This is a genomic window from Methylocapsa aurea, from assembly GCF_000746085.1.
Taxonomy (GTDB): domain Bacteria; phylum Pseudomonadota; class Alphaproteobacteria; order Rhizobiales; family Beijerinckiaceae; genus Methylocapsa; species Methylocapsa aurea.
In genome coordinates this window covers 55,160-101,087 of sequence record NZ_JQKO01000016.1, presented here as the reverse complement: position 1 = coordinate 101,087, position 45,928 = coordinate 55,160, and the positions used below count along the sequence as shown (strand labels likewise).

Below are 45,928 nucleotides of genomic sequence, written 5' to 3'. Positions count from 1 at the left end.
GGCGCTCGCGGTTCCAGGGGAGACCGGATTGGTTTGCTTGGCGCACTCCAGCCCATCCAGTCCTGCCGCGGACGGCGGTATATGGGCAAGATCGTTGCGCTCGAGATAGGAGACGGCAAGCTCGCGGAAAAGATAATCCAGGATCGATGTTGCGTTCTTGATCGCATCATTACCCTGGACCAGGCCGGCCGGCTCAAAGCGGGTGAAGGTGAAGGCGTCAACATATTCATCGAGAGGTACGCCATATTGTAGGCCGACCGAAATCGCGATGGCGAAATTGTTCATGAGCGAACGGAAGGCCGCGCCCTCCTTGTGCATGTCAATGAAGATTTCGCCCAGGCGGCCATCAGGGTATTCGCCGGTGCGCAAATAGACCTTGTGGCCGCCGACGCGCGCTTTCTGGGTGTAGCCTTTGCGGCGGTCGGGCAGCCGCTCGCGTTCCCGTATGCGTTCGATCCGTTCGACGATTTTCTCGGCGACGGCCGAAGCCCGCGCCGGGGCGTTGGTGACGACAAGGGTCTCGACTGCGTCCTCCGCGTCGTCGTCGTCCTGGATGAGTTGGCTATGCAAGGGTTGCGAGAGCTTCGAGCCGTCGCGATAGAGCGCATTGGCTTTGAGCCCGAGCCGCCAGGAGAGCAGATAGGCGGATTTGCAATCCTCGATCGAGGCCTCGTTCGGCATATTGATCGTCTTGGAAATCGCGCCGGAGATGAAGGGCTGGGCGGCCGCCATCATTCGGATATGGCCTTCGACCGAGAGATAGCGCTTGCCGGTGCGTCCGCAGGGGCTTGCGCAATCGAAGACGGCATAATGTTCGGTCTTCAGATGAGGTGCGTCTTCGATCGTCATCGCGCCGCAGACATGGATATTGGCGGCGTCGATCTGGGCGCGGGAGAAGTCAAGGAAGCTCAGGAGATCGAAATTCTGATCTTCGAGCCTTTCCGCCGGCACATCGAGCGCGTCTTTGAGAAAATCCACGCCTATCGTCCATTTGTTGAAGACGAACTTGATGTCGAAGGCGGTTTCGAGCGCGGCCTCCAATTCGGCGAGCTTTTCTTTGGTAAATCCCCTAGCGAGAAGGCTCGCGTGATTGATGAAGGGCGCCTGCCGGAGGGATGGGCGCCCGACGGCATAGGCGATTATCTCGTCGATCTCAGGCTTGGCGTAGCCGAGCGTGCGAAGAGCTTCCGGGACGGCGCGATTGATGATCTTGAAATGGCCGCCCCCAGCCAGTTTCTTGAATTTGACGAGGGCGAAGTCCGGTTCGATTCCGGTCGTGTCGCAATCCATGACGAGGCCGGTCGTGCCGGTGGGCGCGACGACGCTGACTTGCGCATTGCGGTAGCCTTGACGTTTGCCAAGCTTTAGGGCGAGGTCCCATGCCGCCTTCGCGTGTTCGCCGAGAGCTTTATCGGTCAGCGCCGCATGATCGAGCGGGACGGGCTCGATCGACAAAGCGTGATAGCCTGTCCCTTCGCCATATGCGGCTCGGCGATGGTTGTGCATGACGCGGAGCATAGACGCTGCGTTGTCTTCGTATCGAGAGAAGGCGCCGAGCTCGCCGGCCATTTCGGCGGAGGTTGCATATGCGACGCCGGTCATGATGGCGGTGAGTGCGGCGCAGAGGGCGCGGCCGCGGTCCGAGTCATAGGGGATGCTGGAGGACATCAAGAGCCCGCCGACATTGGCGTAGCCAAGGCCCAGAGTGCGGTATTCATAGGAGCGACGGGCGATCTCCCTGGCGGGGAATTGCGCCATCATCACCGAGATTTCGAGAACGATCGTCCACAGGCGGATTGCATGTTCATAGGAGTCGAGGTCGATCAGACCCGTCGTCGTCTTGCGGAATTTCAGGAGGTTCAACGAGGCCAGATTGCAGGCGGTGTCATCCAGAAAGACGTATTCACTGCATGGATTAGACGCCACGATCGGGCCTTCGGCCGGGCAGGTATGCCAATCATTGATCGTTGTATGAAATTGCAGTCCTGGATCCGCGCAGGCCCAGGCGGCATGGCTGATTTTGTCCCATAGGTCGCGCGCCTTCATCACCTTATGCGCCTTGCCGTCGAGCCGGCGGGTGAGGGTCCAGTCGCCGTCGTCCTCGACCGCATGGAGAAAGGCGTCGGTGACGCGGACCGTATTGTTCGAATTCTGGCCGGAGACGGTGAGATAGGCTTCCGAATCCCAATCGGTGGTGAAGGCCTCGAAGTCGATGTCGGCATGTCCCTGGCGGGCGAGCTGGATGACCTTCTTGATCGTGGCCTCGGGGACGAACGCGCGCCGCGCCAGCTTGATTTCTTTCTTCAGCGCTGGGTTCCTTTCCGGGTTGAAGCAATCGGCTCCGGGTCCGTCGCAATTGACGCAGGCGCGGAGAATGGCTTTCAGCGCCCTTTTCAAAATCTTGGAGCCGGCAACGAGGGCGGCGACCTTCTGCTCCTCTTTCACCTTCCAGTCGATGAAAGCTTCAATGTCAGGATGGTCGGCGTCGAGGGCGACCATCTTGGCGGCGCGCCGTGTTGTGCCTCCCGATTTGATCGCTCCGGCGGCGCGGTCGCCGATCTTCAGGAAGGACATGAGGCCGGAGGATTTGCCGCCGCCGGATAGCTTTTCGTTCTCGCCGCGCAGTTTGGAAAAGTTCGAGCCCGTGCCCGAGCCATATTTGAACAGCCGCGCTTCGCGCACCCAAAGGTCCATGATGCCGCCTTCGTTGACGAGATCGTCGGCGACGGATTGGATGAAGCAGGCGTGTGGTTGGGGATGCTCATAGGAGCTTGTGGACTCGACGAGCTCCTTGGTGAACGGATCGACGTAGAAATGGCCCTGGCTCGGGCCATCGATTCCATAGGCCCAATGCAGTCCGGTGTTGAACCATTGCGGCGAATTGGGCGCCGCCATCTGGCGCGCGAGCATGAAGCGCAATTCGTCGAAAAAGGCCTGAGCATCAGCCTCTGTGTCGAAATATTTGCCCTTCCAGCCCCAGTAGGTCCACGCCCCGGCGAGACGGTCGAAAACCTGTTTGGCCGAGGTTTCAGAGCCATAGTTGGTCGCCTTTGAGAAAAACGGACCGGCCATGGCCGCCTCGTCTGGTTCGGAGCGCCAGAGGAACAATGGCACGCCATCTTCGGGAATTGGCGACAGAGCGGCTGGGACGCCGGCCTTGCGGAAATATTTTTGTGCGAGAATATCCGCGGCCACCTGGCTCCAGGCGGTTGGGACCTCAACCTCGTCGAGGGAAAACACGATGGAGCCGTCGGGATTGCGTATCTCGCTCCTGACCTTATGAAACGCGATGTCCGCGTAAGGGGAGCGATTGGGTTTGGTGTAGTGCCGGTTGATGCGCATGGGTCTGGATCCTTGGATTTTAAGGTGATTGAATTTGGCGTGTCATCTCGGGGATGCGTTTTTGACTGTTTCGCGGTGGGCTTGGCAGGACCAACGGCCATGGATCCCTGCGAGGAGTTTCACGCCAAATCCGAAATGGGCCGGCGCGCCGCAAATCAAACAAGCAAATTGTCCATCTGGGCGGATCGTTTGGGCGCGGCTTTGGTCGCGGCGTTCCAGCGCCGGCGCCGGGGTTGGCCGGCCCGCGCCGCTGAAGAGATCCGTCTCCGTCTCGGCCTTCGCTTGCGGATTTTTGCCTGCCTCGGGTTTTCCTTTGATTGGTCCGTAATGATTCACAGGCGCCGCCTGGCATCCGCCGGGGCAAGGCCGGGCTTAGCCCGGGAGCCTTCTTGGCGACGAAGCCTTGCGGCGGCGGATGCCCATGCGGCCGCTTCTTTTTTCGTCCGCCCGATCATCCTTCTATTTTCCTTGAGCTCTTTTCATCCCGTTCCACTGAAAGAGAACAGCCCAGTTTGGCGAGATGGCCGATTTCTTTGTCGGCCAAATCGAGGAAATGCTGGCGTTCCTCCGGTCGGAATTGCCGCCACGCTGGCCACGAGCCGGCGCGGGATGCGGAGAAGAGCAAAAAGGCGACGATGTTTTGCGTGGTTGCGAATTCAGGTTGTGTCGGAGGCTCTTCGTCTGCTCCGTAGGCATTGATGAGATCATCGATTGTTTTCGTCATTTGGGAGTTCATTCCGTGCGCGGCGTTGGATTGATCGCTTGGCGGAGATTTGCTTGTCCTAAAAGCGCCGGAACCGGTGCACCTGATCGCTTTGATTGGTGATCGGCGCGCGTGCGGCTCCGGTGCGCGTGCGACTGGGATCGCGCAGCCAGCCCAGCACGCGATTGTCGTCGGGAATGTCGTCGATGAAGGACGATGGCGCAGCTGGACCGCGTCGAAAGCCGCAGTGAGAAATCGTCACCCGGCGCATGCCGCGCGTCAGCGCGACATAGGCGAGCCGTCGCTCCTCGTCGCGATCGCCATAGTCGCTTGGAAGCACGCCCTCCTCCCAGGCAGGGAGAAACACATGCGGAAACTCCAAACCTTTGGCCTTGTGCAGGGTCATCAGGCGGACCCGCGCCGTCTCGTCCTCGCCCGGACGGCTGGTGGCGAGGGTCGCATGGTCGAGCAGCTCGCGGGCGGTGTTGAAGCCGCCGGCGAGATCGATCAGCTCATGGAGATTTTCGAGCCGGTCCTCGGTCGTTTCCGCCTTGCTCTTGCGCAGCATCTCGCGATAGCCGGTGGCGTCGAGGAGGAGCGATATCTGGTCGGCGAGAGTATGCGAATGGTCGGCCCCGACGCGGCGGATCGCGTCCGCGAATTGCAGGCCGGCGGCGTGGCATTTGGGCGGGAGGATGACGGTATCGAGGGCGCGCAGCATGGAGACATTGCGGAACGACGCCTCTGTCTCGACGACGTCCATGGCCTTGGCGCCGTAGCCCCGTCGCGGTTCGTTGATGACCCGGCGGAAGGCTTCGTCCGATTGGCGATCGTCGGGGGTCTCGGCCAGGCGGAGGAAGGCGAGCGCATCCTTGATTTCGGCGCGTTGATAGAACCCGACGTCTCCAACGATGACATAGGGGATGCGGGCGCGCATCAAGGCTTCCTCCAGTCCCCGTGAAAGGAAGTTGACCCGATAGAGAATCGCCAGATTGTCCCAGTCCTTCCCTTCGGCGTGGAGCTGCTGCATTTCGGCGACGATCCCGGCGGCTTCGGCTTGTCCGTCGCGATAGGCGATGATCTCGATTTTCTCGCCTTGTTCTTTTTTCGTGAACAAGGTCTTGCCAAGGCGTTTCTTGTCCTGCGCGATGACCGCGTTGGCCGCGGCAAGGATATGCCCGGTCGAGCGAAAGTTCTCCTCGAGCCGAATCTGGCGGGCGTTCGGAAAATCCCTGACGAACTGCCGAATGTAGGCTATGTCCGCGCCGCGCCAGCTATAGATCGCCTGGTCATCGTCGCCGACGACAAAGACCTGCTTCAGTCGGGAGGCGAGCAGCTTGAGCCACGAATATTGGGCGAAGTTCACATCCTGATATTCGTCGGCCGCGACCCAATCGAATTTCGAAGCCCAACGGTTGCGATAGGCCTCGTCGCGCTGCATGGCCAGCGTTGGCCAAAGCAGTAAATCTCCGAAGTCGGCGGCGTTGGCGTCTCGCAGGGATTGCTGGTAGGCCGCGTAGACGCGAACGCTGGCGAGGAGGCCTCCTGCGTCGATCGGCTCGCGCGCGCGTTCGGCGTTGGCGATCCGGGTCTGGATATGATCCTTGGCGCCTTGCGGCGTCAGGAGACTATCTTTGAATTTCGAGATGCGGTTGCACATGATCTTGAGCGGATCGCGGGATGGCTTTGGCTCATCATCATCTTCGCCGACGAGATTGAGCGCCTTCATGGTGCGCTTGACGATGCGTCGGCTGTCGTCGGCGTCGAGGATATCGAAGTTGTGGCGGAGCCCGGCGACTTCCGGCTGGTCGCGGAGCTGCCGCGCGGCGAGGCCGTGGTAGGTGCCTAGCCAGAAGGGAGTAGCTTGACCGCCGAGAGCGGAGCGGATGCGCGACGTCATTTCCGCCGCGGCCTTATTGGTGAAGGTGACAGCGAGGATGTGCGAGGCGGGAATATGGTCGACGGCAATTCGATGGACGACAGCCGCTGTCAGCGTGGAGGTCTTCCCGGTTCCCGCGCCGGCAAGGACGAGGATCGGGCCTTGATGCGCCGCGGCTTCGGCCTGGGTCCTTGTCAGGGTCGAAGCAAATGCTTCGAATGAAAAGTTCGATTCCGGGATGTCATGGTTGGTCGCTTCAGGATCCGGCCAGGCGTCCGGGTCCATGAGAGGATCGTAAAAAGGATCGACGTAGGGGTCAGAGAATCTCGACATGGCAGTTTGCTCCGTTGCAGAGGATCAGTTCCCCGTCCGCGTTTGAGTGAGTGGTGAAGACCGTGAAAATATTTTCGATGTCGAAAGCGCCATCCTCGTCGCGCTGGCCGTCGACGATGACGCCTTCGAGCGATTGCGAACCGTCATCCGCTTCGACGTAGACGAGTGTGTCGGTGAGGCTGCTGCCGGAGGGCCAGTGGTTGTAGCGGGAGCGGGTCTGCGGGGGCAGGAGGGAGAAACGCTTCGCTAAGTCAGCGAGGGAGTCATCGACCTTGGCTCTGTCGAGAAGTTGGGTGAGCCTGTTGAAGAAGAGCGTCATGGCGGTGCGTGGCGGCCATGGCTCCCATGGCTTTATGTCGGCGGGGGCAACCAGGGGGTCTTCGCCGAGAGGGTCGAGGCTGATTTCGAGGCTCGATCGCATCTCGTCACGCGTCCATCCGACGACGTGGTAGGCCTCGCTCGCCGCCGCGAGGCGATCGGCATGTTTGTGCCGGGCATAGGAGTCTTCGGTCCAGGCCGGCAATCGGTAGCGTTGATCGACGGCGACTTGCAGGCGGCTATCCAAGCTCGCGAAGGCAGGGCCGAGATGCGGCTTTAGGGGCGCGATCGGGTCGAAGCCGCCAAACAGCGCCTCGGTGGCGTCGTGAAGGAGCTCTTGCAAAGCTTCGCGGGCGGTGAGCGGTCCCTCAGCCTCGCGCAAGGCGAGCACGGTGAGGCTGTGCTGGGCGACGCTAAGCGGCAGGTCCCATTTGGAATAGCCGCCCCAACGATAGGTGCGCGAGAGCCCGATCGCGAGGTCCTCGTCGGTCCAGGCGTCGGGTTGCGGGTGGAGGAGATCGAGCCGCCCGCCCGACTTGAGGAGGATGAAGGCGCGCGGCAGCGCAGCGCCTGAGGGCGACGCTTGCTCGCTGACCTGTGGAAAAGAACCATAGCTGTCTCTTGGAATGCCCATTTGGTCCTTCAGTTGGTTGAGCGGTTCGAAGTTGGTGAAGTTCGGGAGTTTCATGGCGCTGTGCTTTGTTGGGTTTGTTGTTTGAGGACGTCGTTCCAGTCGCCGGACTCGATCGGCGGCCTCAGTCGCGAGAAGGCGACACCGGCTTTGGCTGCGATTGCTTTGTGTTGGGCGGCGTAGCGGTCGCCGGCGGGATTGGCGTCGGTGGCGCTGAAAAAAGCCGAGTTGGCCATCCCAGCCATCCCGGCGAGAAGCCGCTCGATCGCTCCGATGGTCGCCGGTCCCATGCCGCCGCCAGTCGCGGCGTAGAGCGTGCCGGGGCTGAAATTTTCGAAAGCGGCGAGGCTCATGGCGTCGATCGGAGCCTCGGTCACGACGAGGCGGCTGAACGGCGGGGATGCGCCTGTAAACCGAAACAGTGTTTTTGCGCCGCCCGTAAGGGATCCTTTGTAGCCGGGGCCGCGGATCTCGACGTGGGTCACGCTTCCTGCGTCGTCGCGGTGGGCGAACCAGGCGCTCGCGTAGGGGCCCTCGCGCACCACGTCCGCCCCGATAGCAGCCTCGAGCATGCGGGCTGGGAGCCGACGGTCCAGGTTGAGATAGCGCCAGGCCGGCGAGCCGCGCCTGAGGCGGGGGCGTCGCCTCCATCTCGCGGCAATTGGAGAGGTTTGAGCGGTCTTGCGCCGTGGGTGGTTATCTTCGGCAAATGTCGGGCGCAGGCCGATGAATTCGCGGAGGAGTTTGCGCGCCTGACCGAAGTTCAGGCCGGGATCGAAATGCTGGACGAGGTCGAAGACGTCGCCCTTCGCTTCACTGCCTGGGTCCCACCATCCCCTGCCCTCGTGGTTGACGATAATGATCTCGCCGGCGCCGCGACGATATTTCAGGCAGTTCTTGGTGCTCTCCGCATTGTCGAGCCGCCAAGGCGGCGGGAGCCGCTCCAGAAGCGCGGCGCAGTTCACCTCCTCGCGGAGCTTCTCGATCTCTGGATCATGTCTGGTCAATTTCCTGCGCTCCTATTCACTGTTCGCGGGCAGGACGGCGGCGTCTCTCTCCTCCTCCGTATTCTTGCCCCAATGCCATCGGCCGACCGCGAGGCGGTCGTGGTGCAAGGGCGCGCGGTACGCGCGGGAGCCTGCGACGAATCCTTGTCAGCGCGGCCGCCGCTAGCGGTAGCCATGTGAATCTCTTCCTTTTGCCATTCCCTCCATTCGTGATGGCCCCCCGCGCGAACGCGAAATCATTTGGTGGGGCGTGTTGTCGGCGGTGGACGTGATTTCGAGTCTGCTACGTGCGGGCGACCCGGCGGCCGATCGCGACCGGTCGTGGCTCGCCGATGCCAGGCACGGATCTGTTCGGAAATTGGATTGCACACGTGGCGTTCGGCCGGATTGGGCGCCAGGCACGCACGACCTTGCGCGAATTGGCCTCGGAAGATTTGGTTAGGGCGTTCGGGAAAAGAGGCCTTCGCTCCCGTGGTATCCGGTGATTTTGAGTTCGCGCGCCGCTATGATCTTACCGGCGTTCGCCGCTGTCGGGAGGACGTTGCCCGTGGCGCCGGAGGGGAGGCTTACGGCTTAGGACGACGCCGCTGATCCTCAAATGGTTGAGGATTGTCCGCGCAAGGGCCGCCTTATCGTCGTGCGTGAGCGCTGTCCCGGGCCGCGATATAGCATGGTGTCCCGAAGCGCCATGGCGGTGTCCCGGGCACAATCGAAACGGTCTGGTCCCGGATCGGAAGATGGTGCGTCGTTAACGGCCATGTCCTATTTTGACAAAAAAAGAACAAGGTCCCTTTGCGCAGAGGCCGTTGAATTGCGCTATCGAGCACCAGCTCTATTTATCGATAGTTGTAGCGACCCAAAATCATGCGATGAAATCGGGCCGGAGCGCCGATGATTTCGGGGCGTTACACGTTTCCCTGAGTGCGCTGGAGACGGTGACGAGGGCAGGGGAGGGGCGGTGAAAGGGACGAGTGCTGTCATCGCGCAACCCGCCGAGTCAGATGCCCATCTCGGCCAGCATTTTCTCGATGACCGGGCGCAGGGCGGGCAGATGAACCGTCGCGATCTCCCACATATCGCGCGACTTGATCCGATAATATTCGTGCCGCAGCAGGTTTCCGATCCCGATCATTGGTTGCCAGTGCACGTCTGGCTATTTGTTGCGCAGCTCCAAGCGGAGTTCCTTGGCGGCCTCCGAAATGATTTGGACCGCCCGTTCGACCGCGCGCTCGTAAAGGAAGCTGTTGTTCACCTGCTCGAAGGCAAGCCCTTGCGTGGCGGCGACGATGCCGTCGATCTGCGCCAGGATATGCTGAAGCCGGGCTTGCGGCAGCTTGGCGGAAACCATCAGAAGACCCGGATCCCGCCGCCCTCGATATAGGGTCGGTAGCATGGGACGATGCCGTCGCGTGTGCTGTAGCCGAGTTCGACGCCAGGAAACGTCTGCTCCAAGACCGCCAGAGTCTCCATGAAGGGCGTGAGGCCGAAGGCGCTCTCGTCGGCCGGATCGACGAACACGTCGATGTCGGAACCGGCCCCCGCTTCGTCGCGGGCATGGGAGCCGAACAGATACAGCGCCGCCACCCCGCGCTGGCGCAGGGCGGGTTCGGCGGTCTTGAGGCGGGCGATGACTTCGGCGCGGGTCATGTTCCGATCCTACCGGAGGCCGCGGCAGGCGACTACGATTCAATTTTGGAAGTCTGTAATAAACATCCTGATTACGCGGTTGCGTCAGCTTGATTTCGGGCCAAGAACAAATAACGAACACAATGATTTGCAAGGGCATTGACGATAGCGCGCAACAAGGTTCAATTCCAGAAAGGCCTCAGCGAGGCCGAATTCGATGAATTGTATGGGACCGAGGAACGGTGTCACGCAGAGTTGGCGCGCTTGCGCTGGCCTGATGGCTTCGAATGTCCCGATTGCGGCAGCCCCGGCCATTGCATGGTCAAGCGCGGTGTGCGCCTGCTATTCCAATGCAACGCCTGCCGCAAGCAGACCTCTGTGAAGGCGGGGACTATTTTCGCATCCAGCAAGCTGCCGCTGCGGCTCTGGTTCAAAGCCATGCATCTGGTGACCCAATCGAAGAAGGGAATCTCCAGCATCGAGTTGGGGCGTCGGCTCGGCGTCACCCAGACGACGGCCTGGACGATGAAACACAAGCTCGCTCAGGTCATGATCGAGCGAAACGGCGCCAAGCGTTTCAATGGCAACGTACAAATGGACGACGCCTATATCGGGGGCGAGCGGTCCGGCAAACGCGGACGCGGCGCCCCGGGTAAAACCCCCTTCGTCGTCGCTGTTGCGACAACCGAAGACGGCAAACCCGATCAGATCATTCTTCGCCGCGTGATCGGCTTCCGAAAGGTGGCGATTGGCAAATTCGCGAGCACGGCGCTTACTGGCGACGCCAACGTCGTGACCGATGCGCTCGCCTGTTTCACCGCCGTCACAACGGCCGGATGCACGCATACTCAAATTCAAACGGGCGGCGGCGCGCAAGCCGCCAAAACGCCGGCCTTCAAATGGGTCAACACAGTCTTGGAAACATCAAGTCGGCTTTGGTCGGAACCTACAGGGCCGTGCACACAAAACACGTGCCGCGATATCTCGCCGAATTCGAATATCGGTTCAACCGTAGATACCGCCTCTAAACAATGATTCCACGTCTCGCATATGTCGCTCTGAGGACTGCGCCCATGCCATATTCGCTCCTAAAGCTGGCGGACGTTTATGCGTAATCAAGTAATCAATTATATGCGGCCCTGTTTGGCGAGGTCGCGCTTAGAAGCAATTTCACAGCTTGAAAGCCTCCTCGCCAATCGATCTCTTCGCGAGCCGGCGTTGCGGTGTGCAGCTCGCTGGCTCTAAGGGTCAACTGGCTCATGTCCTTGCTCTGAGTCTGCAGGACACGTGCGTTGCTGGAAAGCACACCGGCGTCGCGTCCGCTTAATCGGCCAGGATCCTATCTCGCGCCCTGCGACAACCGCGCTTTCAGCCGAGGCGCGGCGAAATCAAGAAAGGCGCGGAGCTTGAGCGGCAGGATCCGCTGGCTGGTATGGACGAAGCTGACAGGCCAGGGCGGCGGCTCGAACTCCTGCAACACGACGGCGAGGGCGCCAGCGTGCACGGCGCTGGCAATTTGGTAGGAGAGCACGCGCGTGACCCCGACTCCTGCAATGGCGGAATCGATGGCGGCTTCCGCGGTGTTGACGACAAGCCGCGAGCGGATCGCGATGGGCGCATCGGATTTCCCAATCCTGAAACTCCAGGCGTCTGGGAACGTCAGCCCATCGAAGGTGACGCAATCATGGGCGCTGAGCTCATCAGGGCTGCGTGGCGCGCCTCGCTTGGCGAAATAGGCGGGACTCCCACACACCACAAGGCGGATCGAACCAACCCTTGCTGCGATAAGGCTACTGTCGGGCAGTTCGCCGATCCGGACGGCGAGATCGACATGATCGTCCAGGAGGTCCACCACGCGGTCGGCTTGGACCATCCGGAGGTTGATCTCCGGATAGGCCTTGAGGAAGTCCAGCGCGACCGGGAGAACGTGCAGACGGCCGAAGACAATCGGCGCGGTGATGATCAGGTCGCCTTTCGGCGCGCTATATTCGCCGGACGCCGCGCGCTCGGCCTCGTCAACGTCTTCGAGAATGCGTTTGCAGGCAATGACGTAGGAGCGGCCCGCATCGGTCAGCGCGAGGCGTCGGGCGGAGCGGGTGAACAGCCGCGTTTTGAGATGCGCCTCGAGTTCTGAAACCTTGCGGCTGACGGTCGCGAGCGGCATGTCAAGGCGGCGGGCCGCCGCCGACAGGCTGCCGGCTTCGGCCGCCTCCAGCAGGATCGACATGGCGTCCAGACGATCCATTGATGCTTCCGAAACTTGGGAGGATATCTCTCAATAATATCATCTGCCACGTTTCTTTGGAAGAGCCTAAGAATTCATGCGTCAGGCCGCTTCGGCCAACATCGAAAGGCAGCCAACATGTCCCGCATCCCGACCCCGGCCACCATCGACGCCGCTCCCGCCGCTTCCCAGCCGCTGCTTGAAGCTGTCAAGAAGCAGCTTGGCGTCGTTCCCAACCTGTTCCGTCTGGTCTCGAACAGCCCCGCCGCGCTTGAAGGCTATCTCGGTCTCTCCGGCGCCTTGAGCAAGGGAGCTCTGCCCGCCGCGACACGGGAGCGCATCGCGCTGGCTGTCGCTGAAATCAACGGCTGCGACTATTGCCTGTCGGCCCATACGTATCTCGGCAAGAACCTCGCTAAACTCGACGATGCCGAAATCACCGCCAACCGCAACGGTGCGTCAAATGACCCCAAGGCGGACGCAGCCGTCCGCTTCGCCGCCAAGATCGTGCGCGAGCGCGGCCATGTGAGCGAAGACGACGTCCGCGCTGTAAAACTGGCGGGCTACGATGACGCGCAGGTGATCGAGATCGTGCTCCATGTCGCCCTGAACACCTGGACCAACTACATCAACGAAGTCGCCAAGACTGTTATCGACTTCCCGGTCGTCGCCGCCCGAAAGGCGGCGTGACGCGAGCGATCAAGCCTCAAGGCGCCGGCAGGGCATGTCGCTTTGGCGGCGCTCGTTCAGCCGCAACCGCCAATCAAGGAGCATGACCGTGAACCGTCCGCCGCTTCCGCCATTCACCGAGCAAACCGCCGCGCAAAAGGCGCGCATGGCGGAGGACGCATGGAATACGCGCGACCCGGCCAAGGTCGCTCTCGCCTACACGATGGACAGCCGCTGGCGAAACCGCGCCGAGTTCCTGCAAGGGCGCGAGGCCATCGAAGCATTTCTGACGCGGAAGTGGCGGCGCGAACTCGACTACCGTCTGATCAAGGAAGTCTGGGCCTTTCGCGAGAATCGCATTGCGGTGCGCTTTGCTTATGAGTGGCGCGACGACGCCGGTCACTGGTTCCGCAGCTATGGCAACGAGAACTGGGAATTCGATGAGCATGGTCTGATGCGCCGGCGCATCGCCAGCATCAACGATGCCCCGATCAAGGACAGCGACCGCAAATTCCACTGGCCGCTTGGCCGCCGCCCCGACGATCATCCTTCGTTGAGCGATCTCGACCTTTAAGGAGATCATCATGGACGCCCGACAGATTTATGCCAGCGATGTCGCCTTCACGCCCTCGGTCAAGGCGATTCAGACTCGCAAGGACTCCCGCCGCTCCTATGAGCGCATGGAGGCGGGCGGCTCCTGGGAGACACGCATCACCCCCGATCTCAAGGCCTTCATCGAGGCGCAAACGAGCATTTTTCTCGCCACCGCGAACACGGGAGGCCAGCCCTATATCCAGCACCGGGGTGGCCCCGCCGGTTTTCTCAAGGCGCTTGACGACAAGACCATCGGCTTTGCCGATTTCGCCGGCAACAGGCAATACATCACGCTCGGCAATCTGGCCGATAACCCCAAGACCTATCTTTTCCTGATCGACTATGCGCACCGGCGGCGCATCAAGATCTGGGGCGAGGCTCGGGTCGTCGAAGGCGATGCCGAACTCATGGCGAAGTTAATGCCGCAAGGCTACAAGGCGCGCCCCGAACAGGTGATCCTCTTCACCGTCTCCGCTTGGGACTCGAATTGCCCGCAACATATTCCCCAGCGTTTCGAGGCCGCCGATGTCGCCGCCGCGCTCGCCGAGCGCGACAATCGCATCCTGGCGCTCGAAGGCGAGATCAACGGTCTCCGAGAGGCCATAGGAGCGGCGCGGTTCAGATAACCGGCGCGGGCGGTTAATGGAAACGTCCGCTTTGAGTCTCCGGCCCACGTGGGGATGGGCCTGCACCCACCGGCTGCAATACAGCAGCCGCTGGGTGCGTCCCGCTTATTTCAAGCTAACGATCGGACAGTTCACGATAAATCCAGACGCTTTAAGGGCGGCGCCATCGGGCGCCGTGAGCTGACCCTTTGACGCCAAGCCCTGTGCCGTACCAACATCAGTTTGGCGCAGATTCTGGCCGGCCGCCACGATTTGATCGGTCCATTTGGCTAAGTTGACGTCCCACATTGGGCTGTAGCGCCCCTGCGACGGATTCCAGCGCAGCAAATTCAGCGGTGCGAGGCCGTCCAGAACAGCGGAATTCAGCCCTTGCCGCTGTGAATTGAGAACGCCGGTCTGCCCATTGACAAAGGCGATTAGCGTCGCCCGCGATGACGATGTACTGTCATCGTTCAAGGTGGGCAAGGCGTTAAGCGCGGGCGCGTATGTTACGTTTTCGAGCGTCGCGGCCACTGGGTTCGACGCCTCAAAGGAGACGTATTTCAGCGGGTCCCCTCCCTGAAAGCCATCGGTCTCCCGGTAGGTGACCTTACCATTGATCGCATCAATGGTAACCACCTTGTCTGCCTGACCTGTGCTGTTCGCAATGTGAGGAGCGTTGACGACAATCCCATTCGGCAATTGAATCAGTGGGCTGTATCCAGGTTCACCGACGGCGCCGGGCTCTGCCGCCGCGGGAGGAAACCCCTGTGAGCCGGGCGTTAGTTGCCGGACAGGCCTGAAATCCACCGATGCGGGAAAATCGACGACCCCATTGACTACAGTCACGCGCTGGACCGCGGCGCTGCGCGCAGCATTGGCCAGCTTCTGCGATTTGATCAAGCCTGACCGCTGCGCGAAGTTACCGTCCGATGCATCAAGCATGACATAATAAACGGTCTGGCCATGACTGGTCCCGCGGTAGAGGGGCAACGTGACTGTGTCGTTGCCGTTCTCGACAGCGCTTTGTATAAACAGGGTATGCCCGCCATCAGCAAGCACCTGTTGTGGCAAGCAAATAGCTGGTAGCACTGCCAGCATCGCGACAGAGACGAGATATCTGATGTTGTTATTAGGCTTCACTTGAAACGCCCCTTAATGTTGATTTACATTGAGTCTTCGTCGGTAAACACACATCATCTTGCCGTGCCGCCTCGCCACACACACCGCGATGACTTGATCGGCAGTAACCTATGCTCCTTGCACGCGTCTACCCCAAGAATTTCGCCACTTTTAGTCACCTCGTTGGTGGAGGCGTTGGTGACTGACGCTCTATGCATGGGCAAGACGCGCATAGCGGCGGCCAAGTCGGCACCCGATATAATTCTACACTTCAATCTGATCTCCCTTGGGTATAGCTCGATTTGCGCTCAATGGGCGGGCCGGCAAGAGCGCGCATATCCACTATTCGTTGCGGAGACTCGAACGTTACCTTGATCACGTGCTTGTTACCTTCGCGCCTGCCCAGGACGAGCAAACGCCTAGGCGTGGAACAAATTGCGGCGCTCGAGGCGATCCAAATCATGTGGAATGTTTCGAGTAAGTGTTTGTGAAGTGTAAAGCAGGAATACGCTGCGGCCCTTGTTGATTTTCTACGAACCGGCGTCGTAGCGCAGGTGGGTCGGAATTTGAGGCGGCATAGCGCCGGATTGATTCAACAGAGAGAATCGGCAATAGCGCAGGGATGGAGATTTTTCTGCGAAAAGAGCCTGCACGAAGGCGGCGGCCAACGTGGCCACGGAAAGGCATTTCGATACCTGGTTTGATCCTATTGAGACGGCGCTATCCGCCATCGGCTTCGATCGCTGACCGGCACATTCGCCTCGGAAGGAACGGCTGCGAGACAGCCGGTTAACGCGGCCATGTCCATACGCAGGCTCACTAAGATATCGTTGTTGCAAATCTCCTTTGGTTCTTGGGGAGTCGCCAGATCGCGGCGGTTCCCCGCGCCTTTGGGGCTAACGGCGCTGTCGCGATGGAAAGGCGCCGGCGCGGCCGTTCTCCTCAAACGGCTTTGATCTCGCCGCCATCCATGCGGAGAGTCGCGCCTGTCATCCAGCGGGCTCGAGACGAGACAATGAAAGCGATCAGTTCGGCGATATCCTCAGGCTCGCCATAGCGCGCGATGCCTGTTTCGCGCGCAAAGGCCCCGATTGCAGCGTCGAACGACAGCCCCTTGCTCACCGCATATTTCTCGAGCATCGAGCGTCGTCGGTCTGTCATAACCGGTCCGGGCAGCACGGCATTGACCTGGACGCCATCCGTTACGCCGCGTTCCGCGAAAGCCTTCGCCAGCGCCGAAATCGCGGCATTGATCGTTCCAACCGCCGCGAGCGCCGCCTTTGGCGCAAGCGCCGAACTGCCCGACATGAAGACGATCGAACCGCCTGCCTGCCTGAGCGCATCCCATGCGTTGAGTGCGAGTCGGCGGGCGCCATGGAATTTGAGTGCCAGACCATCCGCCCATTCTTCGTCGCTCATCGCGAACAGGTCGGTTTGGGGTACGGCGCCAGCGACATTGACGAGCGCATCGATCCGGCCGAAGCGCTCCAAGGTCCGGGCGACAATGATTTCCGCAGCTTGGGGTTGGCTCAAGTCAATAGCGAGCGGCAGCGCTTGGGCGCCGGCGGCGCGAATGGCGTCAGCGGCGGAGGCGAGCCCCTCCTCGTTGCGCGCAACCAGCACGAGGCCTCCAAAATCCTCGGCCAGACGAAGTGCGGTGGCGCGGCCAATGCCCCGGCTCGCGCCGGTTACGATGGCCAGTCTCTTATCGCCGGTCATTGCATGGCTCTTTGCACGAGATGCGTGTCGGCGTACTGGCGAAAACGCACGATCTGGGCGTTGGCGACATCCCAGACATGGGCGAAGCGGGCGTCCAAGGCCTTGCCGGTTTGACGATGCACGCCGACATAGCGGCCAAGCGCGATCACGGTATCTGCGTCGGCAAAATAGTGCTCGGCGTAGACGCTGAAATCTTTCCAATCGCGCGTCAGGCGGGTCAGGACATTTTCGGCGACCCGTTGCGGACCGCGTCCCCCCGGTTGATAGGGCCACCCCGCCATGCCGATCCATTCGATATCAGGATCCATCAAGCCAAGCGCGGACGGCGCATCACCAGCGCCAAGCGCTTTGTAGAGCATCTGAACCGTTTCAAGCGGCTGCATCATGATCGGATCCTTTCAGGTGGGTCTTGCGGGGGCTCTTGAATGACGCGCGCCGCGGAGTCTGGCCATTTCATCGATCAAGCATTGCGGACTCCCGCGCGCGGCTGCTTCGTGTCTGGATAAGTGGGGCCGATCCACGGGGGAAAATGGATCAGCCCCGTTGCCGGCGGATGGGGCCTATCGGCCGGCGAACATCGATTTGATTTCGTCCCCGACGAGCGGCGCATTTTCCTCGAGCGCGAAGTGGCCGCCATCGAGCCAGACGAGCCTGGCGTCGGGGAGGTCCTTCTTGAAAGCTTCGGCGCCAGCCGGGATGAAGAACGGATCGTTCTCGCCCCAGATGATCAGCGTCTTCGGCCTGTTGGCGCGGAAGGCCGCATGCCAAGCTTCATAGGCGGCGACATTGGTCTTGTAGTTTTCCAGGAGATCGATCTGGTAGGCGTCGGTCCCTGGCCGATCGAGCAGCGCCTGATCGAGGGTCCAGGCGTCGGGGCTGATCGCCTCGGGATTCTTGGCGCCGAACGTATATTGGAACTTCGTTGTTTCGGCCTTGAGGAACGTGCGCGCCGCCGCTTCGCTCGCTGCGTCGCGCTTTTCCCAAAGCGGCAGGAACACCTGCATGGGCGCCTCGCCGACGCCTTCGAGATAGGCATTCGCGTTCTGGATGACGAGGCCCTTGACCTGCGAAGGTCGGGCGGTCGCTATGCGGAATCCGACCGGACCGCCATAATCCTGCATATAGAGCACATAGGAGGCGAGGCCGAGCTGATCGATTAGCCCAGTCACATGTGCGGTCAGATTATCGAATGTATAGGAGAACTCGCTCGCCAGCGGCGCATCCGACTGGCCAAAGCCGACATAGTCAGGCGCGATCACGTGAAATTTGTCGGAAAGAATTGGAATAAGATCACGATACATATGCGACGACGAAGGAAAGCCGTGCAGCAGGATGATTGTCGGCGACCGGGGATCGCCGGCTTCGCGATAGAAAATCTCGCGACCGCTGATATTGGCGGTGCGGTAATGAACTTGGAGCATGCCCCAGTCCTTTTGGCCGGAGGCTTTGGCGAGGGCGTCTTTTGCGAGCGGCGGCGTGGCGATGGCGGCGAGGCCAAGGAGCGCGGCGGACACGAGGTTAGGGCGATGGTTGCGGTTCATGGCGGTTCCTTGTCACCAGTAATAGCTTCATTTAATGGTGTCACTTGCGCCGACACTGGTCAAGTGCATATTTACAGGTGACACGCGTTTGTGATGCGTGAACATCCGCGATCGAGACCAAAATGGTGAAAGAGAATCCACATGAATGGAGAGACGGGCTGCCGTTTTTCGGCGGGAGCCTGTGGCTGGACTTTCTCAACACGACGCCTGCCGTGAACGGAGCCGTCATAGATTTCATAGGGAGTGTTGAAGGACTGCGGCGCTGGATCAAGGCTGCCGTTATCGGCGATGCGGATGATCCCGCTTGCGCCGCCGAACTTCAATCCGCTTTGGCTATGAGGGAGACCCTGCGCAATGCCTTTGATCTGCTTGCACAGGGCGACACGCTCTCGCCTCGGCTGCTGAGCAGCATCAATTCAGCGCTGGCGGCGCTGTCGATCCATCGACGTTTGGTTCTGACCGAACATCGCCCAGCTTTGGTTGAAACTTTCGGCATTCAGGGCCCATGGGTCGCCGCAATGGTCGCCAATGACTTCGCCCAGTTCGTTTGTGAGTTTGAACCGACACGGTTGCGGCGGTGCGCGAATCCATCCTGCACAATGGTCTTCTACGATCGGGGTCGCAACAACACGCGGCGTTGGTGCGCGATGTCAATTTGCGGGAACCGAGATAAGGTTGCGCATTATCGGGCGAGGAAAGCCGAAAAAAGCTCGCCAGGATAACATTGGGTCGCTCGAACCCGTCATCGCGTTTACTGACGATTGAGCCGGACCCGTTCATCGATAGCGAAGACAAGGGATCGCCTGGCGACATCATACCGCTCGCTATTTGGATCGAGAGGCGCTCGATGCATTGTCCGGTAGACCAACGAAACCGGCCAGGCCGTTCATGTTTGCTACGATCGCATCGGCCGGAGCGCCAAGCGTTTCCGACGGTTGGCCCGAACGGTTAACCCACAATGTTGGATAACCGAACGCCTTTGCGCCATAGGCATCCCAGCCCGCGGACGCAACAAAAAGGATGCGCTCGCGCCGGGCGCCCAAGGCATCAATGCCGAGCTGGTAGGCCTTCGGATCAGGCTTGTAGCTCTTCACGGCGTCGGTGCTCAACACGTGATCGAATATCCAGCCGAGATTGGCGGCGGCAATGTTCTCCGCCAGCATGAGCGGCGAAAGGTTCGACAAAAACGCCAGCCTGATCCCTGCCGCCTTCAGTGCAGTCAAGGCCGGCGCGGCGTCGGGCCACAGCGGAAGCGAGAGATAGGCTGTCATCAGACGCTCGCGCTGTTCAATTGTCATATGCAGCTTGAGCGTCGATGCGGCGACATCCAACGACAAACCTGTAACCTCCCAAAAATCACGGTAGCGTCCGGCGAGGCTGGACAGCCAAGCATATTCGAATTGTCGCGTCCGCCATGCCTCGGAAAGGGCCTCGCCGCGACCAGGAAAAAGGACTTCGCAGAGCGCTGCGACCGAGCGCGGATCGAAGATCGGAAAGCCATCGAATGCTACGGCGTCAAATCGGGCCGCCGTCCCGACGGCGGCGGGCGTCGATATCAATCCCGCGGCCGCCGCGGCCGCTGCAGATCCAAGGAGGCGCCGACGGTCTAATGTCATTAGATGCAATCCTGTCTGTAGTTGATATCCAGCCGCCGCAAATCATGGTCGAAAGGAGCGCGGCGGTCCAGAGTTTGGTCTTTCAGAACCAGTTTTGTTCGCGCCGAGGTGAGTTCATGTCGGCCTCCGTCCAGGAGCGCCGAAGCCTGTGGCCGACGCAGGTCCAATCTTGCTCCAGGCCGAGGGGCGCGGCCCCCGGACTGGAGTTCAGCTTTCCTCCATCAGGTGAGTGCCGTGGGTAACGGCCGCGCCGGCGCGCAGCGCCGCCGCGATGAAGATCGTCTCCGCCAACTCTTCTTTTGTGGCGCCGGCTTTGATGGCGGCGCCTTTGTGAATCTCAAGACAATACGGACATTGCGTCGTCAATGCGACGGCGAGCGCCATCAGCTCCTTGTATTTTTTGGGAATGGCGCCCTCTTTGAGCGCGGCGGCGTCAAATGCTTCGAAGCTTCGCATGGCGTCTGGCGCGGCGGTCTTGATCTGGGCCAGCTTCTTGATGTTCTTCATGTCGTACATTGGGATTGCTCACTTTTAAGGGGTTAGGCGCCGCGATCGACGCGGTTTGTGGACAGCATTATCAAAAGGCGTTGTCCGGAGACCGCGTAAAGCGCATCAAGAGACAAGCCGGGTCGGACTACAGCCGTCTCACCAATTGCGACTTGCCAGACCGGCGGGTTCGCTCCGAACCGCAAATGCCTTAAGGGGAACGGCGCTGCTCGCCGTCACGAAGCCTCCCGGTACATTACGATAGCCAGCCTCTTCCAGAAGTTGCTGGATGAAGCGCTCTGAATTCGCGTAATCGTGTTCGCCGAAATGGTGATGGCGGATGCGGCCTTCGGCATCGACGAAATAGGCCGCCGGCCAATATTGGTTATCGAACGCCTTCCAGATCGCATAAGCGTTGTCAACAGCGACGGGATAGTCGATTTTCAGGCGAGCGACGGCCTTCCGCACATTGCCGATATCCCTCTCGAAGGCGAGTTCAGGCGTGTGTACGCCGACGACGACGAGGCCGTGATCTCGGTATTTCTCAGCCCAAGCCCGGACATAAGGCAACGCATTCAGGCAATTGAAACAATTGAAGGTCCAGAAGTTGACCAACACGACCTTGCCGCGCAGCGCCTGCGGCGTCAACGGCGCGGAATTCAGCCACTCAATAGCCCCAACGAAGCCCGGCAGCGCGCCCTCGACCGGCAGATCGGCCTTAGTCGCGGCCACCTTTCCGATTGGACTGGCGCCCTCCGGAGCCATCCGGGATTCCTTGAAGACGACGTCGATTAAGGGGAGCGCGTTAGCGCGCTGCGCCGCCGGCGAAACCCAGCTTTGTCGATCAAGGGCGCCGGCGGTTACCGATGTCGCGTCCTCGATGGGCGTATTTTTTGACGCGGCAGCCCGGCGGCCGCCGCTCCAGTCGATCAGCCGTTCTTCGATCGGCGTCGTGCTTGGGAAAGTCACTTGCGAGAGAAGTTGCGTGTCCCAGCCCGCGGCGATCATCGCGACGCCCGCCAGCACAGAGGCCCCAAAACCTCGGCGCAGCCACGCTTCCGCGCCGAGGGAGCGCTTGAGAGCCGACAGCAATTGTCCGCCGGCGAGGAGGGCGAGAGCGAGGGACGTCGCAGCGCCGAAGGCGTAGGCCAAGAGAAAGAGCGAGGTCTCGATACTGGCGCCGGACAGTGCCGCGCCGGTCAGGATGACGCCGAGGATCGGGCCGGCGCATGGCGCCCACAGCAATCCCGTGGCGATGCCGAGAACGACAGAAGGCAATGGTCCAGCGCCTCCGCCGGTCACGGTGCGCGTCAGCGACAGCCGTTGGCCCAATGCCGCCAGTGGCCGGGCGAGGCACTGGGCGAGCCGGTTGGACAGAAGCGTCGCGGCGAACAATGCAAGGAGACCCAATGCAACGAGGCGCCCGTATTGGCTCGTCTCGACTGCCCAGCCGCCACCGACGGCGGCGAGCGTCGCGACGCCGGTGAAGGCAGCCGCCATGCCAAGGAGCAGAGGCAGGCCGGAACGCATGAACGGCTGGTCCGCGCGGGAGAATACGAAGGGCAGAACCGGCAGAATGCATGGACTGAAGATAGTGATAATACCCGCCAGATATGCCAAAATCAAAAGAGTCATGTTGAGTTCCTCTTTATGTGACGAGACTTGTCACGGCCCATCAACCGTGCGTCAGAACCGCGTCGTCAAGTCCGTGAGCCATTGCGGCGAGATGTCGACGAGCGCTGTTTCCCACAATCGGTCGAGCCCACTCAAAATCGAGAGGCCAATTGCGACCAAGGTTGCTCCCAAGATAAGCTTTCCCGTCGTGCCGGCCGCCGCCATACGTCCCCGCCAGCGCAGAAGCGCATCGCGCGACAGCATGCCGAAAGCGATCAGCGGTAGAGCGGCGCCAACGCCGAAGGACCCCATGACGGCGGCGACCGTCAAGAAACCTTCCCCGCGGGCAGCCATCAGCGACGCTGCGCGGAGCGTCGGGCCGACACAAGGGCTCCACAGCGCCCCTAACAAAAGACCCAATGCGAATTGGCCGCGCAGACCCGAGACCGAGAAACCGCCGAAGCGTTGCTCCACCCAATTCCCCATCGGGCCAGCGGCCACCGCCAATCGTATTTGCGCAAAGGGCAAGACAAGCACGACGCCGATGGCCACCAGAAAGGCAGCCGCGATGGAGCGAAACACCGCCGCCTCGAGCCCGAGCGAGAAGCCAATAGCCGCGACGAAGAGGCCGATGGCCGTAAAGGACAGCGCCAACCCGATCGCAAGGGCCGCGGGACCCCGTTTGCCCTCGGCCACAGCTGCGCCGAGCACCACGGGCAACAACGGCAGGACACATGGGGAGAGAATGGACAGGACGCCGGCGGCTAAGGCGACGGCAGCGCTCGTGAGCGCCATCATCGCCTCGGGTCATGGCGACACGGAGGACGCGACTAGCCTGGCGATCGAGACCGCATCCGTTCCACCGACAGACCGGCCTTTCTCGTCTTTGCCCCGGAAGACGATGAGCGTGCTCTGCATAGTGGCGCCAAAGCGCCGCACGACATCCTTTTGAGCATCGAAGTCGACGTCGAACACCATCAAGTCGTCATAAGCCGGCTGCTGAACCACACTCTCGATGATCGGCTTCTGCCGCTTGCACGTCGGGCACCAAGCGGCTGAGATGTCGATGAGGATCGGCTTTCCGGATTCTTGCGCGGCTGCGAAGCGCTCGGCGTCGTAAGGCAACCGCTCGGCCGCGTCGGCGGCTATGAAAAAAGTGAGAAATGCGGTGGCAACCATTGGCAACAGTTTGATCGGCATGGCTTTGTCTCTCGTTGGGCTTTCAACTGGTTACCCGTAGTTCGCAGGCGAGATAGTTGTCGTTACAGTCCGCCGGGAGGAAATGCGCGTCAACGACGTCACAACCGCGTGATGCGGCGTCCGCCTTGCGCCGTCGCTTGAGGTCGCAGGCCGCCGCCCACCAAGTCCTCGGCATGCTTAGAAGCAGTCCATGGCAGAGCCTGCAACGAACGTTCATCCGATTGCAATTGCTACCATCTCAGGCAGCGTAATCCGGCAATATAACCCGTCAGAACGACGATGCCGATCGCGAGCGGATATGGGCGCTCTACGCGGAGGCAATCGGCAGAACTGGCCCGGTCGCGAGCCTGGTCGAGTGGGACAGCGACGTCCCCGCATGGCCAGTCCTCAGGGGCCAGGCCGAAGCAGCTCAGGCTGTCCTCGATCGCGCCGTGCGTTCCGAAGCGGCGTGAGGAGAACGCTATGTCCCTGGCCATGCAATCGCGTTTCGCCGCGGCCCTCATTAACTGGGATCGCCCTGTGCCTTTGGGCGTCACCTCATGGACGCAGGACCGTCCGGCCAAGCGATTTGGCGTCTATCGCAACAATGTGATAGCCGGCCTCGCCGAGGCGCTCGCCGCGCGCTATCCGGCGACCGTCCACATTGTCGGCGAGGAATTCTTTGCCGCCATGGCGCGGGTCTTCGTCCGACGTCGCCCGCCGACCTCGCCGTCGCTGCTCACATACGGCGACGGCTTCGCCGACTTCGTCGAGGGTTTCGAGCCGGCGTCCGAGCTTATCTATCTGCCCGACGTGATCCGGCTTGAGGATGCACGGGCGCGCGCCTATCACGCCGCCGACATCGCGCCTCTCGCGCCGCGGGACATTGCGGCGGTGCCGCCAAAGCGGCTCGGCGATCTTGTGGTCGAGATCCACCCGTCGGCGGCGATTGTTCGCTCCGCCTTTCCCATCATCACAATCTGGGCCATGAATGCCGGCGAGACCGAACTCGGCCCGATTGACGATCGCAAGGGCGAGGACGCGCTTGTCATTCGTCCCAATCTGCGCGTCCTGATCCACGGTACGCTGGCAGGGGGCGCAACGTTCCTTGAGCGTCTTAGCGCCGGCGCCCCACTCCGAAACGCTGTGGAAGCGGCTATAAGAGAAGCCCCCCGATTCGATCTCACCGCCAATCTATCTCAGATTCTCGGCGCGGGCGTCATCGTCGGAATCCGAGAGCAACCGTTGGGAGAAGATGGATAATACCCCGATCAATCCCCATTCGATCGAGGAACGCGGCGCGCTCAGGATCAACAACTATGCAGATGAAATCGCGAGCCTCTACGTCAGCATGGCCCCGACGTTTTCCAGGGGTCAGAGCTTGCAACCCACATGGTCGGCGATATTCCCACCGTGTAGACCCCTCGTCGATGCGGCGATCAGGGCAGTCTTCTTCGGCTACCGTTTCGTTTGCGGCTTGACCAGGAAGACGAATAGCAAGAAGCTAGGCGGTGGGATCACGCGTGCTTGGGATAGTCCGAAGGGCGCCGGGGTGGTGGCGCACGATTTGGCTATTCCCGGCGCCCACGCGCAAGTTGACGCGCCGCCGCCGCTGGTGCGCATGCCTGTGACTCCCATCATGACCTCGAGGAGGTCTTCTCCCCGGTAAAAGAACTGCTCGCCTTCTGGGAGCTATCAGTCGCTCCACGCCACCTTCCACGCCAATGCCGCCGCCGATCAGCGCGAGCCCGCCTGAATGCAGCCGGACCAGAAATGCAACTCAGTACGCTAATTGCCTGCCATCGTAGGGCATGAAGGACGGTGGCGGATCGAACCCGCCGCCGATCTTGTCAATCCGCGAGGGGCTCCTTTCAGCCAGCGCCGCCGCGGCCATGCCAAGTGCCGTCAGGCCAATAATGGTAATAATTAGGATAAGGAGGATCTTCAGCGATGCTTTCATGGCGGCTCTCCTGGTTCGCCGGTGCCGTTCGCTAGACCCGGGCGCGCTTCCGACCGGGTCTCGGAACACCGGCGCGATATCACGCAACGTCGACGTGGCCATTGCCTTCCGGCGCGAGATAAGTGGCTGTGTCCCCGACGTGTCCGTTCCCTTCCGGGGACGCGTAGGAGGCAATTTTGCTATGGCTATTGCCCCGGGGCGCGACAAGAGAGGCCGTGCCGTCGACATGTCCATTGCCTTCTGGAGACGCGTAGGTGGCGATATCGACGTGCGCCTTGCCATCGGGAGCGGAACCAGTAAGAGCGGCGCCCGTGAGGACGATAGAAAGACCGACAAACGCGATATTGAGAATGTTCATTGTTAATCTCCTTTGTCTCAACAGCAGCCAACCATTGTCGGCGCCGCTGCTACAGAGAAGACCTGCTGCTAGACGTATTTATTCCCGGCGTCGCTCGCACATAAATGTGAGGTGAAACCCGCTCCGCAAGCGTCGCCTCGGTCAACCAACAAAAATGTTCGTTAGCAGCGATTGGCTTGCACGCCACGGCCTTCTGGAGAGATGAACGACTGATGGCCTTCATCTGGCTTCGCGTCTAAGTCCACCCTTTCCTGACGGAATATCCAGCTCCAATTTGCCGAGGCCAAGCAGGCGTCCTTCCATCTGGGGCCAGATCATCAATCAATTGCCGCCGGAATCCGCCGCAGCGCTCGGTCTCATCGGTGATGACATCGTCCACAATGGCGAGGGAGGTGGGATATCGGATATTGCGGAGTGTTCTGTAGGGGAATAGCGTAGGAAAAATAGAGGGTTATCGGCGGATTTGTTGACTATCTGCGTCCTTTAGTCAATTGAAGGTCTGACTTCTTTAAGCTACTGATTTTCAATCGGTCGGCTACTCGCTCGCCGGAGATCGCCGAACCATTTTTGCAATGTTTCTTACGGTCTTTGTCAAAGACGGTCGTCGGGTTCGAGAAAAGACCGTCAGGCAAGGCGGACCGCGTGACGGTCTTTTACCGAACCAAGCATGCCATGACGCCCGCGGCTTAACCCGTCAGAGTGACCGCTGCACGCTTGACGGGCGAAGCTGAAGGTTGAGTGGCGCCGGCTCAGCCCGCGCCATCCGCAGTCAGGCTGCGTTCGAACGCTTCAGCCGATCGAGTATGGGGAATACGTCGGAAGGATCCGGCCGGCGGGTATAATCAGGATTGATCTCAGCATAGGCGATGACGCCGTCCTGCCCGATCACGTAGCGAGCCGGCATCGGTAGCGTCCAGCTATCCTCGCCATTGAAGGCGACGAGATCGGCTCCGAGCTGTTTGTGAATCGCCTGCAGGTCTTCCGGCAAGCGCCAGCGGATTCCTAACCTTGCGGCCAGTTCGCCGCCGTTGCCGCCGACAATTGGGAAGTTGAGCTTATTGCTGCGCTGGGACTTGCGGCTGTTCGCGGCTGTCTGCTGCGAGACAGCGACGAGGGAGGCGTCGCGCGCTTCGATTTCGGGCCGCGCCTCCTCGAGGGCCTGAAGGTCGAGATTGCAGAATGGACACCATGCGCCGCGATAGAAAGTCATGACGAGGGGGCCTTTGGCCAACAGATCCTGCGTGGACACATGCTTGCCGTCTGGATCAGGCAGAGTGAAGGCGGGGGCGCGGTCACCGGCCTTCAGGGCGCGCTCCGCCTGGCCAGAGGCGATCAGTTCGTCTATGACGCGGTGCATTACCGTCACCACTTCGGGCGGAGCCATCTCCGTTTCGAATTTCGCTTTGAGGGCGTCGAGTTTGTCTTGAAGGGGCATTGCCTTTTCCTCGGTTTAGACGCATCGGCGTCCGACAATTAGGAAAATGATTTATCCAAATAAAATTCGGTAGGCAGTGATTGTTGATTTGAGTTATTTATTTCAGCCATGAATGATCGGCTCTCGTCTTTGCGTCTTTTCGTTCGTGTCGCCCGGCGGGGCAGCTTCTCGGCCGGGAGCGAGAACTTCACATCCCTCAGCCAACGGTTTCCCGTATGATTGCGACCCTTGAGCGCGAGATGGGCGGACCTCTGTTCACGCGCACCACGCGTGCTGTCACACTGACGGAGGCAGGCGCTGACTTCCTGGTACGGATTGAGCCGATCCTGGCCCCGCTCGACGAAGCCGAATACGCCGTGCGCGGGACAGGCGAGCTGCGCGGCGTTTTGCGTGTCGGCGTTTCGTCCACCTTCGCCATCAGGGAGATCGCGCCACGCCTTCCACGATTCATGGAGAAGCATCCGGCGTTGTGGGTCGAACTGCTGACTGACGATCTGCGTCAGGACTTTGTGAATGAAGGCATCGATGTGGGACTGCGGTTTGGGGCGCTTCCAGATTCAACGGCAGTGGCGCGCCGTATCGGCACATGGCCGCGTGTGATCGTGGCTTCGCCAGCCTATCTCAAAAGGTCGGGCGTTCCCCAGACGCCCGACGACCTCGCGGCGCATTCCGTTATTCTCGGGCCGTCGCGCCTTGGCCCCGCTTGGACCTTCCGTAAGGACGGCAAGGCGACTTCCGTGTGGGTGGGTGGCCGGCTGACGGCGACAGTCAACGAAGTCGCGACAGCCGCGGCGGTGGCCGGGCTCGGCCTCGCCTCGATGGCGAGCGTTGGTTGCCAAAGAGAGCTTGAGGAAGGCTTCCTCGTTCGGGTCTTACCTGATTGGGACATGGGTTCGGTCGAACTGCATGCGGTCTTTCCGGGCGGGAAGGCCGCCAAGCCCTCCGCCAAAGCCTTTGCCAATTCCGTTGTCGCTGAGTCAGCCCATTGGCCGACGGTTTAGGATCGCGCTCGATGGTCCTTTCGCTGCCAATCCGACGCCGCCGTCCGCGCTGGAGATTTCGACAATCCATCAATTGATCTCGATAGTCATCGAGACCGAGAATTTCTTGAGCTGCCGAATTTCCCTTAAAACTCAAAGGTAGCAAATTTTGACGGCCTAGTTGTCGAGCATTGACCGTCATTTTATTAATACGGCGTGATACAGCGTTTACAAATAGTCGCCAGAGATATGCCGCCGACGTTAGTGCTGTAACGGCCTGCGCACAACGGCCGTCCGACGCACAAATGCTGTCTGGACTGACCTCAAGTCGGGTATGAGACAGACTTCTCCGACAAAGCCCGGAAAAGTGATCCGCAAAATATTTCTCACATTCCTCGGAATAAAGCGCGATCCACCCGAGTCTTAACCTATGAAGCCGGAAAACGCCGGCTGAACATGGAGCGCGGGAAAATGTCGGATAAGTCAGTTGGGGATGTGAGCCGTCGTGGCGTGCTCGAATGTATGGCCTGGGCTGGCGCGGGGATTGTGTGGACGGTTTCCGGCGGCGTTCCGAAGTCCTCGCATATATTGGGCGTCGGCGAGGCGCAGGCGGCCGAACGCGGGTTCAGCTTTCTTCAGATATCCGACACGCATATCGGCTTCGCCAAACCCGCCAACCCAAACGCGGCCACAACGGCGGAGGAGGCAGTCGCGAAAATCAACGCACTTAGCAACAAGCCTGCTTTTCTGATCCACACTGGGGACATTACGCATCTCGCCAAACCCGAGGAATTTGACACCGCCGATCAGATCATCGGCAAGGCGGGCCTCGTCACGCATTACGCGCCGGGCGAACACGATATCGTCGACGAGAAGTCCGGCAAGGCCTATTTCGAACGCTACGCGAAGAAATCAGGCGGCAAAGGCTGGGGCTGGTATTCGTTCGACCAGTCCGGCGTCCATTTCATTGCTCTGGTCAATGTCGTTGAACTCAAGAAGAATGGCGCAGGCTCACTCGGGGCCGACCAACTTGCTTGGCTTGCGGAAGATCTGAAGGGCAAGAGCCATTCGACGCCAATTGTCGTCTTCAGCCATATTCCGCTTTGGGCCGTCTATCCGGAATGGGGCTGGGGCACAGAAGAATCCGCTCAGGCGCTTACGCTCCTAAAGCCCTTCGGTTCGGTCACGGTGCTTAACGGTCATATTCATCAGATCGTTCATAAAGTCGAAGGCAATGTCACCTTCCATACCGCCCGCTCGACCGCCTTTCCGCAACCTGAGCCGGGCAAGGCCCCGACGGCCGGGCCGATGCTGGTGCCGGCGGACAAGCTCCGATCCGTGCTTGGCGTCACCACCGTGGTCTACCGCCAAAGCGACCGCCGGCTCGCGACGACGGATGTGCCGCTTTCCGACGGTTGACGCGCCAAACCGATTCGTCGCAACGGCCGCTGCGGAATCAGTAATGCTTCAAGGAATGTTCAAGATGCAAAATCCAGCATGTTCCAGTGTGCGCGAAAACTCTGGCGTGAACAGAATGCTTCCCCAAGCCATGCCGCGAGTTGGCGGCATGGTTGCGCTCCTTCTTTTGGCCGTTGGTTCGCCTTGTTATGCTGCTGGCGATCCGGCCCGCGGCGAAGCGCTTTATCAGGGCTGCACCGATTGTCATTCCATCGAGCAGAATGATGTCGGTCCCAAACATGGAAACGTTTTCGGCAGGAAGGCCGGCGCGGTTTCTGACTATTCCTATTCTCCGGCGCTGAAAAATTCCGGGATTGTCTGGAACGAGGAAACACTGGACAAGTGGCTCATGGATCCGCAAAGCCTCGTTCCCGGAGCCAAGATGTTTTTTACGGTCACGAATGCGCGGGACAGATCAGATATTATCGCCTTCTTACGAGCCCAAAGCCAATAATTGCGACAATCATTCTATCGGAGGCCTTGGCAAGGCCTCCAACTCGGAGGCGTTGGAAATGTGCGACCGTTTCGATTCACTTCCAACGGGACCGAGAGGCGCCAATACTCTCGGCGCCCCTATTCGCAGCTGAAGGGCCCAATGATCGTCGAACCTTGATCGGACGCAAAGCGAATGCAGGGAGAAGCGGCTCAGGCCAAACAGCGTCTCTTCGAAGAGGTGATCGCACCCCATCTCGACGACGCCTATTCTCTCGCGCGTTGGCTTACCGGCAACGCGACGGACGCCGAGGACGTCGTGCAGGATGCATGTCTTCGCGCGTTCAGGGGACTGGATGGGTTCGCCGGCCAAAGTAGCCGCGCGTGGTTGCTGACAGTCGTGCGCAATGCCGCGCATACTTGGATTTCAAAGAACAGGCCGAAGACCGTGATAATGACCGACGACCTGGAGGACGCCGAACGCAGGATGCCTGACCACGAGCTCAGAACAGCGACGCCCGAGTCGGAACTCATCGCCAGCGTCGAAGCGAAACGACTGGAGGACGCCGTCTCAAGGCTGCCGCTGCTCTTCAAGGAAGCTATCGTCATGCGCGAGATCAACGGCGCCAGCTATCGCGAAATTTCGGAGGTTCTGCAGGTGCCTATCGGCACGGTCATGTCGCGCCTCGCAAGGGCGCGCTCCCTGTTGATCCGCTCCTTGGCGGAGGCGCCGGCATGACGACGCAAAATCATGACGACATAAGGCTTCTCATGCAGGCCGCGCTCGACGGAGAGCTCGACGCGGGGGGGCAGCTGGAAATTGAAAAGAGGATTGCGCAAGACCCGATACTCGCCGCGGAATGGAACCAGCTGACCGCCCTTCGGACAGCCATTCGAAGAGCTCTGCCCCGTGGGCGGGCGCCACTGGAATTGCGGGCCCGTCTTGCCGCCGAAGCGGCGATCAAGGGTCCGCGCTCGTTGCGCGTCCCATCCCGCCCAAGCTGGTTCGCGCTGGCGGCCTCGGTGGTTGTCAGCGTCGGTTTGACGGGAGCCCTCGCCCCACAATTCATTGCTGATCGGACCCCCTCCATTAGCGAAACATTGGTCTCCGACCACATGCGCAGTTTGCTAGCGGCCCAACCAGTCGATGTCGTCTCAACGGATCGGCATACGGTCAAGCCGTGGTTCGATACGCGTCTTGCGTTTTCGCCGCCGGTTGTTGACCTCGCGGAACGTGGATATATCCTTGTTGGAGGAAGGGTTGATGTCATCGATGGCACGCCAGCGCCGACGCTGGTCTACCGACTGCGCAGCCATTTGATAAGCCTGACCGCGTTGCCAGCCAGGCTGGCGCCATCCATCTCTCCAACCTCGGTCAGAGGTTTCAGCCTCATGCGATGGACGGGACAGGATCTCGTCTATTGCGCGGTATCCGACGTGCCGGAAGAGGAGCTCGACGCCTTCGCGCGTGAATTCCAAGCTAAGGCGGGCGGGAAGGGTCAGTGATCAAAAGCAACCGCACGATGTTTTGGGCGTTTCCCCCGCCAAGACTTTGACGCCTCGCCTTGATCCCTGCCCATCGGACCTTCGACCAAGCGCTTTCGCGTGGCGTCTGTCCATCGCCTCCGCAATTGCTCTATCTTCGATGTCTATCGCCGGCAGTGCGCGCGTAGCTTTCCCGGACATTTTTCATGGAAAGCTCGACATTGAACGCTGAACCGTGTGCATCAAGATAACCGAACGGGAAAATAAGCGATCGGCTAACGGTGACGACAACTGCTATGCGGACGTCGATCCGTTCGGGTGGCGCACTCGCCGATGATTTTGGTCAGGCGTGCAGTTCAAACGCCGTTCAACGCGGCTTGCAGCCGCGCGCTTTTCGGCGATACTTAGAGATCGTATCGGCGCCGCGTAGATCGGATGCCATTATGTGATACGCCGCGCCTTGGACGCGGCGTATCAGCTTCGTCGGAGAGCGATTAGCGGATCGCCAAGCCATCCGCACTCGCCGGGAGACCCGACAAGGTTGCGATCGGTGTGAGCCCGCCGTCCTGCCTGATCCTAAAGGCGCTGATCGTGTCCCTGCCGCCGTTCAGCGTATAGAGGAACTGCCCATCACGGCTGATCACGCTATCGAGGGGGTTCCCACTGAGGCCCGTGCTGGCCGTCTTTCCGTCCGCGTCAAGCAAAGTAAGATCGCCCGACGGCTTCACCTGGAATCCGGTAATGGACTGGCTGGCGGCGTTGCTTGTGTACGCATAGCGCCCATCTGGCGTCACCGCGATCCAGCAGGCTGCTGTCTGCTTGGTCGGGACGGCGCCTTCAACAAGGGTGAGGCGACCATCACGGCCGAGACGATAAGATGAAACGGAACTTGCATTTGCTGCGCCGCCGGCAGCCTCGGTGACCAACAGGGTGCGGCGCTTGGTAAAACTGAACCCAAACGGTGTGGGGCCGGCCGAGGGTTGAATCGTTGGCGCGCTGTCAGGGAGGCCGGCGCGGTTTACGCCAAAGACGGCCAGATTGTTAGTCGCCTTTTCGGTGATGACGAGGCTGAGGCCGTCAGGGCTGAAAGATATTTGGGCAGGATTGACGCCGGTTGCGCCGAGCGCCCGGGTGGAGCCGGAGATACGCTCCAGGTGGCCAGCCTCCGTAGCACGAAATCCAGTAATCGAATCGCTGTTCGCGTTCAAGATATAGACAAGATCGTCATCGACCGCGATGCTAATCGGATGGTCGCCGCCACTCGCCGCCTTGGAGACGCGGGTGAGGCGATCATCGTCGTCGACCGCAAAAACCGTAATATCATTGCTGCCGGCATTGACGACGTACAGCCAATGCTGGTCTTGGCTCAGCACGACGCCGCCTATATTGCCGAGGCCTCCACCGGTTCCGCGGCCACCGGTCGGGAACGAACCCGCCGGCGTAAGTTCCCCCGTCGCCGCACGACGAAACGCCAGCACGGCATTGCCCTCGCTTGCGTTGCTCATCGTATAGACGGCGCCGTGCGATCTTTCCCGCTCGGCCTCCGCGGAAGCCGGACTCGATATAGCGGAGATGGCTGCAAGCGCGGCAATGCACAATCCTGTCACTTTCAAACTCAATGTCATGCTGGATCTCCAAACCGGACCGCAAAGTCCCCTAGAGCCCGTATTGGGCAGCACCTTATTGCGAGCAAAGCGTCCCGAAATCCTCACGGAGCGATCACGCGACTAACAAATTGTGTGGTCACTCGAGATCTTGATAAGAATGCGGCAAGAAAGATCCGCAAAATAAAGCCTCGGAAACTCGGGTGAAAGGGATGCCGCGCGGGGCTACCGATATTGGCCGAAAGGCTCCATGCGGAGCTTGATCAAATCGGTCCGATTGGCGTACCGCTTCCCCAGTCCATGGATGGGTTCGTCCGAAGGGAATAGCGACATCGTGACCAGCATGCGACATTTATTGGTGATAGAAGACGATCCAGACATCGCTGAGGTTTTGCGCGTTAATTTGCGCGACGAGGGATTTGTCGTCGATCACGCCGCAGACGGGGAGAGAGGTCTTCACCTTATCGAGATCGGAAGCTACGACCTCATCGTCCTTGACCTCATGCTGCCAGGCGTCGACGGCTTTGATATCTGCCGTCAGGTGCGCTTGCGCTCCGAATATACGCCTATCGTCATCACCAGCGCCAAATCGGCCGAGGCGCATCGTATTCTCGGTCTGGAACTGGGTGCAGATGACTATTTGACCAAGCCGTTTTCCGTCCTGGAACTAGCCGCGCGGATTCGCGCTCTGTTTCGGCGTATCGATCGACTCAAGATTGAATCGACCCGCCTTCGTCCCGCCATGATGCGCTTTGGCGAACTTTGCCTCGATGTCGCGGCCCGTGAGGTCAGCTTGAGCGGATGCCCCGTCATTCTTACGCCGCGCGAGTTTGATCTTCTATATTTTTTCGCTCAGCATCCCAACCGTGTCTTCACCCGGCTGGAGCTCCTCGATCAGGTTTGGGGCTATAGTCATGACGGATATGAGCATACCGTGAATTCACATATCAATCGGCTGCGATCCAAGATTGAACCCGAGCCGGCAAATCCAACCAATATCGTTACGGTTTGGGGCGTGGGTTACAAATTCAGGCACTCCCTTTCGTTGTCGGCATCGCGGCCATGATTCACTCCCTTTACGGACGCATTGCTCTGGCGTTCGCCTTTCTGATGCTAACCTTCGGTGGGCTGCTCGGCCTTCTCTGCTTCACGACCGTGCATTATCACCAGCAGGAGCTGGTGCAGCGGTTGAACCGAGGCCTCGCCCAGCACATCGCCACTCAATTGCCGCTCTTGGGTCCTGACGGACTTGATCAAAAGGCGATCGAAGAGCTCTTTCATATGCTGATGATGGTGAATCCCAGCATCGAGGTCTACCTCTTGGACAAATCCGGGAGGATAGAGATGCATCTTGCGCCGGCAGGGCATCTCAAGCGAGATCGCATCGATCTCGCCCCGGTGCAGAGGTTCCTGTCCAACTCCAACTCAAACGTAAACCTCCCAATCTTCGGAGATGATCCCAGGAGCGGCGCCGAGGCCGCAATTTTCAGCACCGCGGCCTTGATCAAAAACGGTGAAGTCGATCGCTATCTCTATGTCGTTCTCGCGGGAGAAGCCTATCAGCAACTTGCCGCCAATCTCTGGGAGGGCCGGATTTTCCGCACTGCCAGCGTTATATCGGCAGGAGCGTTCGTCCTGACAATCTGTTTCGGCCTTTTGCTTTTCGCGGCGATCACAAGACGGCTCAATGCTCTGACTGCCGCGGTCAGCCGGCTGGAGCGGCAGGGCTTCGCCGGATGCCTTGATGTTCCCGGTCCCCTAGCCAAAGGCGACGATGAAATTTCCCGCCTCGCCCGTGCATTTCAACTCATGGCAAATCGGATCACAGAGCAGTTCAGGGAGTTGCAACAACAAGAGCAGCTCCGTAGGGAGCTTGTCGCCAATGTCTGCCACGATTTTCGAACGCCGCTTACCGCACTTCACGGCTATTTAGAGACCATGCGACGAAAGACGAAGACGTTGCTTCCGGAAGAACGCGACCGCTATCTCGATATTGCGCTTCGTCAAAGCGCTAAGGTCGGACGTCTCTCTCAGGAACTATTTGATCTGGCCAACTTGGAATGCTCTGACATTCAGCCCCTGCTCGAAGTCTTTTCCTTGGCCGAACTTATCCAAGACGTCGTGCAAAAATTCGAACTTCCATCACAAGACAGAAACGTGGTTGTTTATGCCAATATCTTAAATGGAAGCGCGCCCGTGCTGGCTGATATCGGTATGATTGAGCGCGTTCTCGTCAATCTTCTGGACAACGCGCTTCGGCACACGCCGGCGGGTGGAACGATCCGGATCGATGTCCTTCAGCGCGTCGGAAGGGTCCGAGTTAGCGTTGCAGACTCGGGATCGGGGATCAGACCGGAGGATATGCGAAGGCTTTTCGACCGTGCTTCGCCACTTGGCCGGCGCAGTGGCAGAGTCACTGGTGGACTTGGGCTGCTCATAGTCAACCGGATTCTCACCCTGCACGATTGCCCCATCAGCGTCGAAAGCACCGTCGGCAGGGGAACGGTGTTTCGATTCGAATTACCGAACCCAATGTTTGCGTGAGGGGAATCAGACACGATGGTTTCTGGCGATTATGGCCGGATAGCGGATCAGCGTAGTTTTGGCGCAACCGCACCAAGTGACGCGAACAGGGCGTTCCCCGGCGGTCTCAGCCGGCAAGCAGGAGAAAGCCAGAGAGCGGCTAATGGGCGACCGGACCCGGATCGCCGGGCGCGCGGCGCAAATTGGGCGCTGACGGAGTCAAGCCAAATGGTCGTGTGAAATGTCGATGGCTGGCAAAGCCTCGCCGAAAAGTCTGACGCCAAGATCATTGACCTCAAGGAGTGGAGGCCCAGAGCGCGGACGCCGCTTGCGGGTTCGGCTCGTCGCCAGCGTGTTCAAGAGATCGCGGGTAGAGGAGCGACATGGTTTGAAACATGCGTACTTCGGATAGCAGCTAAGGGGCGAAGAGCGCCAGCGCAGCCAAGGGCACTAGGCATTATGAAATACCACGCTTTCGAATGTGAAGATGCCGCAGCGGCCTCTATCGTGAATGTGAAGAAAATCGATCCAGAGGATAGTTTTACTTACGTGATTCTCCCAGACCCTTTCGGCACCGGAAAGTTCATCATCGAAATTGTTACCCCTGAGTGGGGCTCGCTCGGTCGAATTTGATGGCGCCAGCGCGCGCGCTCGGATTCGTGCACCGGGGGCTAACGCGCAAAAACCTCACATATCGTAAGTCCGCGCATTTAGGCGCCGATCCTTTCCACCTCGTCGAGAGTGACTTCCGCGGCGCGATGGTCGCAAATCTGCGTCCTGCGTGTCGAGGCATGGTTCGCCATCTGCCCGGCGCGTTCGAACGTGCCGCCGTTTCCCAGATAAGCGGTGACGCCCGTTGCCCGAAACGTGTGGTCGCCGACATGCGTGGTGACGCCAGCGGCTTTTGGCGCGCCTCTTGATCATCGCATAGGCGTTCGCTTAGGGCAGGGGATTGCCGGTGAGCTCTCCCGTCGCTTCGAATTACCGAACCCAAGGTTTGCGTGAGGGGAATCAGACACGATGGTTTCCGGCAATTATGGCCGGATAGCGGATCAGCGGAGTTTCTGCCAAATTCCCCGTTTGCTCCAGTGGGCGAAGCGATTGTAGATCGTCCTGTAGGGGCCAGAATTCTTCGGGCAGTCGGCACAGCGAGAGCGGACTTTCAGTACATGCATGATTCCGCTCAATATCAACCGGTCGTCCTTCCGGCAAAGCGTGATGATTGGAAAGCCCAATCCAATCGTCATGACTCAGGCCTCCGCCGTAGTGATTAAATCAATTCGGCCAATCGCCTGAGCTCAGCTAACAGTTTCCACTACACGCGCGCATCCGGTTCAGATTCCCGCGTACCACTCGTAGCCTCGATCGGGCCAGAACCCGCCTTTGCCGCGCCCGAACCGGTCGAGACGATCGGTCAATTCGATGCGCATCACGTATTTTGCGTGCTTGTAGCCGAGCTGCCGCTCGACCCGCAGCCGCAACGGGGCGCCGTGGCCAACGGAAAGCGGCGCGTCGTTGAGACTATGCGCAAGAATGGTTTGCGGATGGAAGGCGTCGATCAAGTCGATGCTTTCGTAATATTGGCCCGTCCCGTCCAGGGCTCGCTCATAAACATCGGCGCAGTGGAATACTACGAAGCGGGCGGTGGGTAGAAGGGAAGCGCGCTGAAGCACAATGGCGAGCGGAACGCCCCGCCATTTGCCTATGGCGCTCCATCCTTCGACGCAATCATGGCGCGTGATCTGCGTCCGTTGCGGCAGTTTGCGCAGATCCTCAAGCGACAAATCCAGCGGATTGGCGACCAGCCCCTCGACGCGCAAGCGCCAGTCGACAAAATTGCCTTCCAGCAGGGCCGCATAGTCCTCGCCCTCAGGCATGCTGCTGCCATTCACCTTAAACACCGGCGAGAGATCAGCCTCGGTGAATTCACGGGCGAGCGCATCGCGGCCGCCGAGCAGACGCTGAACGCGATAGGTCAGCGACTCCGCTGAGGACAGAACCTCCTGGACCTCCGAGGTTTCAGAGAGGCGGTCGCAGCCAGCGAGCAGCGCGCCGCCGAGGCCCGCCGCGCTCAGAGCCAAAAACCGGCGCCGGGGGAGTTGAATTCTACTCATGTTTATCCTCGACGGAAATGAGGAATCGGCCAGTAATCATCGAGCGCAGCTCATTCACTGGTCCGGCCAGAAGCGCCATCGCGACATGAACAAAAACGAAAAGCACGATCAGGCTGGCTGCGATGAAATGGATGGTCCGCGCGGATTGGCGTCCACCGAACATATCAACAAGCCACGGCAGGATAGCGTCCATCCCCGGCGACATGGCGAGGCCAGTCAAAATCATTGCCGGCAACAGCACGCCGATGACGCCCAGATAGGTCAGTTTCTGGAGCGGATTGTAATGGCGCGCCGCCTCGCCGCGCGGAAATTTCAGCCGTAGGTGATCTGCGACATCTTGGAGAAGAGACCTCGGCCGCAGCTGCCGCCAGCTGGGCAGGAGGTCGCGCCAAAGATGCCCGTTGGCTAGTCCGGCCGCGACATAAACCAGGAGGTTGGCGACAAACAGCCAAGCAAAGAAGAAGTGCCACCGGCGCCCCATGGCAAGATCGCGCCAGCTTGGAAGCGTCAACCACGCGGGGAATCCGCGCTGCGCGAATCCGCCGCTGGCGTTGCGCGAGAGGCCAAGGATCCCGGTTGTGTCGAAAGTTGACGAACCAATCCTGGCGAACCCCACCGGCGGGCCGGCCCTCGATTCATCGGCTCCAAGCTCGAATATTGAGGGATCGGAGTCGGCGCCAAACTGCCCCCAATACAGAGCCGGATGGGCGTTGAAGATCTGCAGGCCACTGAACAACAGCACGCTCACGCAGAGGAAATTGATCCAATGGGTTAACCGGGTGACGCGCGCGTGCCGGTAAACAGCCAGCCGACGCGGCCTCTGCGACGGCGTCGCCAGGCCTGTTTCTGGAGTTTCAGTCATGACTGTTCCCCGGTTTTCTTCGTTTGTTCGGCGTCCGAGCGCCCGCTCCAGCGCCAGAGGTCGGAGCAGGCGCTCGTCGCATGGAATCAGTTTTTCTCGCCGCCCATCGCGTCGCCGCCCATATGGCCGGATTTCATCGCATCGCCCTTCATCGCGTCCGAGCCGGACTTCATGGCGCCCGGCTTCATCGCATCCGTCTTCATGGCGTCGGGTTTCATCTTGTCCTGTGTCGCACCTTCGGGCTTCATCTTGTCCTCGGCGGAAGCGGCGCCGGCGAACATCAAGCCGGCGGCGACAAAGGCCAAAGCGGCGCAGCGGGTGATAGCATATTTGGCGTTCATGGCATTTACTCCTCAACATATCTACGCCACGGCGGGCGCGCGCAACTCCGCCGCGCGGAGATGACTTCGGGCCGGCGTCTTGAGGACTTAACGCGAGACTTGCCTAGGCAGGACCGCGAGTCCCGAAGCTATTAAGAGAGATCCGACCGCTTTGATCGAACCGTCAGCTTTCTTCCGATATGAATTTCAAGGCGACGCCGTTCATGCAGTAGCGCAAGCCGGTCGGCGGCGGACCGTCCTTGAAGACGTGGCCAAGATGCCCGCCGCAGCGCCGGCAATGCACCTCGGTGCGCTCCATCCCGAGGCTCCGGTCAACATTCTCGCCTACCGCGCCCTCCATCGGACGCCAGAAACTCGGCCAGCCGGTCCCGCTCTCGAACTTGGTCTCCGACCTGAAGAGCGGCAGTTCGCAGCCGGCGCAAACAAACACGCCCTTGCGATGCTCATGAAGCAGCGGGCTGCTGCCGGGCCGCTCCGTCGCCTCATGCCGAAGCACTTGATATTGGGCGGGCGTGAGCGCGGCCCGCCATTCTACATCGGTCTTCGTCACCTCGAACTCCGCCGCTTTGGCCCGCCGCCAAGCAGGCAGCGCCGCGCCGCCACACGCCGCCACGATCAACATCAGCAATAGGTCGCGCCGTTGCATTGTCAGGACTCCATCGTTATTGGCGATTGCCGTCGGTCAGCACCGCCCGTTCGCGATAGAGCTCCGGGAAGAGCTTTTTCAAATTGGCGACCTTGGGCAGATCGTAATGCGCGATATAGGCGTTGCCGGGATGGAGCGTCGCATAGTCTTGATGATAGGGTTCAGCGCGGTAGAACGCCGTCAGCGGCTCCACCCTGGTCACGATCGGGCGGCCGAACGCATGCGCCCTGTCGAGCTCCGCGATATAAGCCTCGGCTACGCGCTGCTGAGCGTCGCTGACGGCAAAAATCTCGGATCGATATTGCGTGCCCTCGTCGGGCTCCTGTCGGTTCATCTGCGTTGGGTCATGGGCCACGGAAAAATAGATCTGCAGCAAGCGACCGAAGGAGATCTGCTTTGGATCGAACGTGATCTCGACCGATTCCGCGTGTCCCGTGGCGCCGGAGCTAACCTGCTCGTAACTTGGGGCGGCCGAGGCACCGCCGGCATATCCCGAAACCGCGCTCGTCACGCCCTTTGTATGCTGGAACACGGCCTGAACGCCCCAGAAGCAGCCGCCGGCAAAAAGCCGCTTTTTCGGTTCCGCTCTGAGTCGCGCTCGGAACGTCGACGAACGGCGGGTTGATCAGCGCAGCAGGCTCGGCCGCCGCCGGGCTTCCGAGACTGCTTAAGCCGATGACGCCGAGCGCGGTTAGAAAGACATTCAGGCGGGCCCTCGTCACGCGAAGGCGGCAGTGTGGCGAATGACAGGAATGCATCTGCATGGTGGTCTGCCTACGATCCTTAGGTTGGAACGGACTTCGGAACGGTGGGCTTGCGTCGCGCCCACAACAAGATATTCGCCGCCGCGCCGTCTTTGATTACAGATCGGGACGATAAACTTTGCGTGTTCCGAGAAAGCCCTCGCGGAAGAATTCGATTCATCGCGCCTTTCCGTCATTTAGGGAAATGCTCCACGCCGAATAGGCCGCAGCGACGCGAAGCGTGAGCAAGGCGAAAGCAATTCCCGCGGCCAACAAGAATTTGACGGCGATTTTCATACCTGGCTCTCCCCGGTTCGAGATCGGTCCTGGCGCTCCGCTTGGCTGCACGACGCTTCGGCGGCATGCGGGCCCGACGGGAGACCGCTGACGAGACGGCGGTGATCCATTGTCAATGTCGTGTCCATACGCCTAGGCATGACTAACCAGCGTCAACGATGACAGGATCTGCGAAATCAGGGGTTCGAGGAACTATCGAATAGCTATGAACTTCATAGCCTCCGGCTTTCGTTCAGCCAGATCGGGCCGCAAGCAGCCTCGCTGCGATGGTCGAAGCGGTTGCTATTCAGCACTTTTTCAAGACATTGTGCGACTGCGCGGATCACAAATTCGCGGCGAACGGAACCCTCGCTAGCAAGCTTTTAGAGCGTCGACGATGATGTCGATCGCCATACGTTTCCTGTAGTCGGGATCGACAAAGCGGGCTCTGATGATGGAATCGCGGCCGACGACAAAAGTCGCGGGGATTGGCAAGATCCAAGCGTCGTTGCCTTGATAGGGAGCAATGTCCCAACCGGCGTTCTTCATGTACTTCTGCATCTCCTGACCGACAAAAATCGCGAGATTGAGCGAAAGCGCGTAGCCATTGTCGACGTCGGTCAGGATTGGAAACGGCTTTGCCGCGGCGTCCGATTTGAGCGCGGTCGTGAAATGCTGCAAGTCGGGCGTGATGGCGACGATCTGACCGCCGATAGGCTCAACATTGCATTGCGCCTGGGCCAGAGCATTTGTATTGATCCGGCAATAGGGGCACCAATGCCCCCGATGAAAGGACACCGCCACAGGGCCTTTGGCGAGCAGTGCTTCGAGGGTGACGAGACGCCCCTGGTCGTCTGGCAGCATGAAGGACGGCATTGGATCGCCGACAGCCGGAGCCGTGGCGCCAGAACCGTTGAGATTGAGCCGCAAGACAAGCCGGTCCACCGCTTCGGCAAACGCCGGGCTCGCCATGCGAACGGATTCCGCGAAGGATTCAAGACGGGCGCCAAGCGGCGCGTCCAAGTCGCGCGCGCGCTCGAACGCCTCTTCGAGAATCTGGGAAAGCGTCAGTTCTTTCATGCGATGCTTCTCAACGGACAGCGTGGCCCGCCAACCAGCCGACGAGCGCATTGGCCCCGAAGACTATACGCCGCACGCAAATTTGGATAGGGAGCGCATCACGAGCCAAGCCAAGCGCGGCGGATAAGTTAATTTTCATTGCGCCGTCCATCCTCCGTCGATCGGCAGCGCCGCGCCGGTGATGGAGGCGCCTGCCGCGGTGCAGAGGAATAGGGTGAGGGCGCCGATTTGTTCTGTCGTGACGAATTGCCGGGTCGGCTGTGCGTGCAGGAGCACGTCCCTCACGACCTGCTCTTCGGTCAAGCCGCGCGCCTTTGCCGTTTCGGGTATCTGCTTTTGAACCAAGGGCGTCAGCACGTAGCCGGGACAGATCGCATTGACCGTGACGCCATGTTCGGCCATTTCGAGAGCGACCGATTTGGTCAAGCCAGCGACGCCATGTTTGGCCGCGACATAGGCCGACTTGAAAGGCGAGGCGACCAGCGCATGCGCTGAAGCGATATTGATGATGCGGCCCCATTTGCGCGCTTTCATTTCCGGGGCGACCGCGCGGATGGCGTGGAACGCGGCGGAAAGATTGATGGCGATGATGGCGTCCCATTTCGCCGGCGGAAAGGTCTCGACCGCCTCCACATGCTGGATGCCGGCGTTGTTGATGAGGATGTCGACCTTGCCGAAGGTCTGTCGCGCCGCTTCCGCCATTCCTTCGATGTCGGCCGGCATCGACATGTCGGCGGCCGAATAGATTGTGCTTATGCCAAAGGATTGCTCCAGATCCCTGCGGATCCGAGCGATTCCGGCGGCGTCGCCGAAGCCGTTAAGCACGACGTTTACGCCGGCCGAGGCCAAGGCCCGAGCAATCCCCAGGCCAATGCCGCTCGTCGATCCGGTGACGATCGCGGCCTTGCCGGCGAGTTCGCCGCGCACTCCATTGGCCGATTGGGATTTGCTCATAGTGTTCATTGAAAAACTCCACTTGCCATCGACGCCCCGAATTCGCGGTCCGGGGCGCGCCAAATATCCGGCGGCAAGCCTAACGGTGGCGCAAGTGCGGTTGAAATAGCGTTTGCGGCAGGGTTCGATAGCGATAGGCTATGGCGCGGGGCAATGGCGGTGGGCCATTGGGCCGCGAGACTTGAATGGAGGCGGGGGCGCCGATGGAAATGCACCAGGTTCGCTACTTTCTCGCGGCGGCGCGCCTGCTCAATTTCACCCGCGCGGCTGAGGAATGCAATGTCGCGCAGCCCTCGCTCACGCGCGCCATCAAGCAATTGGAGGAAGAATTCGGCGACGATCTTTTCCGGCGGGAGCGCAACCTCACCCATCTCACCGAATTCGGTCGGCGCATGACGCCTTTTCTGCAGCAGTGCCACGACAGCGCCGCCGCCGCGAAAAACCTCGCCTCCTCTTTGAAAAAAGGCGCAGTCGCGCCTATGACGCTCGCGCTTTCGCATTCTCTCGGTCTGTCGCTGTTCGTCTCGCATCTGACCGAACTGAGCCGGGCCTTCGATGGCCTCGAGCTGCGGCTGTTGCGCGGCGCCCGCGACGAGATCGCCGGATTTTTGCGCCAAGGAGAGGCCGACATCGCCCTCGCGGGGCCGCTGGCCGAATCCTGGGACCGGCTGGAATCCTGGCCGCTTTTTTCCGAGCGCGTCCAGGTCGTCGTCGGTAAGACCCATCGGTTCGCGGGACGCAATGCCGTCGAGCCCGAGGATTTCGCCGGCGAGCGCCTGATCGTCCGGTCGTGCTGCGAGGCGACCCGGGACTTCGCCGCGTTTTTGAAAAACCGGCAAATAGGCCCGAAGGTCTCGCATGAAATCGTTTCCGAACATGATCATCTCGTTTTGCTCGAGGCCGGCCTTGGCGTCGGGCTCATGCCCGAAAGCGCGGTTCTGTCGAACTGCCTGACTTTCGCGCCGGTCGAAGGGCTCGAACTCGGCCGCGCCATCGTCATGTATGCCGTGGCCGGACGGAAAAGGTCGGGGGCGGTCGGCGCCTTCATGAATCTCCTCCGGGCGGGTGATTGGCCGGCCGAGATCCGAAAAGGGGCTTCGTCGCGAGTCGAGGCCGCTTGATCGGAAGCGGGGGGCATTCGGTTCCGCGCGGCGATAGCAAACCGCTATCGACTTGAAAGCCACTCTGTATTTCAACTCGGAGCGTCCGTTCGCCATTCTCCGCCGCTGCGCCTCGCGCGACGTCCGCGCGTTGGTTGAATGATCGGAGCGCCCAATGTCGAAACGCCTCAAGCTTGCTGTTTCCGCCCTAGCGATCGCGACGGGGCTCGTTCTGACCGAGCCGGAGGCGATGCCGGCCGACGCCGCGTCGGCCGGCAATGGGATCGTCAGGGTCGAAAGCCAATATGGCGTCGAGGAAGCGATCAGCCGGATCAAGGCGGATGTCGAGAAGAAGGGCATCAAGTTCTTCTCGGCGATCGACCAGGCTCAGCTCGCCGCCGACGCCGGCATCGAGCTTCGTCCCTCGACCCTGCTGACTTTCGGCAACCCGCCGCTGGGCATCCAGTTCCTAACGTCGAACCCGAACGCCGGGCTCGACTGGCCAGTGCGCTTGCTGGTAACGCAGGACGCCAAGGGACGCGTTTGGGCCGTCTATACGGATTTTGCCTGGATCGCGCGCCGCCACCACATCGCGGACCGGGACGGCGCGTTCAAGATGGCCTCCAAAGTCGTCGCCTCGATCACATCGAGCGTGGCCGCCAAGTAAGCTTGGCGCGCTTACGCCGGTAAAATCGAGGAAGCCAGGCTTTGGAGGGGCGACAATGACGCAGGCTCAACCGTTCGATGATCCGGGCAAGGCTGTCGGACGCGCCGGAAACGGCGCCGCCGCGCGGCGGAACATCGCCGATTTCGGCCAGGTCGTCCTTGTGCTGCAAGGCGGCGGCGCGCTCGGCGCTTATCAGGCGGGCGTTTATCAAGCCCTGCACGAGGCCAAAATAGAACCGGACTGGGTGATCGGCACCTCGATCGGCGCCATCAACGCCAGTCTGATCGCCGGCAACGCGCCGGACCAACGTCTGGCGAAGCTCGACGAATTCTGGAGCCGCGTGGCGCATGATCTTGCTTTCGAAGCCGCCTCGTGCGTTCCGGGCGTCGGCCGCGCCTGGGCGAATTGGCTGACCTTGGCGGCCGGAATCCCGGCCTTCTTCAAACCCAATCCGCTGGCCTTTTTTGGAGCGAACGTCCGCTTGCCAGTCGACGCGGCCGGCTATTATTCCACCCTCCCGCTCGAAAACACCTTGTCGGAACTCGTCGATTTCGGGTCGATTCACAGCGGTCCGACGCGGCTCACCGTCGGCGCGGCAAATATTCGGACGGGCGAAATGCGCTATTTTGACAGCCGCGACGAGGCGCTCACGGTGCGCCATGTGATGGCCTCGGGCGCTCTGCCGCCGGCGTTTCCGGCGGTGCGGATCGACGGCGAACTCTATTGGGACGGCGGCATCGTCTCCAACACTCCGGTGGAGGCGATCTTCGACGACGCCCGCCGCCGCGACTCGCTGGTGTTCGCGGTTCATATGTGGAACCCGGATGGGCCAGAGCCGGACAATATCACGGCGATCTTGAACCGCCAGAAGGATATTCAATATTCGAGCCGCGCCATCAGCCACATCAGGCGGCAAAAGCAAATTCACCGCTTGCGCCATATCATCGCCGAACTGGCCATGCGCTTGCCGGAGAACGAACGCAACGCCAACGACACGCGCGATATGGCGAGTTATGGTTGCCTCACCCGCATGCACGTGGTCCGGCTCCTCGCGCCGCCGCTCGAAGGCGAGGACCACACCAAGGACATCGACTTCAGCCGCAAAGGAATCCGCGCGCGCTGGGCGGCCGGTTATGACGACGCACGGCGGGTGATCGAGGGCGCACCGTGGGAAGCGGAAGTCGATCCTATCGAAGGCTTCTACCTCCACGAATGCCGTCCGGCGACCGAGCCGATGGGGTGAGGGACGAGGACGAGCGCGTCATTGCGTTGGAGCGGTGTGAATTTCCTGATCCCGACCTCAATACGTCTCGTTGAACTGCCCGCCAGAGCGCCAGCATACGGCAGTGCCTCCTGCGGCTTCCAAGTTCCGGGATTTGCCTCCCTTACGTCTGGCGCCAGGGAGATGATTTGGAGCCACGCCCGGGGCCGGCGATCTTGGCGCGCCCCGGCCGCCAACGGCCGGATCCATGAGACGCTGATTTCTTCCGCTCACCGCGAAAACGCCATCGCGCTCCATTGGCAAGGCGTCGACCTCTTGTGAAACCGGCGCGCCCGAGCGCCATTGCCGCGCCCGGGACTACCGAAAGATCGACTCTCCCCTAATTTCCGATGTTCATGCTGTGGCCTTCGGCGCGGCTCAGGAGCGCGTTGAGCTCTTCTATGGGAACGAGCGCCATCCGCTTGCCGTCCATCTCGAGGA

General features: G+C 60.6%; 47 protein-coding genes and 3 pseudogenes (1 of these 50 only partly in view). 19 read left to right on the top strand and 31 right to left on the bottom strand.

Features of this window, described 5'->3' with window-relative positions:
- The 8 genes from DL86_RS12390 to DL86_RS12355 all read right to left on the bottom strand — a co-directional run.
- Positions 1 to 3,342 (bottom strand): vitamin B12-dependent ribonucleotide reductase (locus DL86_RS12390; RefSeq protein ID WP_051953312.1); only part of this gene is annotated, 3,342 nt, incomplete at its 3' end.
- Positions 3,343 to 3,793: 451 nt separating this feature from the next.
- Positions 3,794 to 4,066, bottom strand: coding sequence for a hypothetical protein (locus tag DL86_RS12380; RefSeq protein WP_156964626.1), 273 nt, complete (start codon positions 4,064 to 4,066; stop codon positions 3,794 to 3,796).
- A 58-nt stretch (positions 4,067 to 4,124) separates the two neighbouring features.
- Positions 4,125 to 6,257, bottom strand: coding sequence for an ATP-dependent helicase (locus tag DL86_RS12375; protein WP_245276358.1), 2,133 nt, complete (start codon positions 6,255 to 6,257; stop codon positions 4,125 to 4,127).
- On the bottom strand, positions 6,241 to 7,263 hold the full coding sequence (locus tag DL86_RS20295) for a hypothetical protein (RefSeq protein WP_202899202.1): 1,023 nt from the start codon (positions 7,261 to 7,263) through the stop codon (positions 6,241 to 6,243). Before DL86_RS20295 ends, DL86_RS12375 begins: the two co-directional genes overlap by 17 nt.
- On the bottom strand, positions 7,260 to 8,213 hold the full coding sequence (locus DL86_RS12365; RefSeq protein WP_156964625.1) for a DUF3991 and TOPRIM domain-containing protein: 954 nt from the start codon (positions 8,211 to 8,213) through the stop codon (positions 7,260 to 7,262). The genes DL86_RS20295 and DL86_RS12365 overlap by 4 nt, the downstream gene beginning before the upstream one ends.
- A gap of 997 nt (positions 8,214 to 9,210) precedes the next feature.
- Complete coding sequence (locus DL86_RS20490) at positions 9,211 to 9,360, bottom strand: HepT-like ribonuclease domain-containing protein (protein WP_280948996.1); 150 nt, start codon at positions 9,358 to 9,360, stop codon at positions 9,211 to 9,213.
- A 6-nt stretch (positions 9,361 to 9,366) separates the two neighbouring features.
- Positions 9,367 to 9,561 carry a HepT-like ribonuclease domain-containing protein gene (locus DL86_RS20485; protein ID WP_245276356.1) on the bottom strand — a complete coding sequence of 65 codons (195 nt, stop codon included), beginning with the start codon at positions 9,559 to 9,561 and terminating at the stop codon, positions 9,367 to 9,369.
- On the bottom strand, positions 9,561 to 9,860 hold the full coding sequence (locus DL86_RS12355) for a nucleotidyltransferase family protein (RefSeq protein WP_036261826.1): 300 nt from the start codon (positions 9,858 to 9,860) through the stop codon (positions 9,561 to 9,563). The genes DL86_RS20485 and DL86_RS12355 overlap by 1 nt, the downstream gene beginning before the upstream one ends.
- A gap of 144 nt (positions 9,861 to 10,004) precedes the next feature.
- Between DL86_RS12355 and DL86_RS12350 the strand changes: the two are divergent.
- Positions 10,005 to 10,954, top strand: a pseudogene (locus tag DL86_RS12350) (IS1595 family transposase).
- 224 nt (positions 10,955 to 11,178) lie between these two features.
- Here DL86_RS12350 and DL86_RS12345 read toward each other — a convergent pair.
- Positions 11,179 to 12,084, bottom strand: coding sequence for a LysR family transcriptional regulator (locus DL86_RS12345; RefSeq protein WP_036261823.1), 906 nt, complete (start codon positions 12,082 to 12,084; stop codon positions 11,179 to 11,181).
- A 117-nt stretch (positions 12,085 to 12,201) separates the two neighbouring features.
- On the opposite strand from DL86_RS12345, the gene DL86_RS12340 reads away from it, so the two are divergent.
- The 3 genes from DL86_RS12340 to DL86_RS12330 all read left to right on the top strand — a co-directional run bounded on the left by DL86_RS12340 (position 12,202) and on the right by DL86_RS12330 (position 13,952).
- Positions 12,202 to 12,753 (top strand): carboxymuconolactone decarboxylase family protein, encoded by a 552-nt coding sequence (locus tag DL86_RS12340; RefSeq protein WP_036261821.1) that lies wholly within the window; start codon positions 12,202 to 12,204, stop codon positions 12,751 to 12,753.
- Positions 12,754 to 12,835: 82 nt separating this feature from the next.
- Positions 12,836 to 13,306, top strand: a complete 471-nt coding sequence (locus tag DL86_RS12335) for a nuclear transport factor 2 family protein (RefSeq protein ID WP_036261820.1) — start codon at positions 12,836 to 12,838, stop codon at positions 13,304 to 13,306.
- Positions 13,307 to 13,316: 10 nt separating this feature from the next.
- Complete coding sequence (locus DL86_RS12330; protein ID WP_036261817.1) at positions 13,317 to 13,952, top strand: pyridoxamine 5'-phosphate oxidase family protein; 636 nt, start codon at positions 13,317 to 13,319, stop codon at positions 13,950 to 13,952.
- A gap of 105 nt (positions 13,953 to 14,057) precedes the next feature.
- On the opposite strand, the gene DL86_RS12325 is transcribed toward DL86_RS12330, so the two are convergent.
- The 4 genes from DL86_RS12325 to DL86_RS12310 all read right to left on the bottom strand — a co-directional run bounded on the left by DL86_RS12325 (position 14,058) and on the right by DL86_RS12310 (position 18,193).
- On the bottom strand, positions 14,058 to 15,074 hold the full coding sequence (locus tag DL86_RS12325) for a hypothetical protein (RefSeq protein WP_156964624.1): 1,017 nt from the start codon (positions 15,072 to 15,074) through the stop codon (positions 14,058 to 14,060).
- Positions 15,075 to 15,995: 921 nt separating this feature from the next.
- Positions 15,996 to 16,772: an SDR family oxidoreductase gene (locus tag DL86_RS12320; protein WP_036261813.1), complete on the bottom strand. Its 777-nt coding sequence runs from the start codon at positions 16,770 to 16,772 to the stop codon at positions 15,996 to 15,998.
- Positions 16,769 to 17,158: a nuclear transport factor 2 family protein gene (locus tag DL86_RS12315; protein ID WP_036261812.1), complete on the bottom strand. Its 390-nt coding sequence runs from the start codon at positions 17,156 to 17,158 to the stop codon at positions 16,769 to 16,771. The genes DL86_RS12320 and DL86_RS12315 overlap by 4 nt, the downstream gene beginning before the upstream one ends.
- A gap of 174 nt (positions 17,159 to 17,332) precedes the next feature.
- Positions 17,333 to 18,193 carry an alpha/beta fold hydrolase gene (locus tag DL86_RS12310; RefSeq protein WP_202899205.1) on the bottom strand — a complete coding sequence of 287 codons (861 nt, stop codon included), beginning with the start codon at positions 18,191 to 18,193 and terminating at the stop codon, positions 17,333 to 17,335.
- Between the two features lie 242 nt (positions 18,194 to 18,435).
- On the opposite strand from DL86_RS12310, the gene DL86_RS12305 reads away from it, so the two are divergent.
- Complete coding sequence (locus DL86_RS12305) at positions 18,436 to 19,035, top strand: CGNR zinc finger domain-containing protein (RefSeq protein WP_036261809.1); 600 nt, start codon at positions 18,436 to 18,438, stop codon at positions 19,033 to 19,035.
- A gap of 102 nt (positions 19,036 to 19,137) precedes the next feature.
- Here DL86_RS12305 and DL86_RS12300 read toward each other — a convergent pair whose 3' ends face one another.
- The 5 genes from DL86_RS12300 to DL86_RS12280 form a co-directional block, all read right to left on the bottom strand.
- Positions 19,138 to 19,929: a haloacid dehalogenase type II gene (locus tag DL86_RS12300; protein WP_051953310.1), complete on the bottom strand. Its 792-nt coding sequence runs from the start codon at positions 19,927 to 19,929 to the stop codon at positions 19,138 to 19,140.
- Between the two features lie 207 nt (positions 19,930 to 20,136).
- Positions 20,137 to 20,445: a carboxymuconolactone decarboxylase family protein gene (locus DL86_RS12295; RefSeq protein WP_036261807.1), complete on the bottom strand. Its 309-nt coding sequence runs from the start codon at positions 20,443 to 20,445 to the stop codon at positions 20,137 to 20,139.
- A 129-nt stretch (positions 20,446 to 20,574) separates the two neighbouring features.
- A complete protein-coding gene (locus tag DL86_RS12290) occupies positions 20,575 to 22,050 on the bottom strand; it encodes a cytochrome c biogenesis protein DipZ (RefSeq protein WP_084572887.1) in 1,476 nt (491 codons plus the stop codon).
- Between the two features lie 51 nt (positions 22,051 to 22,101).
- A complete protein-coding gene (locus DL86_RS12285; protein WP_245276355.1) occupies positions 22,102 to 22,827 on the bottom strand; it encodes a cytochrome c biogenesis CcdA family protein in 726 nt (241 codons plus the stop codon).
- Positions 22,828 to 22,836: 9 nt separating this feature from the next.
- Positions 22,837 to 23,229: a thioredoxin family protein gene (locus DL86_RS12280; protein WP_036261806.1), complete on the bottom strand. Its 393-nt coding sequence runs from the start codon at positions 23,227 to 23,229 to the stop codon at positions 22,837 to 22,839.
- 272 nt (positions 23,230 to 23,501) lie between these two features.
- On the opposite strand from DL86_RS12280, the pseudogene DL86_RS19315 reads away from it, so the two are divergent.
- From DL86_RS19315 to DL86_RS12270, 3 genes and pseudogenes are all read left to right on the top strand, one after another.
- Positions 23,502 to 23,681, top strand: a pseudogene (locus DL86_RS19315) (multinuclear nonheme iron-dependent oxidase); the annotation flags it as partial.
- Between the two features lie 10 nt (positions 23,682 to 23,691).
- The gene (locus tag DL86_RS12275; RefSeq protein WP_036261804.1) at positions 23,692 to 24,471 is read left to right on the top strand and encodes an HvfC/BufC N-terminal domain-containing protein; all 780 of its coding nucleotides are present in this window, start codon (positions 23,692 to 23,694) and stop codon (positions 24,469 to 24,471) included.
- On the top strand, positions 24,464 to 24,877 hold the full coding sequence (locus tag DL86_RS12270; protein ID WP_036261802.1) for a hypothetical protein: 414 nt from the start codon (positions 24,464 to 24,466) through the stop codon (positions 24,875 to 24,877). Before DL86_RS12275 ends, DL86_RS12270 begins: the two co-directional genes overlap by 8 nt.
- Before the next feature lie 111 nt (positions 24,878 to 24,988).
- Here DL86_RS12270 and DL86_RS12265 read toward each other — a convergent pair whose 3' ends face one another.
- From DL86_RS12265 to DL86_RS12255, 3 genes are all read right to left on the bottom strand, one after another.
- Entirely contained in the window at positions 24,989 to 25,168 is a 180-nt protein-coding gene (locus tag DL86_RS12265) for a hypothetical protein (protein WP_036261800.1), read from the bottom strand.
- Positions 25,169 to 25,247: 79 nt separating this feature from the next.
- The gene (locus DL86_RS12260; RefSeq protein ID WP_036261798.1) at positions 25,248 to 25,526 is read right to left on the bottom strand and encodes a hypothetical protein; all 279 of its coding nucleotides are present in this window, start codon (positions 25,524 to 25,526) and stop codon (positions 25,248 to 25,250) included.
- Positions 25,527 to 26,295: 769 nt separating this feature from the next.
- Positions 26,296 to 26,961 (bottom strand): peroxiredoxin-like family protein, encoded by a 666-nt coding sequence (locus tag DL86_RS12255; protein ID WP_036261796.1) that lies wholly within the window; start codon positions 26,959 to 26,961, stop codon positions 26,296 to 26,298.
- A 215-nt stretch (positions 26,962 to 27,176) separates the two neighbouring features.
- Between DL86_RS12255 and DL86_RS12250 the strand changes: the two genes are divergently transcribed.
- The 5 genes from DL86_RS12250 (at position 27,177) to DL86_RS12230 (ending at position 31,337) form a co-directional block, all read left to right on the top strand.
- Positions 27,177 to 27,962, top strand: coding sequence for a LysR family transcriptional regulator (locus DL86_RS12250; protein ID WP_210165410.1), 786 nt, complete (start codon positions 27,177 to 27,179; stop codon positions 27,960 to 27,962).
- 450 nt (positions 27,963 to 28,412) lie between these two features.
- The gene (locus tag DL86_RS12245; RefSeq protein WP_036261891.1) at positions 28,413 to 29,360 is read left to right on the top strand and encodes a metallophosphoesterase family protein; all 948 of its coding nucleotides are present in this window, start codon (positions 28,413 to 28,415) and stop codon (positions 29,358 to 29,360) included.
- A gap of 43 nt (positions 29,361 to 29,403) precedes the next feature.
- Positions 29,404 to 29,853: a c-type cytochrome gene (locus DL86_RS12240; RefSeq protein WP_245276354.1), complete on the top strand. Its 450-nt coding sequence runs from the start codon at positions 29,404 to 29,406 to the stop codon at positions 29,851 to 29,853.
- A 174-nt stretch (positions 29,854 to 30,027) separates the two neighbouring features.
- The gene (locus tag DL86_RS12235; protein WP_036261794.1) at positions 30,028 to 30,570 is read left to right on the top strand and encodes a sigma-70 family RNA polymerase sigma factor; all 543 of its coding nucleotides are present in this window, start codon (positions 30,028 to 30,030) and stop codon (positions 30,568 to 30,570) included.
- Entirely contained in the window at positions 30,567 to 31,337 is a 771-nt protein-coding gene (locus tag DL86_RS12230) for an anti-sigma factor family protein (RefSeq protein ID WP_036261793.1), read from the top strand. Before DL86_RS12235 ends, DL86_RS12230 begins: the two co-directional genes overlap by 4 nt.
- A 473-nt stretch (positions 31,338 to 31,810) precedes the next feature.
- Here DL86_RS12230 and DL86_RS12225 read toward each other — a convergent pair whose 3' ends face one another.
- Positions 31,811 to 32,821 (bottom strand): lactonase family protein, encoded by a 1,011-nt coding sequence (locus DL86_RS12225; protein WP_210165409.1) that lies wholly within the window; start codon positions 32,819 to 32,821, stop codon positions 31,811 to 31,813.
- 358 nt (positions 32,822 to 33,179) lie between these two features.
- Between DL86_RS12225 and DL86_RS12220 the strand changes: the two genes are divergently transcribed.
- The 3 genes from DL86_RS12220 (at position 33,180) to DL86_RS19875 (ending at position 36,076) form a co-directional block, all read left to right on the top strand.
- Complete coding sequence (locus DL86_RS12220; RefSeq protein ID WP_202899200.1) at positions 33,180 to 33,986, top strand: response regulator transcription factor; 807 nt, start codon at positions 33,180 to 33,182, stop codon at positions 33,984 to 33,986.
- Positions 33,983 to 35,464 carry a sensor histidine kinase gene (locus DL86_RS12215; RefSeq protein ID WP_036261790.1) on the top strand — a complete coding sequence of 494 codons (1,482 nt, stop codon included), beginning with the start codon at positions 33,983 to 33,985 and terminating at the stop codon, positions 35,462 to 35,464. Before DL86_RS12220 ends, DL86_RS12215 begins: the two co-directional genes overlap by 4 nt.
- 438 nt (positions 35,465 to 35,902) lie before the next feature.
- Entirely contained in the window at positions 35,903 to 36,076 is a 174-nt protein-coding gene (locus DL86_RS19875; RefSeq protein WP_156964623.1) for a hypothetical protein, read from the top strand.
- Positions 36,077 to 36,495: 419 nt separating this feature from the next.
- Here DL86_RS19875 and DL86_RS20830 read toward each other — a convergent pair whose 3' ends face one another.
- From DL86_RS20830 to DL86_RS12180, 8 genes and pseudogenes are all read right to left on the bottom strand, one after another.
- The gene (locus tag DL86_RS20830) at positions 36,496 to 36,690 is read right to left on the bottom strand and encodes a transposase (protein WP_084572885.1); all 195 of its coding nucleotides are present in this window, start codon (positions 36,688 to 36,690) and stop codon (positions 36,496 to 36,498) included.
- 87 nt (positions 36,691 to 36,777) lie between these two features.
- Positions 36,778 to 37,557, bottom strand: a complete 780-nt coding sequence (locus DL86_RS12210; protein ID WP_036261788.1) for a molybdopterin-binding protein — start codon at positions 37,555 to 37,557, stop codon at positions 36,778 to 36,780.
- Complete coding sequence (locus DL86_RS12205) at positions 37,550 to 38,419, bottom strand: cytochrome b/b6 domain-containing protein (RefSeq protein WP_084572884.1); 870 nt, start codon at positions 38,417 to 38,419, stop codon at positions 37,550 to 37,552. Before DL86_RS12205 ends, DL86_RS12210 begins: the two co-directional genes overlap by 8 nt.
- Before the next feature lie 86 nt (positions 38,420 to 38,505).
- Positions 38,506 to 38,760 carry a pentapeptide MXKDX repeat protein gene (locus tag DL86_RS12200; RefSeq protein ID WP_036261787.1) on the bottom strand — a complete coding sequence of 85 codons (255 nt, stop codon included), beginning with the start codon at positions 38,758 to 38,760 and terminating at the stop codon, positions 38,506 to 38,508.
- A 163-nt stretch (positions 38,761 to 38,923) separates the two neighbouring features.
- The gene (gene msrB, locus DL86_RS12195; protein ID WP_036261785.1) at positions 38,924 to 39,406 is read right to left on the bottom strand and encodes a peptide-methionine (R)-S-oxide reductase MsrB; all 483 of its coding nucleotides are present in this window, start codon (positions 39,404 to 39,406) and stop codon (positions 38,924 to 38,926) included.
- 16 nt (positions 39,407 to 39,422) lie between these two features.
- Positions 39,423 to 40,164 (bottom strand): annotated as a pseudogene (msrA, locus tag DL86_RS12190) (peptide-methionine (S)-S-oxide reductase MsrA).
- A gap of 633 nt (positions 40,165 to 40,797) precedes the next feature.
- Positions 40,798 to 41,505, bottom strand: a complete 708-nt coding sequence (locus DL86_RS12185) for a peroxiredoxin-like family protein (RefSeq protein ID WP_036261880.1) — start codon at positions 41,503 to 41,505, stop codon at positions 40,798 to 40,800.
- A gap of 135 nt (positions 41,506 to 41,640) precedes the next feature.
- Positions 41,641 to 42,459 (bottom strand): 3-hydroxybutyrate dehydrogenase, encoded by an 819-nt coding sequence (locus tag DL86_RS12180; protein WP_036261783.1) that lies wholly within the window; start codon positions 42,457 to 42,459, stop codon positions 41,641 to 41,643.
- Between the two features lie 203 nt (positions 42,460 to 42,662).
- Here DL86_RS12180 and DL86_RS12175 point away from each other — a divergent pair, with 203 nt between their 5' ends.
- From DL86_RS12175 to DL86_RS12165, 3 genes are all read left to right on the top strand, one after another.
- Positions 42,663 to 43,580: a LysR family transcriptional regulator gene (locus tag DL86_RS12175; protein ID WP_051953316.1), complete on the top strand. Its 918-nt coding sequence runs from the start codon at positions 42,663 to 42,665 to the stop codon at positions 43,578 to 43,580.
- A 154-nt stretch (positions 43,581 to 43,734) separates the two neighbouring features.
- Positions 43,735 to 44,226 carry a DUF302 domain-containing protein gene (locus DL86_RS12170; RefSeq protein ID WP_036261782.1) on the top strand — a complete coding sequence of 164 codons (492 nt, stop codon included), beginning with the start codon at positions 43,735 to 43,737 and terminating at the stop codon, positions 44,224 to 44,226.
- A 55-nt stretch (positions 44,227 to 44,281) separates the two neighbouring features.
- Entirely contained in the window at positions 44,282 to 45,469 is a 1,188-nt protein-coding gene (locus DL86_RS12165; RefSeq protein WP_051953305.1) for a patatin-like phospholipase family protein, read from the top strand.
- Between the two features lie 358 nt (positions 45,470 to 45,827).
- Here DL86_RS12165 and DL86_RS12160 read toward each other — a convergent pair whose 3' ends face one another.
- Positions 45,828 to 45,928, bottom strand: the 3' end of a protein-coding gene (locus tag DL86_RS12160) for a hypothetical protein (RefSeq protein WP_051953303.1). Its footprint extends 172 nt past the window's final position; the window shows 101 of its 273 coding nt (coding positions 173-273); the start codon falls outside the window, past its right edge; the stop codon is at positions 45,828 to 45,830.

What these genes read in the sequence shown, in the direction of transcription:
- DL86_RS12380 (WP_156964626.1), bottom strand. Translation starts at nt 4,066, where the DNA reads ATGACGAAAACAATCGATGATCTCATCAATGCCTACGGAGCAGACGAA.
- DL86_RS12375 (WP_245276358.1), bottom strand. Translation starts at nt 6,257, where the DNA reads ATGTCGAGATTCTCTGACCCCTACGTCGATCCTTTTTACGATCCTCTC.
- DL86_RS20295 (WP_202899202.1), bottom strand. Translation starts at nt 7,263, where the DNA reads ATGAAACTCCCGAACTTCACCAACTTCGAACCGCTCAACCAACTGAAG.
- DL86_RS20485 (WP_245276356.1), bottom strand. Translation starts at nt 9,561, where the DNA reads ATGGTTTCCGCCAAGCTGCCGCAAGCCCGGCTTCAGCATATCCTGGCG.
- DL86_RS12355 (WP_036261826.1), bottom strand. Translation starts at nt 9,860, where the DNA reads ATGACCCGCGCCGAAGTCATCGCCCGCCTCAAGACCGCCGAACCCGCC.
- DL86_RS12345 (WP_036261823.1), bottom strand. Translation starts at nt 12,084, where the DNA reads ATGGATCGTCTGGACGCCATGTCGATCCTGCTGGAGGCGGCCGAAGCC.
- DL86_RS12340 (WP_036261821.1), top strand. Translation starts at nt 12,202, where the DNA reads ATGTCCCGCATCCCGACCCCGGCCACCATCGACGCCGCTCCCGCCGCT.
- DL86_RS12335 (WP_036261820.1), top strand. Translation starts at nt 12,836, where the DNA reads ATGACCGTGAACCGTCCGCCGCTTCCGCCATTCACCGAGCAAACCGCC.
- DL86_RS12330 (WP_036261817.1), top strand. Translation starts at nt 13,317, where the DNA reads ATGGACGCCCGACAGATTTATGCCAGCGATGTCGCCTTCACGCCCTCG.
- DL86_RS12320 (WP_036261813.1), bottom strand. Translation starts at nt 16,772, where the DNA reads ATGACCGGCGATAAGAGACTGGCCATCGTAACCGGCGCGAGCCGGGGC.
- DL86_RS12315 (WP_036261812.1), bottom strand. Translation starts at nt 17,158, where the DNA reads ATGATGCAGCCGCTTGAAACGGTTCAGATGCTCTACAAAGCGCTTGGC.
- DL86_RS12310 (WP_202899205.1), bottom strand. Translation starts at nt 18,193, where the DNA reads ATGCTCCAAGTTCATTACCGCACCGCCAATATCAGCGGTCGCGAGATT.
- DL86_RS12305 (WP_036261809.1), top strand. Translation starts at nt 18,436, where the DNA reads ATGGTGAAAGAGAATCCACATGAATGGAGAGACGGGCTGCCGTTTTTC.
- DL86_RS12300 (WP_051953310.1), bottom strand. Translation starts at nt 19,929, where the DNA reads ATGACATTAGACCGTCGGCGCCTCCTTGGATCTGCAGCGGCCGCGGCG.
- DL86_RS12295 (WP_036261807.1), bottom strand. Translation starts at nt 20,445, where the DNA reads ATGTACGACATGAAGAACATCAAGAAGCTGGCCCAGATCAAGACCGCC.
- DL86_RS12290 (WP_084572887.1), bottom strand. Translation starts at nt 22,050, where the DNA reads ATGACTCTTTTGATTTTGGCATATCTGGCGGGTATTATCACTATCTTC.
- DL86_RS12285 (WP_245276355.1), bottom strand. Translation starts at nt 22,827, where the DNA reads ATGATGGCGCTCACGAGCGCTGCCGTCGCCTTAGCCGCCGGCGTCCTG.
- DL86_RS12280 (WP_036261806.1), bottom strand. Translation starts at nt 23,229, where the DNA reads ATGCCGATCAAACTGTTGCCAATGGTTGCCACCGCATTTCTCACTTTT.
- DL86_RS12275 (WP_036261804.1), top strand. Translation starts at nt 23,692, where the DNA reads ATGTCCCTGGCCATGCAATCGCGTTTCGCCGCGGCCCTCATTAACTGG.
- DL86_RS12270 (WP_036261802.1), top strand. Translation starts at nt 24,464, where the DNA reads ATGGATAATACCCCGATCAATCCCCATTCGATCGAGGAACGCGGCGCG.
- DL86_RS12265 (WP_036261800.1), bottom strand. Translation starts at nt 25,168, where the DNA reads ATGAAAGCATCGCTGAAGATCCTCCTTATCCTAATTATTACCATTATT.
- DL86_RS12260 (WP_036261798.1), bottom strand. Translation starts at nt 25,526, where the DNA reads ATGAACATTCTCAATATCGCGTTTGTCGGTCTTTCTATCGTCCTCACG.
- DL86_RS12255 (WP_036261796.1), bottom strand. Translation starts at nt 26,961, where the DNA reads ATGCCCCTTCAAGACAAACTCGACGCCCTCAAAGCGAAATTCGAAACG.
- DL86_RS12250 (WP_210165410.1), top strand. Translation starts at nt 27,177, where the DNA reads ATGATTGCGACCCTTGAGCGCGAGATGGGCGGACCTCTGTTCACGCGC.
- DL86_RS12245 (WP_036261891.1), top strand. Translation starts at nt 28,413, where the DNA reads ATGTCGGATAAGTCAGTTGGGGATGTGAGCCGTCGTGGCGTGCTCGAA.
- DL86_RS12240 (WP_245276354.1), top strand. Translation starts at nt 29,404, where the DNA reads ATGCTTCAAGGAATGTTCAAGATGCAAAATCCAGCATGTTCCAGTGTG.
- DL86_RS12235 (WP_036261794.1), top strand. Translation starts at nt 30,028, where the DNA reads ATGCAGGGAGAAGCGGCTCAGGCCAAACAGCGTCTCTTCGAAGAGGTG.
- DL86_RS12230 (WP_036261793.1), top strand. Translation starts at nt 30,567, where the DNA reads ATGACGACGCAAAATCATGACGACATAAGGCTTCTCATGCAGGCCGCG.
- DL86_RS12225 (WP_210165409.1), bottom strand. Translation starts at nt 32,821, where the DNA reads ATGAGCAACGCAAGCGAGGGCAATGCCGTGCTGGCGTTTCGTCGTGCG.
- DL86_RS12215 (WP_036261790.1), top strand. Translation starts at nt 33,983, where the DNA reads ATGATTCACTCCCTTTACGGACGCATTGCTCTGGCGTTCGCCTTTCTG.
- DL86_RS19875 (WP_156964623.1), top strand. Translation starts at nt 35,903, where the DNA reads ATGAAATACCACGCTTTCGAATGTGAAGATGCCGCAGCGGCCTCTATC.
- DL86_RS20830 (WP_084572885.1), bottom strand. Translation starts at nt 36,690, where the DNA reads ATGACGATTGGATTGGGCTTTCCAATCATCACGCTTTGCCGGAAGGAC.
- DL86_RS12210 (WP_036261788.1), bottom strand. Translation starts at nt 37,557, where the DNA reads ATGAGTAGAATTCAACTCCCCCGGCGCCGGTTTTTGGCTCTGAGCGCG.
- DL86_RS12205 (WP_084572884.1), bottom strand. Translation starts at nt 38,419, where the DNA reads ATGACTGAAACTCCAGAAACAGGCCTGGCGACGCCGTCGCAGAGGCCG.
- DL86_RS12200 (WP_036261787.1), bottom strand. Translation starts at nt 38,760, where the DNA reads ATGAACGCCAAATATGCTATCACCCGCTGCGCCGCTTTGGCCTTTGTC.
- msrB (WP_036261785.1), bottom strand. Translation starts at nt 39,406, where the DNA reads ATGCAACGGCGCGACCTATTGCTGATGTTGATCGTGGCGGCGTGTGGC.
- DL86_RS12185 (WP_036261880.1), bottom strand. Translation starts at nt 41,505, where the DNA reads ATGAAAGAACTGACGCTTTCCCAGATTCTCGAAGAGGCGTTCGAGCGC.
- DL86_RS12180 (WP_036261783.1), bottom strand. Translation starts at nt 42,459, where the DNA reads ATGAGCAAATCCCAATCGGCCAATGGAGTGCGCGGCGAACTCGCCGGC.
- DL86_RS12175 (WP_051953316.1), top strand. Translation starts at nt 42,663, where the DNA reads ATGGAAATGCACCAGGTTCGCTACTTTCTCGCGGCGGCGCGCCTGCTC.
- DL86_RS12170 (WP_036261782.1), top strand. Translation starts at nt 43,735, where the DNA reads ATGTCGAAACGCCTCAAGCTTGCTGTTTCCGCCCTAGCGATCGCGACG.
- DL86_RS12165 (WP_051953305.1), top strand. Translation starts at nt 44,282, where the DNA reads ATGACGCAGGCTCAACCGTTCGATGATCCGGGCAAGGCTGTCGGACGC.